The organism is Streptomyces sp. NPDC042201 (genome assembly GCF_055582185.1).
Genome location: NZ_JBVJDS010000002.1, coordinates 1 through 57671 on the forward strand (window position 1 = coordinate 1; position 57671 = coordinate 57671).

Annotated in this window: 41 protein-coding genes and 1 pseudogene (1 of these 42 running past the window's edge); 15 read left to right on the plus strand and 27 right to left on the minus strand. The window is 69.2% G+C overall.

Features of this window, described 5'->3' with window-relative positions; genetic code table 11:
- Nucleotides 1-222: pseudogene (locus ACZ6MZ_RS03950) on the plus strand (IS30 family transposase); the annotation flags it as partial.
- Nucleotides 223-296: 74 nt separating this feature from the next.
- On the opposite strand, the gene ACZ6MZ_RS03955 reads toward ACZ6MZ_RS03950, so the two are convergent.
- A complete protein-coding gene (locus ACZ6MZ_RS03955; RefSeq protein WP_386878432.1) occupies nucleotides 297-845 on the minus strand; it encodes an alkyl hydroperoxide reductase in 549 nt (182 codons plus the stop codon).
- A 7-nt stretch (nucleotides 846-852) separates the two neighbouring features.
- A complete protein-coding gene (locus ACZ6MZ_RS03960; protein WP_384181075.1) occupies nucleotides 853-1407 on the minus strand; it encodes a peroxiredoxin in 555 nt (184 codons plus the stop codon).
- Between the two features lie 217 nt (nucleotides 1408-1624).
- On the opposite strand from ACZ6MZ_RS03960, the gene ACZ6MZ_RS03965 reads away from it, so the two are divergent.
- Nucleotides 1625-2578, plus strand: a complete 954-nt coding sequence (locus ACZ6MZ_RS03965) for a hydrogen peroxide-inducible genes activator (protein WP_469350366.1) — start codon at nucleotides 1625-1627, stop codon at nucleotides 2576-2578.
- Nucleotides 2579-2585: 7 nt separating this feature from the next.
- On the opposite strand, the gene ACZ6MZ_RS03970 is transcribed toward ACZ6MZ_RS03965, so the two are convergent.
- The 9 genes from ACZ6MZ_RS03970 to ACZ6MZ_RS04010 all read right to left on the minus strand — a co-directional run bounded on the left by ACZ6MZ_RS03970 (nucleotide 2586) and on the right by ACZ6MZ_RS04010 (nucleotide 12113).
- Nucleotides 2586-3284 (minus strand): hypothetical protein, encoded by a 699-nt coding sequence (locus ACZ6MZ_RS03970; RefSeq protein WP_469349660.1) that lies wholly within the window; start codon nucleotides 3282-3284, stop codon nucleotides 2586-2588.
- Nucleotides 3277-3639 carry a hypothetical protein gene (locus ACZ6MZ_RS03975; RefSeq protein ID WP_469349662.1) on the minus strand — a complete coding sequence of 121 codons (363 nt, stop codon included), beginning with the start codon at nucleotides 3637-3639 and terminating at the stop codon, nucleotides 3277-3279. Before ACZ6MZ_RS03975 ends, ACZ6MZ_RS03970 begins: the two co-directional genes overlap by 8 nt.
- Nucleotides 3636-6026 (minus strand): glycoside hydrolase domain-containing protein, encoded by a 2391-nt coding sequence (locus ACZ6MZ_RS03980; RefSeq protein WP_469349664.1) that lies wholly within the window; start codon nucleotides 6024-6026, stop codon nucleotides 3636-3638. Before ACZ6MZ_RS03980 ends, ACZ6MZ_RS03975 begins: the two co-directional genes overlap by 4 nt.
- A 57-nt stretch (nucleotides 6027-6083) precedes the next feature.
- On the minus strand, nucleotides 6084-6623 hold the full coding sequence (locus tag ACZ6MZ_RS03985) for a hypothetical protein (protein WP_469349665.1): 540 nt from the start codon (nucleotides 6621-6623) through the stop codon (nucleotides 6084-6086).
- Between the two features lie 393 nt (nucleotides 6624-7016).
- Nucleotides 7017-9431, minus strand: coding sequence for an FtsX-like permease family protein (locus ACZ6MZ_RS03990; RefSeq protein ID WP_469349667.1), 2415 nt, complete (start codon nucleotides 9429-9431; stop codon nucleotides 7017-7019).
- Nucleotides 9428-10114, minus strand: a complete 687-nt coding sequence (locus ACZ6MZ_RS03995) for an ABC transporter ATP-binding protein (protein ID WP_384181087.1) — start codon at nucleotides 10112-10114, stop codon at nucleotides 9428-9430. Before ACZ6MZ_RS03995 ends, ACZ6MZ_RS03990 begins: the two co-directional genes overlap by 4 nt.
- The gene (locus tag ACZ6MZ_RS04000; protein ID WP_469349669.1) at nucleotides 10111-10635 is read right to left on the minus strand and encodes a PadR family transcriptional regulator; all 525 of its coding nucleotides are present in this window, start codon (nucleotides 10633-10635) and stop codon (nucleotides 10111-10113) included. The genes ACZ6MZ_RS03995 and ACZ6MZ_RS04000 overlap by 4 nt, the downstream gene beginning before the upstream one ends.
- A 321-nt stretch (nucleotides 10636-10956) precedes the next feature.
- Nucleotides 10957-11232, minus strand: a complete 276-nt coding sequence (locus ACZ6MZ_RS04005) for a type II toxin-antitoxin system antitoxin (protein ID WP_469350367.1) — start codon at nucleotides 11230-11232, stop codon at nucleotides 10957-10959.
- The gene (locus ACZ6MZ_RS04010) at nucleotides 11178-12113 is read right to left on the minus strand and encodes an SPFH domain-containing protein (RefSeq protein ID WP_384181091.1); all 936 of its coding nucleotides are present in this window, start codon (nucleotides 12111-12113) and stop codon (nucleotides 11178-11180) included. Before ACZ6MZ_RS04010 ends, ACZ6MZ_RS04005 begins: the two co-directional genes overlap by 55 nt.
- 274 nt (nucleotides 12114-12387) lie before the next feature.
- Here ACZ6MZ_RS04010 and ACZ6MZ_RS04015 point away from each other — a divergent pair, with 274 nt between their 5' ends.
- Nucleotides 12388-14640 (plus strand): transglycosylase domain-containing protein, encoded by a 2253-nt coding sequence (locus tag ACZ6MZ_RS04015; protein ID WP_469349671.1) that lies wholly within the window; start codon nucleotides 12388-12390, stop codon nucleotides 14638-14640.
- A gap of 88 nt (nucleotides 14641-14728) precedes the next feature.
- Here the strand turns inward: ACZ6MZ_RS04015 and ACZ6MZ_RS04020 are convergent, their stop codons facing one another.
- The 5 genes from ACZ6MZ_RS04020 to ACZ6MZ_RS04040 all read right to left on the minus strand — a co-directional run bounded on the left by ACZ6MZ_RS04020 (nucleotide 14729) and on the right by ACZ6MZ_RS04040 (nucleotide 22445).
- Nucleotides 14729-16192: a catalase gene (locus ACZ6MZ_RS04020; RefSeq protein WP_384181095.1), complete on the minus strand. Its 1464-nt coding sequence runs from the start codon at nucleotides 16190-16192 to the stop codon at nucleotides 14729-14731.
- Nucleotides 16193-16343: 151 nt separating this feature from the next.
- Nucleotides 16344-18221, minus strand: coding sequence for a SpoIIE family protein phosphatase (locus ACZ6MZ_RS04025; RefSeq protein ID WP_469349673.1), 1878 nt, complete (start codon nucleotides 18219-18221; stop codon nucleotides 16344-16346).
- A 294-nt stretch (nucleotides 18222-18515) separates the two neighbouring features.
- Entirely contained in the window at nucleotides 18516-19187 is a 672-nt protein-coding gene (gene fomD / locus ACZ6MZ_RS04030; RefSeq protein ID WP_384181099.1) for a cytidylyl-2-hydroxypropylphosphonate hydrolase, read from the minus strand.
- 61 nt (nucleotides 19188-19248) lie between these two features.
- Nucleotides 19249-20646 (minus strand): class II fumarate hydratase, encoded by a 1398-nt coding sequence (locus ACZ6MZ_RS04035; RefSeq protein WP_389789427.1) that lies wholly within the window; start codon nucleotides 20644-20646, stop codon nucleotides 19249-19251.
- 134 nt (nucleotides 20647-20780) lie between these two features.
- A complete protein-coding gene (locus ACZ6MZ_RS04040; RefSeq protein WP_389789425.1) occupies nucleotides 20781-22445 on the minus strand; it encodes a fumarate hydratase in 1665 nt (554 codons plus the stop codon).
- A 176-nt stretch (nucleotides 22446-22621) separates the two neighbouring features.
- Between ACZ6MZ_RS04040 and ACZ6MZ_RS04045 the strand changes: the two genes are divergently transcribed.
- Nucleotides 22622-23302 (plus strand): DUF1707 SHOCT-like domain-containing protein, encoded by a 681-nt coding sequence (locus ACZ6MZ_RS04045; protein ID WP_384181105.1) that lies wholly within the window; start codon nucleotides 22622-22624, stop codon nucleotides 23300-23302.
- Nucleotides 23303-23540: 238 nt separating this feature from the next.
- A complete protein-coding gene (locus ACZ6MZ_RS04050) occupies nucleotides 23541-23915 on the plus strand; it encodes a WhiB family transcriptional regulator (protein WP_384181107.1) in 375 nt (124 codons plus the stop codon).
- Between the two features lie 133 nt (nucleotides 23916-24048).
- Here ACZ6MZ_RS04050 and glpX read toward each other — a convergent pair whose 3' ends face one another.
- On the minus strand, nucleotides 24049-25080 hold the full coding sequence (gene glpX / locus ACZ6MZ_RS04055) for a class II fructose-bisphosphatase (protein WP_384181109.1): 1032 nt from the start codon (nucleotides 25078-25080) through the stop codon (nucleotides 24049-24051).
- 133 nt (nucleotides 25081-25213) lie between these two features.
- Between glpX and ACZ6MZ_RS04060 the strand changes: the two genes are divergently transcribed.
- Nucleotides 25214-25735: a DUF4245 domain-containing protein gene (locus ACZ6MZ_RS04060; RefSeq protein WP_469350369.1), complete on the plus strand. Its 522-nt coding sequence runs from the start codon at nucleotides 25214-25216 to the stop codon at nucleotides 25733-25735.
- A gap of 187 nt (nucleotides 25736-25922) precedes the next feature.
- Here ACZ6MZ_RS04060 and ACZ6MZ_RS04065 read toward each other — a convergent pair whose 3' ends face one another.
- From ACZ6MZ_RS04065 to ACZ6MZ_RS04080, 4 genes are all read right to left on the minus strand, one after another.
- Entirely contained in the window at nucleotides 25923-26513 is a 591-nt protein-coding gene (locus ACZ6MZ_RS04065; protein WP_389789421.1) for a malonic semialdehyde reductase, read from the minus strand.
- Between the two features lie 165 nt (nucleotides 26514-26678).
- Nucleotides 26679-26945 (minus strand): exodeoxyribonuclease VII small subunit, encoded by a 267-nt coding sequence (locus ACZ6MZ_RS04070; protein WP_469349677.1) that lies wholly within the window; start codon nucleotides 26943-26945, stop codon nucleotides 26679-26681.
- Nucleotides 26946-27014: 69 nt separating this feature from the next.
- Nucleotides 27015-28223 (minus strand): exodeoxyribonuclease VII large subunit, encoded by a 1209-nt coding sequence (gene xseA, locus ACZ6MZ_RS04075; RefSeq protein ID WP_384181115.1) that lies wholly within the window; start codon nucleotides 28221-28223, stop codon nucleotides 27015-27017.
- Nucleotides 28224-28307: 84 nt separating this feature from the next.
- On the minus strand, nucleotides 28308-29744 hold the full coding sequence (locus tag ACZ6MZ_RS04080) for an APC family permease (RefSeq protein ID WP_469349678.1): 1437 nt from the start codon (nucleotides 29742-29744) through the stop codon (nucleotides 28308-28310).
- Between the two features lie 86 nt (nucleotides 29745-29830).
- Between ACZ6MZ_RS04080 and ACZ6MZ_RS04085 the strand changes: the two genes are divergently transcribed.
- Together ACZ6MZ_RS04085 and ppgK are read left to right on the plus strand one after the other, a co-directional pair.
- Nucleotides 29831-30859 carry a 4-hydroxy-3-methylbut-2-enyl diphosphate reductase gene (locus ACZ6MZ_RS04085; protein WP_389789414.1) on the plus strand — a complete coding sequence of 343 codons (1029 nt, stop codon included), beginning with the start codon at nucleotides 29831-29833 and terminating at the stop codon, nucleotides 30857-30859.
- A gap of 107 nt (nucleotides 30860-30966) precedes the next feature.
- Complete coding sequence (gene ppgK / locus ACZ6MZ_RS04090; protein ID WP_384181121.1) at nucleotides 30967-31704, plus strand: polyphosphate--glucose phosphotransferase; 738 nt, start codon at nucleotides 30967-30969, stop codon at nucleotides 31702-31704.
- 74 nt (nucleotides 31705-31778) lie between these two features.
- On the opposite strand, the gene ACZ6MZ_RS04095 is transcribed toward ppgK, so the two are convergent.
- On the minus strand, nucleotides 31779-32408 hold the full coding sequence (locus tag ACZ6MZ_RS04095) for a DUF6542 domain-containing protein (protein ID WP_389789412.1): 630 nt from the start codon (nucleotides 32406-32408) through the stop codon (nucleotides 31779-31781).
- Between the two features lie 206 nt (nucleotides 32409-32614).
- Between ACZ6MZ_RS04095 and ychF the strand changes: the two genes are divergently transcribed.
- Both ychF and pglW read left to right on the plus strand, forming a co-directional pair.
- Complete coding sequence (gene ychF / locus ACZ6MZ_RS04100; RefSeq protein WP_384181124.1) at nucleotides 32615-33703, plus strand: redox-regulated ATPase YchF; 1089 nt, start codon at nucleotides 32615-32617, stop codon at nucleotides 33701-33703.
- A gap of 465 nt (nucleotides 33704-34168) precedes the next feature.
- Nucleotides 34169-38578, plus strand: coding sequence for a BREX system serine/threonine kinase PglW (pglW, locus tag ACZ6MZ_RS04105; protein WP_469349680.1), 4410 nt, complete (start codon nucleotides 34169-34171; stop codon nucleotides 38576-38578).
- Nucleotides 38579-38606: 28 nt separating this feature from the next.
- Here pglW and ACZ6MZ_RS04110 read toward each other — a convergent pair whose 3' ends face one another.
- Genes ACZ6MZ_RS04110 through ACZ6MZ_RS04120 form a run of 3 tightly spaced genes read right to left on the minus strand, consistent with a single transcriptional unit; the run spans nucleotide 38607 to nucleotide 41930 of the window.
- Entirely contained in the window at nucleotides 38607-40067 is a 1461-nt protein-coding gene (locus tag ACZ6MZ_RS04110) for a hypothetical protein (RefSeq protein ID WP_469349682.1), read from the minus strand.
- Nucleotides 40064-41437 (minus strand): KGGVGR-motif variant AAA ATPase, encoded by a 1374-nt coding sequence (locus tag ACZ6MZ_RS04115; RefSeq protein WP_469349684.1) that lies wholly within the window; start codon nucleotides 41435-41437, stop codon nucleotides 40064-40066. The genes ACZ6MZ_RS04110 and ACZ6MZ_RS04115 overlap by 4 nt, the downstream gene beginning before the upstream one ends.
- 22 nt (nucleotides 41438-41459) lie before the next feature.
- The gene (locus ACZ6MZ_RS04120) at nucleotides 41460-41930 is read right to left on the minus strand and encodes a hypothetical protein (protein WP_469349686.1); all 471 of its coding nucleotides are present in this window, start codon (nucleotides 41928-41930) and stop codon (nucleotides 41460-41462) included.
- 150 nt (nucleotides 41931-42080) lie between these two features.
- On the opposite strand from ACZ6MZ_RS04120, the gene pglX reads away from it, so the two are divergent.
- Nucleotides 42081-45866: a BREX-2 system adenine-specific DNA-methyltransferase PglX gene (pglX, locus tag ACZ6MZ_RS04125; protein WP_469349688.1), complete on the plus strand. Its 3786-nt coding sequence runs from the start codon at nucleotides 42081-42083 to the stop codon at nucleotides 45864-45866.
- 220 nt (nucleotides 45867-46086) lie between these two features.
- Here pglX and ACZ6MZ_RS04130 read toward each other — a convergent pair whose 3' ends face one another.
- Nucleotides 46087-47406 (minus strand): 7-cyano-7-deazaguanine synthase, encoded by a 1320-nt coding sequence (locus tag ACZ6MZ_RS04130; RefSeq protein ID WP_469349690.1) that lies wholly within the window; start codon nucleotides 47404-47406, stop codon nucleotides 46087-46089.
- Nucleotides 47403-48269, minus strand: a complete 867-nt coding sequence (locus tag ACZ6MZ_RS04135) for a hypothetical protein (protein ID WP_469349692.1) — start codon at nucleotides 48267-48269, stop codon at nucleotides 47403-47405. Before ACZ6MZ_RS04135 ends, ACZ6MZ_RS04130 begins: the two co-directional genes overlap by 4 nt.
- A 335-nt stretch (nucleotides 48270-48604) precedes the next feature.
- Between ACZ6MZ_RS04135 and ACZ6MZ_RS04140 the strand changes: the two genes are divergently transcribed.
- The 4 genes in view from ACZ6MZ_RS04140 to ACZ6MZ_RS04155 are tightly spaced (at most 4 nt apart) and all read left to right on the plus strand, a layout consistent with a single transcriptional unit that may run on beyond the window.
- On the plus strand, nucleotides 48605-52540 hold the full coding sequence (locus ACZ6MZ_RS04140) for a BREX-2 system ATPase PglY family protein (protein WP_469349693.1): 3936 nt from the start codon (nucleotides 48605-48607) through the stop codon (nucleotides 52538-52540).
- On the plus strand, nucleotides 52540-55311 hold the full coding sequence (gene pglZ / locus ACZ6MZ_RS04145) for a BREX-2 system phosphatase PglZ (protein ID WP_469349695.1): 2772 nt from the start codon (nucleotides 52540-52542) through the stop codon (nucleotides 55309-55311). Before ACZ6MZ_RS04140 ends, pglZ begins: the two co-directional genes overlap by 1 nt.
- A gap of 4 nt (nucleotides 55312-55315) precedes the next feature.
- The gene (gene brxD, locus ACZ6MZ_RS04150; protein WP_469349697.1) at nucleotides 55316-56647 is read left to right on the plus strand and encodes a BREX system ATP-binding protein BrxD; all 1332 of its coding nucleotides are present in this window, start codon (nucleotides 55316-55318) and stop codon (nucleotides 56645-56647) included.
- On the plus strand, nucleotides 56644-57671 hold the start of the coding sequence (locus ACZ6MZ_RS04155) for a DEAD/DEAH box helicase (protein WP_469349699.1). Its footprint extends 1120 nt past the window's final position; the window shows 1028 of its 2148 coding nt (coding positions 1-1028); it begins with the start codon at nucleotides 56644-56646; the stop codon falls past the right edge of the window. Before brxD ends, ACZ6MZ_RS04155 begins: the two co-directional genes overlap by 4 nt.

Sequence of the window (57671 nt, forward strand, 5' to 3'; positions counted from 1 at the left end):
ACCGACATCCCGGTCTACTTCTGCGACCCCGCCAGCCCATGGCAACGCGGCTCCAACGAAAACACCAACGGCCTGCTCCGCCAGTACTTCCCCAAGGGCACCGACCTGGCCACCCACACCCGCGAACTCCTCGACACCGTCGCCGCGCAACTCAACAACCGCCCACGCAAAACGCTCGGCTGGGAAACCCCAGCCGAGCGCCTGCAAAAACTACTCGCGGCCCGATCAGACCAACCACGTGTTGCAACAACCCCTAGAAACCGCCGATGTCCACGGGGCCCTGCGTATGTGTGGCGCTACTCGGCGGGAACGGCCTCGGCGAGGACAGCCTCGGCGTCGAGCGTCGTGCCCACCGCCTGGATCACTGAGGCGATCTTGAAGGCTTCCTGGATCGTCTCGCGGTCCACGCCCGCCTTACGGAGCACCTGCTCGTGCGAGTCGAGGCACTGGCCGCAGCCGTTGACGGCGGAGACGGCGAGCGACCACAGCTCGAAGTCGACCTTCTCCACGCCCGGGTTCCCGATGACGTTCATCCGCAGTCCGGCGCGCAGCGTCCCGTACTCGGGGTCGGACAGCAGATGCCGGGTCCGGTAGAAGACGTTGTTCATCGCCATGATCGCGGCGGCGGACTTGGCGGCGGTGTACGCCTCGGCGCTCAGGTTCGCCCTGGCCTCCGGCTCCAGCTCGCGCAGCACCTTCGCCGAGCGGGAGGCGATGGCGCAGGCCAGCACCGTGCCCCAGAGCTGCTGCCCCGGCAGCTCACTGTTGCCGATGACCGAGCCGAGGTTCAGCCGCAGATCCTTGGCGTAGTCCGGCAGGGCCGACTTCAGTTCGTCGAGTGCCATCGCCGGATCACTCGCCCGACAGGAGCTTGACCGGGTCGAGAGTCGTCTCGCCCTTGGTCCAGTTGCACGGGCACAGCTCGTCGGTCTGCAGCGCGTCCAGCACCCGCAGGACCTCCTTGGGGTTACGGCCCACGGAACCGGCGGTCACCATCGTGAACTGGATCTCGTTGTTCGGGTCGACGATGAAGACCGCGCGCTGCGCGAAGCCGTCCTCGCCCTCGATGCCCAGGTCACGCATCAGCTCGTGCTTGGAGTCGGCCAGCATCGGGAAGGGCAGGTCGCGCAGGTCGGGGTGGTCCTTGCGCCAGGCGTGGTGCACGAACTCGGAGTCGCCGGAGAAGCCGAGGATCTGGGCGTCACGGTCGGCGAAGTCCTCGTTCAGCCGGCCGAAGGCCGCGATCTCCGTCGGGCACACGAAGGTGAAGTCCTTGGGCCACGCGAAGACGACCTTCCACTTGCCCTCGTAGGTCTTGTGGTTGATCTCCTCGAACTCCTTGCCGCTCTCCAGCGAGACACAGGCGGTCAGTTCGAACGAGGGGAACTTGTCACCAACGGTGAGCACACGCACTCCTTGCGAGGGGAGGAAGTACCTTTTGGGGGCTTCCGGGGGGTGAGACGCATCACTGATGGTGGCACAGAGAACATTGATCATAGAAATAGCTAGACTCGGCTGTCGTGATCGGAGGTACCTATCAGTGGCGTCGACACCAGCCGTGCACCACGTCAGACAGCCCGGCCAGCGGGGCAAACAGCCCAGCCTGTCCCAGCTGCGCGCCTTCATGGCCGTGGCCGAGCATCTGCACTTCCGGGACGCGGCCGCCGCGATCGGGATGAGCCAGCCCGCGCTCTCCGGCGCCGTCTCGGCGCTGGAGGAAGTACTCGGCGTGCAGCTCGTGGAGCGTACGACCCGGAAGGTGCTGCTCTCCCCGGCCGGTGAACGGCTCACGGTCCGGGCGAAGGCCGTGCTGGACGCGGTCGGCGCGCTGCTGGACGAGGCCGAGGCGGTACGGGCCCCCTTCACCGGAGTCCTCAGGCTCGGGGTGATCCCGACGGTGGCGCCGTATCTGCTGCCGACCGTGCTCCGGCTGGTACACGAGCGCTATCCGGAGCTGGATCTCCAGGTGCACGAGGAGCAGACGTCCTCCCTGTTGGAGGGGCTGGCGGCGGGCCGGCTGGATCTGCTGCTCCTCGCCGTGCCGCTCGGCCGGCCGGGGATCACCGAACTGCCGCTGTTCGAAGAGGACTTCGTACTGGTCGCGCCGGACGGCCACGAGCTGGGCGGGCGGCGGGACCTGCCGCGCGAGGCGCTGCGGGAACTGCCGCTGCTGCTGCTCGACGAGGGGCACTGTCTGCGCGACCAGGCGCTGGACATCTGCCGGGAGGCGGGCCGGGCCGGCGGTGTGCCCGTGACGACCACCGCGGCGGGGTTGTCCACGCTGGTCCAGCTGGTCGCCGGCGGTCTGGGGGTCACGCTGCTGCCGCGTACGGCGGTGCAGGTCGAGACCGGACGCAACGACCAGCCGTCGACGGGGTACTTCGCGGACCCCGCGCCGTCCCGCAGGATCGCGCTGGCGATGCGTACGGGAGCGGCGCGGGGCGGCGAGTTCGAGGCGTTCGCGGACGCCCTGCGGGAGGCGCTGAGGGCACTTCCGGTACGAGTGCTCCCCGCCAGGGCGTCCACGCCCGTCCAGGTCCCGTCCCGCGAAGATCCGCCGGACAGGACCTGGCTCTGAGCGCCGGTCAGGCGGCCTTCTGGCGTCGCTCCAGGGCCTTGGCGGCGCGGCGCCGCTCAGAGGCGGTGGCGTCGATGGAACCGGCGCCACCGCCCGGCGCCCGGCCCCAGGCGGCGATCTTCCGCGCGGTCCGGGCCAGCCGGGCGTCCCCGGGCTTCACCGCGATCTCGAAGTGGCCTTCCTTCGGGACCTTCTCGTCGCCGCCCCAGCGGACGACGCCCTCGCAGTCGGCGAGGATGTCCCGGATGACGGTCAGCTCGTTCGGGAAGAATCCGCCCTTGGCGCCAACGGGATACATACCGGGCCGGATCGCGACCGCCGTTCCCGAGCGGTAGTTGCTCTCGTAGGGCTCCGTGATCTTCTGGCTGGTGGTGGTGTGGCCGGTCACCTCGCCCTTGTCGAGCGTGGTGATCTCGTAGTGGAACCGCCGGAGCACATGCAGGAGCACCGTGGCGACGTCACCGTCCAGGACTGGGACGGTCAGGGAGCCGGCCCCTTCGACGCGGTGCGACGCCGGTCTTTCGACGACCGGCCAGCCGTTGTCGGTGACGGCCGCGGCGGACTCGGGCGACTCGGCGCTTTCGGCGGCGGTGGCGAGGCCGCTCATGCCGCTCGCCCACAAGGTCGCGCCACCGGCGACGCCCAGTCCCGTGACGAGCACGCGGCGGCGGTCGACGGGGGGAGCCGGGGATACGGGGTCAGTCATGGACAAGCTCCTTCTTATGCTTGACGGCTGCACGGAGGGCCATGGCGGCGCAGACAACGGCGGCTGCCGCGCACACGAAGAGCACCGGGCCGATCCAGGACGGCACGAGATCGACGGACGTTCCGTCGTTCCACCCGCAGACCGTGGACGGGGGGAAAAGGTCCTGTGTTATCGAATCCGGCCGGTTCGACGGTCCTTTTCCGGACTCCACCCCGCAGATTTTCGCCGCTTGCGTGAAACCGGCGAAAGCCCCCATGAGATAGACGGGAACAGCGACGCTGATGCTGAGCGCCAAGCCCTTCACCCAGGTCGAGGGCTCCGCGCGGCCGCGGCGGGCTGCGGGGGCGTTGCTCATGCGGAGTCGCCCAGGCTCTCTTTCTGACGGGCGAGATAGCGTGCCTTCATCCGGGATTCCTGACTGGCGCGGTCCTTCAGGGTGTCGGCGAATCCCTGGCAGAATTCGGTGAGCTTGTCCGAGGGCAGCATCCACGGCATGAGTACGGAGCCGTTGCCGCCCGCGTTCTTGCTGATGAGGTACTCGCGCCCCAGCGCGATGGTGGGGTCGATTTCCATGGTCAGCATATAGCGCGTCAAGTTGGTCGCCGTTCCCGTGGACCCACTGAAACGCTTGGTGTAGTAGTCCTGGAAGCGCCGCACGCCGCCGCTGCCCGCGTAGTGATCGCGTACCGCCGCGACGATGTTCTTGCCGCTGCGGACCTGCTCGGCGATCAGATAGCCGTCCGCGTCCTCCACCAGGTCGTTGAACCCGAATGTGGAGTCCACGCCGATCTTTCCGAGCCGGTCCTGACAGTAGGTGTATCCGTTCGGATAGCTGCTGTTGTCGCGCCGCCACTCCCCGTAGAAAGTGAAGAGGTCGCCTGCCCAGCCGCCCACATCTCCCGCACCGCCCCGGTCGCTGCTGGAGGGCTGCTCCTTGACGTAATGGGCGTTGGCGGTCGCCATCAAGTGCTCGGCGCCGATGAGGTGTCCCGTGAAGGGATCCGTGAATTCGTCATAGACGAACGCGCCGTGCTCGTTGGCGTAGGAGATGAAGCCTTCGTCCGGGTCGCCGATGAGTGCCCACCACGAGAGGTCTCCGTACTCGCGGTGCCGGACGTACTCCATGACGAGCTGGTCCGGGTCGCCCTTCCCGTAGTCGATGGCCAGCCCGTGCAGCATCTCGATGTAGGAAATGAACGGGCCGGCGGGTGAGGCCTGCTTGTTCACGCTGTTCTGGCCCTCGTCGGTGCCGGGCCTGTGGGCGTCCTTGTCGAGGTCGTAGGGGCCGTCGGCCGACGGGATATTGCTGATTTCCTTGATCTGTGTGAAGGACCAGTTCGTCGGCATGGGGAAGCCCAGGTTCCCGGAGAACCCCCAGGACATTCCGGAGATGAAGGAATACCGGGCATAGGTCTCCTTCGTGACCTTCGAGCACACGTTCCGCGATCCGTAGACGCCGTGTATGTAGCGCTTCCCCTTGCTGCTCAGCGCGGCCGACACGCCATGGAAATAGGGGATGATATTGGATGCTATCTCTTCGCTGGTCGCGTCGTAGTCCACCGCGAAATATATGACGGTGGAGCGGTTGAAGCCGTAGAAGGAGGCACGCTCGTGCGCCAGCAGCCCGTGCTGATAGCCCTTCGGGTAATCGAAGTCCGAGAGGAGACGTCCGTTGTCCTGGAAGATGGGGAATACGTTCAGACCGGCCTTGAAGATATTGTCCAGCTCACCGGGCTTGATGTACTTGTCTATGCTGTTCGGCGGCTGGTAGAGATAGCGTCCGACATAACGGTGACCCCCGGCGTAGAGATCACTGCCGATGGCGGGGGTGATGGTGAACCGGGTGTCGCACCCGGGGACCACGCGGTCCGGGTCACCCGTCGACACCAGCAGCTGAGCCCAGGTCGCGAAGTCGCCGCGTTCCGACACCGCCAGGCTCGAGAACTTCTGGAACTCTTTGACAAATGTGTGAAGGGAGGAGTCGAACGTGCTCTTGAAGGACGTGATGTAGCTCGTGGAACCGGTGTAGACAGGCTCGTTGAAGACGCAGGCGGCGGAGAAGATCTGGACGAAGACGCCGGAGTCTCCCTCGGCCACGGTGTGGTTCTTCAGGCCCGCCTTGGTCCCTTCTCCGAAGTTTCCGGTGACCTGGTCCTCGGGGATGCCGAGCTCGTACTGGATGGCCTTCATGAGCGCGGTCTGGACGTCCCGCGAATAGATGCCGTCGCAGGGGCCCACATAGAACGTCGACTTGCCGAAGTATCTGCCGTTGAGCCAGCGCTGGATCTCCCGGACCTTTTCCGAGCCGCTCGTCAGGAGGACATAGGCGTCCATGGAGAGCAGGGCCTTGAAGACCTTGGGCTGGACCAAGCCGTTCGTGTCGTCGAGGCCGGCATTGCGCTTGAGCGAGGCGACCGACATCATCACGTCGATGTTGTACGTCCCCTCGCCGTCACCGCCCCAGTAGCCTTTGCAGAACAGGGCGTGCTGGACGATCTTCCTGATGTTGGCATTCGGCTCGTCGAAGCCGATGTCGCCGCGAGCGGCCAGCTTCGACAGTGTGGTGGGGCCGAAGCTGTCGGAGAGGGTGGTGATTCCCAATTCGTGCTGCAGCGCGCGGGTCAGGGAGTACATCGTCGCCCAGCCGGTGGTGCCGGTCTCCGGGCACAGGGAGTACTGCGGAACCTTTCCGTAATACGTGGCGTTGACCCACTTCTGCGCGGCAAGGACCTTCTCGTCCACTTCAGGGTCTCCTTCGAGGTGTCTGGATCGCAGAGCACGGCCCGGGCGGGACAGCCCTTAGTTGCAGGCGGTCGCTCCCCGGATCGCGTTGATGAGCGAGGTCGAGGAGGAAGAGGTGTTCTTCATGATCGCGGTAATGTCGCCGCACATCGCGTTGGTGAGGTGGACGGGGCCCGCGTACTGACTGAAATTGCCCTCGTCCTGAGCACACGCGCCACCGACGGTGTTGGGGCATATCTTGAGCTTCATGTACTTGGTGGCGCCGGTGTTGTTGTCGAAAATGGCACAGGCGTCCCACCGCGAGCCGGTCATCTTGGTGTAGCTGAAGAGAGTGCCCAGTCGGTTCTCGGCGGTGGGCAGCCGCTCCGCGTAACGGAGTTCATAACCGGTTCCGCACTCGACCGCTGCCGCCTGGGCGGCCTGCGGGTCCGCCGCCGCGACGGCTCTGGTATCGGCATTCGCCCCGGCGTTGAGCTTGACGCCGGCTGACGGGCCATCGATCGCCACGGCCTGAGGAGTTGCCAGAGCGAGGCATCCGACGACCGCCACGAGGAGGGCGAGGGTCGAACGCAGAAGGAGCTTTATTTCTTTGGTCATCCGAATATCACCTGTCATTACGTCGAATTGGCCGAATCACGTACAGGTGGCGCGAAAACTCAGCAAGAACGGATTTACTCCCGCACGCCAGAGAGAGCTTAAGAGTGCACCGACGGGGCGTCAGGTGGTTTTTTCGCATGCTCGTTCATGGTGGAGATGTGGGGAAGCTGTGCGTAGTTGCCGTGCGCGTTCCGTATGGTCATCTCTGGTGATCAAGCGGGCGCCCGCGTTATGCGTTTGTGACCGTCCGTCGCGAGGTGAGTGCGAGGTGTGAGGCCAGTCACATGCGGGGCCTGAGCCCAGGAGGCCGGAATGGCGGCGGGTGCCGGGCTGGAGTCTTCGGCCTGGCACCCGCGTTGCGTCACTCCGCCGTCAGATCACCCGGCCGTCGGATCACTCCGACCGCAGGCCCTCCGGCCGCATCATCCGCCACAGCGGCGGCATGCTGGCCGCCGTCACCAGCAGGATCACCGCGACACCCGTGCCCGCGAAGGGCAGGAAGATCCATGGGTCGGTGACCTGTTTGGCGATCATGTGCAGTAGTACGGCTCCGAGGGTCAGCCCGCCCGCGACGGCCAGCGCCGTGCCGAGCACGACCGGTACGGCGGTCTGCCACAGCACCGACCACACGAGCGTCGACCGGCGCGTGCCGAAGGCCACCAGCACCGACAGCAGGCGCTTGCGCTCCCGCAGTTGCTCGATCTGGGAGACGAGCATGCTCGCGGCGATCAGCGCCACCGTGGCTGTGCCGCCGATCAGCAGCCCGATCTGCACGCTGGCGTACTGCTTGTCCCGCTCGACGTCCTTGACCGTGCGCACCCGCATTGTCGGGTCGAGCCGGGCTGCGGTGTTGCGTACGTACTCCTCGGCGTCCGGCACCCGGTCGTCGACCCGGAGCGTGGCGGTGGTCGACGCGAGGGGCATCCGCCTCGGGTCGAGGGCGCCCGGGGTGGCGAAGATGCCGTCGATCTCACGGCCCACGGGGTCCGTCCTGGCCTCGACCGTCCGGGCCGAAGCGGGCAGCGTCCACCGCACCGGCTTCGAACCGTCGTCCACGGAGCGGGTGTTGAGATCGACAGGCTTTCCGGGGCGGGCCGTCTCGTCCACCCAGTCGTTGCCCTCCTTCTGCCCGCGGATATGGGACACGAAGGCGTCCCCGTCCCGGCAGGACGGCAGCGCGGCGAGTTCCCGCAGGGTGGCGCAGGTGCCGATGGTCAGGGTGGTGGTGGGCTGGATCCCGTACGGGCCCACGGCGCCCGGCCGGGTCACATAGCTCTCGACCGTGCCGATGACCGCCGTGACCCCCTTGGTGCCGCGGAAGTCGTCGATCATCCGCTGGGCCAGCTTCCCGTCACCGGCCGAGGCGGAGACGGTGATGTTCGCCCGCGTCGGGTCCTGGCCGGTGGGCCTGAGGAAGTCCTCGTGCATCCCGGCGAACATCATCTGCAGGGCGATGGCGCCCGCCACCGCCACGGTGATACCGCTGACCGCGCGCGTCGCGGAGCCGCTGCTCAGCTGGAGCCTGCGGGCGGCGAGCTGCCAGGGCACGGGCCCGCCGCGCAGCAGGGACACGACCGCCTCGACCAGCCAGGGCAGCAGTGTGGTCAGCCCGACCAGTACCAGGATCGCGCCGGCCGCGATGGGGTACGGATCGGCCACGTTCCCCTCCCGGACCGTCCCGATCGTGGCCAGGACCGCGATCCCGGCGAGGGGCATCAGCAGCCGCCACCACAGCCGGCGGCGCCGGGGGCGGATGTTCCGTACAACACCGAGCGGCTCGATGGCGACCGAGCGCAGCGCGACCAGCGTCACCGCGACGGCCGCGACCGGTACGGCCAGTACGATCAGCGCGGCGAGCGCAGGGACCGGGACCAGATCGGCCGGGAAGGCGCTCAGATTCCACAGTTGTACCCCGCCCGCCAGCGGCCGCGCCGCCAGGAAGACCCCGAGCCCGACGACGAGTCCCAGCACCGCGCCGAAGAGCGCCTCTCCGGCGGCGATGCGCCGGGTCATCGCGATGTCGGTGCCCACCAGCCGCAGCGCGGCGAGCCTGCGGTCCCTGCGGTCGCCGCCGAAGCGGACGGCGGTGGCGATGAAGATGGCCACCGGCACCAGCAGGACGACACAGATCATGACGACCAGGACCACCAGGAGCGGGTGCAGCGGCTCGCGTGCGTCGTCGGAGCCGTAACCGGCCGTCCGGTTGCCGCCCATGGCGGGGGTCAGGGTGTCGCTGCCCGCGTAGTAGAAGAGCTCCTCCGGGCCGAGCAGCCCCTCGTCGGCGATGGTGCCGACGACGCGGTGGCCGAGCCGCTCCTTGAGCAGGGCGCCGTCGGGTGAGCCGAGCAGATCCCGCAGGGCGGGGGAGACCACCATCGCGCCGGGGCCCGGCAGTTTCGCGACGCCGGGCGGCAGCGGTGGCCTGGCGCCGTCCGGACGCAGCAGCTGACCGCCGACGGCGTCGCCGCGGTACTCGGTCCCGGCATCGATCCACACGAGGGTCGTGTCCGAGGGCCGCACCCACGCCTCGGACATCGCGTTGGGGGTGGTGCGGGCGCTGACCCGCTCGCTCCGGGCGTCGATCACTTGCGGTACGGACGCGGCGAAGAAGAGCAGCGCGACGCCGAGCCCGACCCCCAGGCCGGTCAGCAGCGTACGGACCCAGCCCTCGCGTCCGCCGGCCGCGGCGAAGCGTATGCCGAGCCCGAGGTCACGGATCCGGCCGCCGAAGCCGCGGCGCGCGCGGTCCGGCGGGGGGCCGGGCGGGGGGCCGGGCGCGGGAGTTTTCCGGTGACCGAGGAGCGTCATAGGGCGTACTCCGGATCGCGGGATTTCCCGTCGCGTACGACGACCTCGCGATCCGAGTAGGCGGCGACCCGCGCCTCATGGGTCACCAGCACGACGGCGGTGTTGGCGGACCTGGCCGCGTCGGTGAGCAGTTCCATCACCCGCTCACCGTTGAGGGAGTCGAGAGCGCCGGTCGGCTCGTCGGCGAAGATGACGCGCGGGGAGGTGACCAGCGAACGGGCGACCGCGACGCGCTGGCCCTGTCCTCCGGAGACCTCGCCGGGGCGCTTGGACCCCAGGTCCGCGACCTCCAGCCGCTCCATCCACTCCAGGGCGGTGCGCTCGGCGTCCCTGCGACGGGTGCCGGTGAGCCGCAGGGGCAGCGCCACGTTCTCCACGCAGGTCAGCTCGGGCACGAGCTGGCCGAACTGGAAGACGAAGCCGAATTCGGTACGGCGCAGGGTGCTGCGCTCGGTGTCCGTCATCTCGGTCAGCGAGCGGTCGCGGTAGGCGATGGCGCCCGAGTCGGGACGGACGATCCCCGCCAGGCAGTGCAGCAGGGTCGACTTGCCCGACCCCGACGGGCCCATGACCGCGACGACCTCGCCGGGGTGGATGGAGAACGAGGCGCCGTCGAGCGCGGGGGTCGGGCCGTAGGTCTTGTGCAGATCGTGGGCCACGAGCAGCGAGCCGGCGGGCGTCATGAACGCACCTCCTCGGCGAGCTTGTCCAGCCGGGCGGCGGCCAGCTCCAGCCAGCGCAGATCCGCCTCCAGATGGAACAGCGCGTGGTCGCAGATCAGCTGATCCGCGAGATCGCCCTTGCGCTTACGGTCCGTCAGGACGCGCATCAGCCGCAGATGCTCGGCGCGCTGGCTGTCGAGCAGGTCGGCGGCGCTGCGGCCGGTGAGCAGCGCGAGGACGACCTTCGTGTAGAGGGTCGACTGGAGGTACGGCTCCGGCTTCTCCGGCTGGGCGAGCCACTGGGCGACATCGGTGACACCGGCCTCGGTGATCGCGTACCGCTTGCGCTCGGGGCCGCCGCCGGCCTCTACTCCGTCGACCTCGACGAGCCCGTTCTTCAGCAGCCGGGACATGGTCGAGTAGACCTGCCCGTAGTGGAGGGGACGGTCGTGGCCGAATCGTTCGTCGAAGGCCCGCTTGAGGTCGTAGCCGTGACGCGGTCCGGACTCCAGGAGCCCAAGGAGGGTGTGCCCGATTGACATGCCGCCGACTATACACAGCATGTATAGCGGCTCGGTTCGCCTCCGGGGCGCTCATGCCCCTGTCGACGGTCGATCGTGCTCGGCCCCTCGTTCCTCGGGGCCTGTGCGCGTTCTCCCTTTCGACAGCGGCGCGCCCCTTCGGCTCACACACCCCTCTTTTTTGGGGCTCGGTTCGCCTCCGGGGCGCTTTAAGCCACTGTCGACGGTCGATCGTGCTCGGCCCCTCGTTCCTCGGGGCCTGTGCGCGCTCTCCCTTTCGACAGCGGCGCGCCCCTTCGGCTCACTCGCCGGCGGTCGGGGCTCGGGCCCCCGGCCTCGCGCTCAGGCTTCCGTGGGGTCCGGTGTTGGCTCGGGGGGTTTTCGGGGGCGGCCGCGGCGGGGGATCGGGGCCGCGTTGCCGGGGAGGCGGCCCGCCTCCGCCAGGGCCCGGCGGAGCAGGAACTCGATCTGTGCGTTGGCGCTGCGCAGCTCGTCGGACGCCCAGCGGGCCAAGGCGTCGTACACCGCCGGATCCAGTCGCAGGAGAACCTGCTTGCGTTCGGTCACTGGTAGAGAGTGCCTGTGTTCACGACCGGCTGTGCGGCGCGGTCCCCGCAGAGCACGACCAGCAGATTGCTCACCATGGCGGCCTTGCGCTCCGAATCCAGCTCGACGATGTCCTGCTCGGTGAGCCGGGTGAGGGCCGCCTCGACCATGCCGACCGCGCCGTCCACGATCAGCCGGCGGGCCGCGACGACGGCGCCCGCCTGCTGGCGCTGGAGCATCGCGGACGCGATCTCGGGGGCGTACGCGAGATGCGTGAAGCGGGACTCGATGATGTGGACACCGGCCGCTTCGACGCGGGCGTGCAGTTCGACGGCCAGCTTCTCGGTGATCTCCTCGGCGTTGCCGCGCAGCGAGAGCCCGTCCTCGTCATGGGCGTCGTACGGGTACTCGATGGCGATGTGGCGCACCGCGGCCTCGGTCTGGGTGGAGACGAACTCCAGGAAGTCGTCCACCTCGAACATCGCCTGCGCGGTGTCCTCGACCCGCCAGACCACCACCGCGGCCAGCTCGATCGGGTTGCCGTAGGCATCGTTGACCTTGAGGACCGCGGTCTCGTGGTTCCGTACCCGCGTCGAGATCTTGGCGCGCGAGGTCAGCGGGTTCACCCAGCGCAGCCCGTCGGTCCGGATCGTGCCGCGGTAGCGGCCGAAGAGCTGGACGACCCTGGCCTCGCCCGGCGCCACCATGTTCAGTCCGCACATCGCGAAGAACGCGGCGATCCCTATCAGTACGCCGATCACGATCAGCGCCGCCTTCGGACCGGCCGAGGCGAGCGTGGCGCCGAATACGACGAGGCCGACGCCGGCCACGAGGCCGAGCAGTCCGAGCAGCAGGGCGAGGCCGCCGCCGATGTTGTGGGCGGAGAATTCCCGGACCCGTGGCGCGGGCATCTCGGGCAGGTCGTCCGGCGTGGTGGTGCTGGTGGAAGGCATGGTCGTTCCCCGTTCCGCTCACTGTTCCGCCGTCCGGCGGTAGCTAGCATTGTGATTACACATTAACGGATGCCGCAACCCTCCGGCGCTCTCGTGAGTCGGTTCCAGTGAAGGGGGTGCTGATTGTCACGACCCAAAAGACCGGATCGGCGCCCTTTGTCATAGCAAGCGGTGTTAGTTTTCTGAGCTGATTCCGATGGGTGAGAGCTGCGAGCGAGTCCTGACGACGAGAACGAGTCCTGACGACGAGACCTGAGAGCGGAGCGACACGGCGATGGGCCGAGCTGAAGCCCGACAGGCCCGGCAGCGCGGAACGCGCCGGGCGCCGAAAGAGGGCGGCATACGCCGCTTCTTCACGCCGAAGAAGCTGCTGGGCACCTTCTTCGGCCTCTGCCTGCTCGCCATGGGCGGCTTCTTCGTGATCTACCTGGTGGTCCCCGTCCCGACCGCCAACGCGCAGGCCGAGATGCAGAGCAATGTCTACAAGTTCAGCGACGGCAAGATCCTGGCCCGTACCGGCAAGATCAATCGTGAGATCGTCGGCCTCGAACAGATACCCAAGGAAGTCCAGCGGTCCTTCGTCGCCGCCGAGAACAAGACCTTCTACAAGGACTCGGGCGTCGACATCAAGGGCACGACCCGCGGCCTGATGAACACGCTCTCCGGCAAGGGCAAGCAGGGTGGTTCGACCATCACCCAGCAGTACGTCAAGAACTACTACCTGAATCAGGACCAGACGGTCACCCGCAAGCTCAAGGAGCTGGTGATCTCCCTGAAGGTGGACCGGAAGATGAGCAAGAACGAGATCCTCGCCGGGTACATCAACACCAGCTATTACGGGCGCGGTGCGTACGGCATCCAGGCGGCGGCCCAGGCCTACTACGGCATCGACGCCGCCAAGCTGAATTCCGCGCAGGGCGCGTATCTCGCCGCGCTGCTCCAGGCCCCCAGCCAGTACGACTGGGCGGCGGCCACCGACACCGGCAAGAGGCTGGTCACCGAGCGCTGGAACTATGTCCTCGACAACATGGTCGAGCAGCACTGGCTGGACGCCTCGGTCCGCCAGGGCCTGAAGTTCCCGGTACCGCACGCGCCCAAGGCCGCCCCCGGTATGGAGGGCCAGACCGGCTATCTCGTCGAGGCCGCCAATGACGAACTCGCCCGCCAGGGCGTCGACAAGGCGGACATCGACGCCGGCGGCTGGACGATCACCCTCAACATCGACGAGAAGCGGCAGAAGGCACTCGTCTCCTCGGTCGAGAAGCAGCTCGAAGACAAGATCGACCGCAAGAAGAACACGACGGACGCCACGGTGCAGGCCGGCGCGACCTCCGTCGACCCGAAGACCGGACGGGTGGTCGCGCTCTACGGAGGCGTGGGCGCCACCCAGCACTGGATCTCCAACGCCACCCGCTCCGACTACCAGCCCGCCTCGACCTTCAAGCCGGTCGTGCTCGCCTCCGCGCTGGAGAACGGCTCCGAGACGCAGGACGGCCGGAAGATCGACACCGGCACGGTGTACGACGGCACCAGCAAGCGGCCGGTCGTGGGCAGCGACACCCCCTTCAACCCGATGAACGAGGACGACCGCGACTACGGCGACGTCGATGTCAGCACCGCGATGAACCGGTCCATCAACTCCGTCTTCGCGCAGATGGTCGTCGACGTCGGCCCCGGCAAGGTGAAGCGGACCGCGCTGGACCTCGGGATGCGGGACAAGAACTTCCCCGAGCGTCCCGCCATCACGCTCGGCACGATGAACGCCTCCACGTGGGACATGGCGGGGGTCTACGCGACCCTCGACAACCACGGCAGGAAGATCACGCCGACGATTCTGAAGTCCGCCGAGCACAAGGACCGTACGGTCGAACTGCCCGATCCGGTGGGCAAGCAGGTGGTCAGCCGGCAGACGGCCGACACCGTGACCCATGTCCTGCAGGGCGTCGTCGACAACGGTTCGGGCGCCGAGGCCGATTCCTCCGCCTACGACGCGGCGGGCAAGACCGGTACCTCGGAGAACAACAAATCCGCGTGGTTCGCCGGCTACACCCCGGAGCTCACCACGGTCGTCGCGCTGTTCGGCGAGTCGACCAAGGAGGGCGGCGGGCAGGTCACCCTGACCGGCACCGCCAACTCGGGCCGCGCCAACGGCGGCGGCTTCCCCGCCAGGATCTGGGCGAACTACACGCTGGGCGCGCTGAACGGCGGCTCCGACGCGCGGTTCGACCTGGACGTCGCGGAGCCCGTACGCACGGCGCCGACGACGACGCCGAGCGAGACCGCGCCGGAGCAGACACCGAGCGAGACGCCGTCGGAGACCGCCCCGTCGCAGGAGCCCGGCCCCACCGAGAGCCCGAGCGAGTCGGCGCCCGAGACGCCCCAGGAGACACCGCCGGTCACGCCGCCCACCGAGCCGGACGACGGCGGGATCCCGGACGGCACCGGAGGCCCCGGCGGCGCGGAGAGCGGCGGGCCCCCGGGCGCCGACGGCCTTCCCCGCCGTGACTCGGCGCCGCTGCTCGGCTGAGACCGGGACGCGCTGAGACCGGGACGCAGCGCCGGCCCCGGCGGACGCACACGCGTCCGCCGGGGCCGGCGTCGTACAGCGGGGCAGGTCAGCCGCCGTTCGCCCGCTTGGCGATCCGGTCGCCGATCACCTTGTCGATGTTCCGCCAGTACTGGAGCGCCCGGTCCAGGACCGGCCGGGACACGCCCTGCGCCAGGTGGCCCGCGACGTTCGACACCAGCCGGTCGCGCTGCGCGTCGTCCAGCACCTGACGGACCTGTGTGCCCGCCTGGCCCCAGTCGTCGTCCTCGCGGTGCAGCCGGTACGCCTCGCGCACCATCTCGCCCGCCGCCGCCCAGCCCGCCGGGTCGCCGAACCTCTCCACGTCGGCCGCGGGGCCGCCGTACGAGTTCGGTGCGTACGGCATCGCCGTGTTCGACGGCTCGTACCGCATCGGACCGTCCTTGGCGTACGAGTTCACCTGCGTACGCGCCCTGTTGGGCGGCAGCTGGGTGTAGTTCGGGCCGATCCGGTAGCGGTGCGTGTCCGGGTACGAGAAGAGCCGGCCGAGCAGCATCTTGTCCGGGGACGGGCCGATGCCCGGCACCAGGTTCGACGGCTCGAAGGCGGCCTGCTCGATATGGACGAAGAAGTTGTCCGGGTTCTGGTTGAGGGTCATCCGCCCGACGTCGATCAGGGGGTAGTCGCTGTGCGGCCACACCTTGGTCAGATCGAACGGATTGAAGCGGTAGTCGGCCGCGGCCTCGAACGGCATGATCTGGACCTTCAGGCTCCAGGTCGGCGCGTTCCCGGACTCGATCGACTCGTACAGGTCCCGGCGGTGGTGGTCACCGTCCGAGCCGGCCATCTCATCGGCGTCGGCCTGGGCGAGATAGCCGATGCCCTGATCGGTCTTGAAGTGGTACTTCACCCAGAACCGCTCGCCGCCGCCGTTCACCCACATATAGGTGTGCGAGCTGTAGCCGTTCATATGCCGGAAGGAGCTGGGGATGCCACGGTCGCCCATCAGCCACGTCACCTGGTGCGCGGACTCGGGCGAGAGGGTCCAGAAGTCCCACTGCATGTCGTTGCTGCGCAGCCCGGTGGCCGGGTGGCGCTTCTGGGAGCGGATGAAGTCCTGGAATTTGATCGGGTCGCGTACGAAGAAGACCGGCGTGTTATTGCCGACCATGTCGTAGTTGCCATGTTCTGTGTAGAACTTGAGTGCGAAGCCACGGGGGTCACGCCAGGTGTCCGGGGAGCCGAGCTCACCGGCGACCGTCGAGAAACGGGCCAGCATGTCGGTGCGTTTGCCCGGCTGGAAAAGGTCGGCCTTGGTGAACTGGCTGACGTCGTTCGTCACTTCGAAGACGCCGTAAGCGCCCGCGCCCTTGGCGTGGACCACTCGCTCGGGAACCCGTTCACGGTTGAACTGGGCCATTTTCTCGATGAGGTAGTGGTCCTGCATCAGGATCGGGCCGTCGGGGCTGATGGTGAGCGAGTGTTCGTCGCTCTCCACCGGGATGCCGACGTTATTCGTCGTGTACGGAGTCTTGGGGGGTGACTCGGTCACGAGGTCCTCCCGTCGATAGAGGGCCCGGGAAACCGGGGGCAACCCGGGGGACGACAGTGGTCATATCGGTCGCATGCCCCAGTGAACCTCTACGACACCCCGTCGGCAACATTTGGATCAGAGTCAACTCTGTCCCGGTGCGCGGTCCGGACTATGTCCGGGTCGAGACCTCGAACCAGACGACCTTGCCGGTGGAGAGCCGGGTCGCTCCCCATCGCCGAGCCAGCCGGTTGACCAGGAACAATCCCCGTCCGCCCTCATCCGTGTCACGGGCCCGCCGCTGCCTGGGCAGCTGCGGCGAATCGTCTCCGACCTCGCAGCGCAGTACGTCCGTACGGAGCAGCCGCAGCGTCACCGGACGCTCCGCGTACCGCACGGCGTTGGTCACGACCTCGCTGATCAGCAGCTCGACCGAGTCGCTCAGCTCCTCCAGGTCCCAGCGGGCCAGCGCCCGCCTGGCCAGTCGCCTGGCCCGGCCCGGCGCCGCGTCCTCCGGCTCCAGGAACCAGTACGCCACGTCGCTCGGCGCGATCCCGTCGAAGCGGGCCGCGAGGAGTGCGATGTCGTCGTCACGGTCGCCGGGGCCCAGGACATCGAGGACGTCGTCGCAGAGCGCCTCCAGCGGCGGAGAGTGATCGGGACCTGTCAGCTGCGCGGTGGCCGCGAGCCGCTCCCGCAGCTGCTCTATCCCCGTCCACACATCACGCAGCCGCGACTCGACGAGCCCGTCCGTATAGAGGAGCAGGGTCGCGCCGGCGGGCGCGTCCAGCTCGACGGCCTCGAAGTCCACCCCGCCGACCCCGATCGGCGCCCCGGGCGGCACCCGGAGCACCTCGGCGCGGCCGCCCAGATGCAGAAGTATGGGCGGCGGATGGCCGGCGTTGGCGATGGTGATCCGGTGCGATACGGGGTCGTACACCGCGTAGAGGCAGGTCGCCATCCGGTCGGTGCCGAGCCGCTGGGCCTGCTCGTCCAGGTGGTGCAGCACCTCCTGCGGCGGCAGATCGAGACCGGCGAGGGTCTGCGCGGTCGTGCGCAGCTGGCCCATGATCGCCGCGGAGGTCATGGAGTGGCCCATGACATCGCCGACGACCAGGGCGACCCGGCTGCCCGGCAGCGGGATCGCGTCGTACCAGTCGCCGCCGACCCGGGCGGTCTCGGCCGCCGGCAGATAGCGGGAGGCGAGCCGCACCCCCGTCGGCTGGGGGAGGTTCTCCGGCAGCATCGTGCGCTGCAGCTCGTCGGCGATGTACGCCTCGCGTCCGTACAGCACCGCCTTGTCGATCCCCAGCGCCGTATGCGTCGCCAGCTGCGCCGCGACCAGCAGATCGTTCGGCTCGAAGGCGGCCCGGTCGGGCCTGCGCAGGAAGACCGCCGCGCCGATGACCCGCCGTCGGCCGCGCAGCGGCGCGAGGATCGCGCGATGCCCGGTCGGTACGGTGCGGTCGGCGCCCAGCAGCTCGGGCAGCGCGGCGCGGGCCGCGGCCGAGTCCCCGAAGACGGGGCGCACGCCCCGCAGCACCTCGGACAGCGCACCGCCCGCCTGCACCTGGCACAGCTCGGCGGCCGGCATCACATCGGACTGCGGGTCGAGGATCGGCAGCCGGGCCCCGTCGGCGATCCGCAGCGGGATACCGCCGCCGTTCTCGGTGTCCTCGTCGGTCAGCCGCAGCCGGTCCGTGCGCCGCAGCCGCAGGACGAACGGCGCCACCGGCCGCTCGTCGCCGACGGGCAGCGGGTCACGGAGATAGACGAGTATCGCGTCGGAGAACGTCGGGACGGTCGCCCGGCACAGCCCGAGCACGATCTCGTCCAGATCTATGCCGCGCGCGATCCGGCGGGTGGCGGCTCCCACGAAGCGCAGCCGGTCACCCTCGCGCCGCGCGGTCGCCGCGGGATCGGGCGCGGGCGTCGGCACCGAGGGCTGGGCGACGGCGGAGGCGGACCCGTCCTGCCGCGGCCGCGTGCGTTCCTGCGACCGGGCAACCAGGGGCTGCCGGCCTTCGTGGGAGGGGGGATGCTCCGTCACGCGTGGGATTCCGTCCGTCCGGGCCGGTGGTGCGATGCGAGCGCTTCGACAGGGTGGCAGTCTTCCCGCACTGCCCCACCCCCCTCGTTGTGGCTCACGGTCGTTGTGTCCTGCGGTCGTAGCGGCTAACGGTGTGACGTGGTGTGACTGATGGTCAGGCCGGGCGCTGCGCGCACCCGTTGACCGGCCGCGGTGTTCCGGAGGTCGATCCTACGTTTGCACCCCGGGGGCGCATCAAGGGTCTCATGACGTCGGCGTCGGCGCCCCTGTGATCACGGCGTTGGTCAGCACACATCAGGCCGGGGCCCCGGTCCACGAGGGGGCGCTGTCCCAGCCGTCCGGCAGCTGCGGCACCGTCCAGTGCGGCTCGGGCCGCCACTGCTCCCAGCCGTCGCGGAACGGAGCGCCCCAGGCGTCGATCACCTCGATCGCCCTGCGCCCGGCGTCCCTGACCAGCCGCGCCTGCTCCCGCCCCATCAGGCCGTCCTGCTGGGCCTGGGCGAACTCGTCCTCGTCGCGCCACCGCCAGCTGCGGTCCGGGTAGACGTCGATGTCGAGGAAGTGATCCTCGGAGTCGATCCCCCCTGACCAGCGGGTATGCGGCTCTTCCAGGTTCACGTACCAGCTCTGGAAGCGCCAGCCCCGCTCCCACCACAGCCACACCGACCAGGGCTCGCCGGGCCGCGCCAGCTTCAGCACACCCATGCCGTACCACCGGTCGCGCACCACGGTGCGCGGCTTGGTGTAGCGGGTGGCCAGCGGCTCGTGATGGACCGGTGTGCCGTCCGCGAGGACCGGCTTCACACACGGTGTGTCCGGCGCCAGCCAGGCCGCGAGCAGCTCGTCGGTGTCCTGTACGACCGTGACGGGACGGCAGATGTGCACACGGTCTCCGGCATTTTCCCGGTACCGCCACAGAATCTGTGTGCCGGGCGCCCAGTGCCCGTTCGCTGCCGTCTCTGTCATGCGCAGATCCTAGGCCCTGGGCGGGTGGGGCCACCGGACCGCTGCGAATCACGTCGCGCATTTACGGCCTCGTCATCCGGAGCACATCCAGCGCCTCGTCGAGCTGCTCCAGGGTGAGATCCCCGCGCTCCACATAACCCGAGGCCAGGACCACCTCACGGATCGTCCGCCGCTCGGCCAGGGACGTCTTGGCGACCTTCGCGGCCTCTTCGTACCCGAGGTACTTGTTCAGCGGCGTGACGACGGACGGCGACGACTCGGCGTACTCACGGGCCCGCTCGACATGGGCCGTGACGCCGTCGACCGTACGGTCCGCGAGCAGCCGGGAGACATTGGCCAGAAGTCGTACGGACTCCAGGAGGTTCTTGGCGATCACCGGAAGCATGACGTTCAGCTCGAAATTCCCGGCGGCGCCGGCCGTGGCGACCGTGGCGTCGTTGCCGATGACCTGGGCCGCGACCATCAGCACGGCCTCCGGGATCACCGGATTGACCTTGCCGGGCATGATCGAGGAGCCCGGCTGCAGATCGGGGAGGCTGATCTCCGCCAGTCCCGTGCGCGGTCCCGAGGCCATCCAGCGCAGATCGTTGGAGATCTTGGTGAGCGAGACGGCGAGGGTACGGAGCTGGCCCGAGGTCTCCACGAGTCCGTCGCGGGCGCCCTGCGCCTCGAAGTGGTTACGGGCCTCGGTCAGCGGCAGCCCGGTCGCGCGGGCGACCTCGGCGATCACGGCGGCCGAGAAGCCGGGCGGGGTGTTGATGCCGGTGCCCACCGCCGTACCGCCGAGGGGAAGCTCGGCGAGGCGGGGCAGTGAGGCGGTCAGCCGCTCCGTGGCGTAGCGGATCTGCGCGGCATAGCCGCCGAACTCCTGGCCCAGCGTGACGGGGGTGGCGTCCATGAGGTGCGTACGGCCCGACTTCACGACCTCGCTGAACTCCTCGGCCTTGCGCTCCAGGGAGGCGGCGAGATGGTCCAGGGCCGGCATCAGCTCGCCGGTGACGGCGGCGGTCGCGGCGATGTGGATGCTTGAGGGGAAGACGTCGTTGGAGCTCTGCGAGGCGTTCACATGATCGTTCGGGTGGACATCACGGCCGAGACGCTCGGTGGCCAGGGTGGCGATCACCTCGTTGGCGTTCATGTTGGAGGAGGTGCCGGAGCCGGTCTGGAAGACATCCACCGGGAAGTGCTCGTCCCAGCGGCCGTCCGCGACCTCGGCGGCCGCGCCCTGGATGGCGTCCGCGATGTCCTCGCCGATCACGCCGAGATCGGCGTTGACCTTCGCGGCGGCCGACTTGATCCGGGCCAGGGCCTCGATGTGGGTGCGCTCCAGACGCTGTCCCGAGATGGGGAAGTTCTCCACCGCGCGCTGGGTCTGGGCACGCCACTTGGCGTGTGCGGGGACCTGTACCTCGCCCATGGAGTCGTGCTCGGTCCGGTACTGGTGCTCGTCGGTCGTCATCGTGGTCGTACCTCCTGGCAACGTGAGCGTTCGGCCGGTCTCCGGTGTTCCCGGCGGAGCTGATCCCCAGTGTTCCCGTGAACGGGGGCGCCCTCCCCGGAGGAAGGCCGGGGAGGGCGCGCCGGCGGGGCCGGTCAGCCCAGGCCGGGGCCGCGGACCGGGATGCTGGTGAAGGTCGGGGCGGCGGCCGGCTCGGTGAAGAAGTCGTTGCCCTTGTCGTCCACGACGATGAACGCGGGGAAGTCCTCCACCTGGATCTTCCAGACCGCCTCCATGCCCAGCTCCTCGTACTCGACGACCTCGACCTTCTTGATGCAGTCCTGCGCGAGGCGGGCGGCGGGGCCGCCGATCGAGCCGAGGTAGAAGCCGCCGTGCGCGCCACAGGCGTCGGTGACCTGCTGGGAGCGGTTGCCCTTGGCGAGCATCACCTTCGAGCCGCCGGCCGCCTGGAACTGCGCCACGTACGAGTCCATCCGGCCGGCCGTCGTCGGGCCGAAGGAGCCGGAGGCGTACCCCTCGGGGGTCTTCGCCGGGCCCGCGTAGTAGACCGGGTGGTCCTTCAGGTACTGCGGCATCTCCTCGCCCGCGTCCAGCCGCTCCTTGATCTTGGCGTGCGCGATGTCGCGGGCCACGACCAGCGGTCCGGTGAGCGAGAGCCGGGTCTTGACCGGGTAGTTGGTCAGCTCGGCGAGGACATCGTCCATCGGACGGTTGAGGTCGATCTTCACGACCTGCCCCTCGTCCAGATGCTCGTCGGTGGTGTCGGGGAGGAAGCGCGCCGGGTCCTTCTCCAGCTGCTCCAGGAAGACGCCCTCGGCGGTGATCTTCGCGACCGCCTGGCGGTCCGCCGAGCAGGAGACGGCGATGGCGACCGGCAGCGACGCCCCGTGGCGCGGCAGCCGGACCACCCGTACGTCGTGGCAGAAGTACTTGCCGCCGAACTGCGCGCCGATACCGATCTTCTGCGTCAGTTCGAAGACCTTCTCCTCCAGCTCCTTGTCACGGAAGCCGTGGCCGGTGGCGGAGCCCTCGGACGGCAGCTCGTCCAAGTAGTGCGCGGAGGCGTACTTCGCGGTCTTGAGCGCGAACTCGGCCGAGGTGCCGCCGACGACGATCGCCAGGTGGTACGGCGGGCACGCGGCCGTACCCAGCGAACGGATCTTCTCCTCCAGGAACTTCATCATGGAGGTCTCGTTGAGGACCGCCTTGGTCTCCTGGTAGAGGAACGACTTGTTGGCGGAGCCGCCGCCCTTCGCCATGAAGAGGAACTTGTACGCGCCGCCGTCGGTCGCGTACAGCTCGATCTGCGCGGGCAGGTTCGAGCCGGTGTTCTTCTCCTCCCACATGGTGAGGGGGGCCATCTGCGAGTAGCGCAGATTGAGCTTCGTGTACGCGTCGTAGACACCGCGCGAGAGGGCCTCCTCGTCGGCGCCCCGCGTCAGCACGTTCTGACCGCGCTTGCCCATCACGATCGCTGTACCGGTGTCCTGGCACATGGGCAGCACGCCCGCGGCCGCGATATTGGCGTTCTTCAGCAGGTCGAGCGCCACGAACTTGTCGTTCGAGGACGCCTCGGGGTCGTCCACGATCCTGCGCAGCTGGGTGAGATGGGCCGGGCGCAGATAGTGCGAGATGTCGTGCATCGCCTCGGCGGCGAGCGTGCGCAGCGCCTCCGGCTCGACCGTGAGGAACGTACGGCCGTCGGCCTCGAAGGTGGAGACACCTTCGGCGGTCACCAGCCGGTAGGGCGTGGTGTCCTCTCCGAGCGGGAGCAGATCGGAGTACGCAAACTCTGGCATTACGGCCATTCCTCACTCGACAGACGGCGGCACGGCCTCCATTGGCGGCGCGGCTTCCAGCGTAGGGCGCCCCGGTCGCACCGCCCCTGTGAGGTAAGGCTCAGTTGTGCCGTTACGGGACACGCTCGCGGGCCTGCTACTAGTCGCGATCTATCGCGTTTCGCTACCCTGGCTCCGTGGACCTCGAAAAGCACCCTCAGAAGCCGGTCGCACCGGTGGAGCCCGCGGGTATCCGGGCCTCCGACGCCGACCGAGACCGGATCGCGGACATCCTCCGGGAGGCCCTGGCGGAGGGCCGGCTGGACGCGGAGGAGCACGGAGAGCGGATCGACGCCGTCTACCGGGCGAAGACCGTCGGTGAACTGGAGCCACTGGTGCGGGACTTGCCGGCCGTCGGCGCCGGCGCGCGCCCCGCCGGGTCCTCGTCCGCGTCGTCGGCGTACGGATACGGCCCCGAGGACCCCATGGCCCCAGCCGAGAACCTGATCGCCGTCTTCAGCAGCACGACCCGCAGGGGCCGCTGGCGCATCGGCCGCAGGACCAACGCCTTCTCGCTCTTCGGCAATGTCGAGATCGATCTCACCGAAGCACTCTTCGGGCAGCGGACCAGCGTGATCAACGCGACATCCATTTTCGGCAATGTTGAGATCCGTGTCCCCGAGAATATCTCGCTGCGCGGCAACGGCACCGGCATCTTCGGCAACTTCGAGGTCCGCTCGCTGGAGGCCGCGGAACCGGACGCGCCGGTCGTCGTCGTGAACGGCTACTCGGTGTTCGGCAATGTCGAGGCCAAGCCGAAGCGCGGCACGTGGGTGGCGGATCTGCACGACCGGCTGCGCAAGCACCTCGGTTCCTGACGTCTCCCGCAGGGCTGCCGCGCGGCGCCTGTCCTGTGTCTGTCTTACGGCTGCCCTACGCCCGTCACCGCTTCCGGCTGTTTCCGGCCAAAGCTGTCCTGTTGTGGTTAGGCGTCCGGAATACCGCACGGCGTTCCGGACTCCGGAACTGAGTGCCACTCAGTGCATAGGCGTGCGTACAGCGGGTAGGGAGAGCTGCATCGTCTCTCGCTCGCGAAGCCGTCGTCAGGAGTAGACCGTGCTGCATCCGCCGCATCAGCCCTTGCAGGTCGCCGCCGTTCCACCCCAGCGGAGTCCCGCTCGGGAGGATCAGGCCGGCCCCTGGCATTCGGAGGCGGTGTGCCGCCGGGACGAAGCCGGATTGTTCTTCGCCCCTTCCAAGGAGCCGACAGCCGCGAGGCTGGCGCGCGAGGAGGCCGCGAAGCGGGTCTGTGCCCGTTGTCCGGTCATGGTCGAATGCCAGGAGCACGCGTTGCTCCAGCCCGAGCCGTACGGAGTGTGGGGCGGGATGACCGCGGCCGAGCGCCGGGTGGCGCTGGCCCGCCGCAGGCGGCGCGAGGTGGAGCTGCGGAAGGCGGCCTCGGCGGGCGACCGGATCGCCGCCGCCGGCTGACCCGCGTCTCCGGCCGACCCGCCTCGCTTCTCGTACGCCACCACCCCTGCGCGCACACGGAAAGGGCGCCCCGCCGCACCATGGGGGCGCCCCTTCCGTACGCGCGACTGGCCGGACGGCCCTGGCCCGGTGGCTACTTGGCGCGGTCGAAGTCGATCGTGCTGTAGGCGCGGAGCTTCGACAGCCGGTGGGTCGAGTCGATCTGCCGGATCGTGCCCGACTTGGAGCGCATGACCAGGGACTGGGTGGTCGCGGTCTCCGAGCGGTAGCGCACCCCGCGCAGCAGCTCCCCGTCCGTGATGCCCGTGGCGACGAAGAACACGTTGTCGCCGCTGACCAGGTCATCGGTGGACAGGACGCGGTCCAGGTCGTGCCCGGCGCCGATCGCGCGCTCCCGCTCCTCGTCGTCCTTGGGCCACAGCTTGCCCTGGATGACACCGCCGAGGCACTTTATGGCGCACGCCGAGATGATGCCCTCGGGGGTGCCGCCGATGCCCATCAGCAGATCGACGCCGGTGCCTTCGCGCGCGGCCATGATCGAACCGGCCACGTCGCCGTCGGAGATGAACTTGATCCGGGCGCCGGTCTCCCGGATCTCCTTGACGATGCCGTCGTGGCGGGGGCGGTCGAGGATGACGACGGTGACGTCGTCGGGGGAGGACCGCTTGGCCTTGGCGACCCGGCGGATGTTCACGGAGACGGGGGCGTTGATGTCGACGAAGTCGGCGGCCTCGGGGCCCGTGACCAGCTTGTCCATGTAGAAGACCGCGGACGGGTCGAACATGGTGCCCCGGTCGGCGGCGGCCAGGACGGCGATGGCGTTGGGCATGCCCTTGGCGTTCAGGGTGGTGCCGTCGATGGGGTCCACGGCGATGTCGACCTCGGCGCCCGTGCCGTCGCCGACGTGCTCGCCGTTGAACAGCATCGGGGCTTCGTCCTTCTCGCCCTCACCGATGACGACGACGCCGTTCATCGACACCGTGGAGACAAGGGTCCGCATGGCGTTCACCGCGGCGCCGTCCGCGCCGTTCTTGTCGCCGCGCCCGACCCACCGGCCGGCCGCCATGGCGGCGGCCTCGGTGACCCGGACCAGCTCCAGGGCGAGGTTGCGGTCGGGGGCCTCGGGAGAGACCTCGAGCGGGGCCGGAAGTTGATGCTCGGTCATCGGAGCGCACCTTTCTGTACGGCGACGGCCGGAAAAGAGGGTGATACGGACTCTATCTGTACATCGACAAATTGAGCAGAGGGGCCCACGTTTGAGCGCGGTGCCTTGATGCGACGATGGTGCGGTGGCAGGTATGCGAGGCAGACAGACGGTGCGGGACATGTTCCTGTCGATGGCGGTCATCGGGGCCGTCGTCGCCGGGATCTACGTGTTCATTCCGCATGACGAGAACGCCGACCCGGTGAAGGCGGTCGACTACCGGGTCGAGCTGGTGACCGCGCGGCGCGCGGCGCCGTATCCGGTCGTGGCGCCTACGGGGCTGACGGGGAAGTGGAAGCCGACGTCGGTCTCGTACCAGGGGCAGCAGGATGACGCGTGGCACCTCGGCTATCTCGATCCGGACGGCCAGTACGTCGCGGTCGAGCAGTCCACGGCGCCCGCGAAGAAGTACGTGGCGGAGGTCACCCTGCAGGCCGCCGACACGGGCAGGACGCAGCAGGTGGCGGGCGAGGCCTGGCAGCGCTGGGAGGGGCCGAAGTACGACGCGCTGGTCCGCACGGACGACGGGGGCGCGACGACCGTGGTCACGGGTACCGCGTCCTACGAGCGGCTCGCGGAGATGGCGGCCGCGCTGGAGTCCGAGAAGAAGTACTGATGCGCGCGGTCCGGTGAGCGTGCACGCGACGAGGCCGCCGCCCCGGGGAAAAGGGGGCGGCGGCCTCGTCGTACGCGGGCTCGTGGGCCGGGCTCCATGGCTCGGGGCGCAGGGCGCAGGGCGCAGGGCTCGGGGCGCCACGGCTCGGGGCGCCACGGCTCGGGCCGCGCGGCTCGGGCCGCGCGGCTCAGACGGTGGTGACGGCCTCGTCGAAGGAGAGGCGCGGGGAGCGGGGGAACCACGCGTCGTCGCCGGGCTTGCCGATGTTGACGATCATCAGCGGGGTGTGGTCGTCGTCCAGGAACTCCTTCTGGACGCCGGCGAAGTCGAAGCCGGTCATGGGGCCCGCGGCGAGGCCGGCGGCCCGGACGCCGAGGATGAAGTAGCCGGCCTGGAGGGCGGCGTTCACCGAGGCGGACCGCTCGCGGACCGGGCGCTCGCCGAAGAAGGCGTCCTTGGCCTGCGGGAAGTGCGGGAAGAGCTGGGGGAGCTCCTCGTGGAACTCGTTGTCGGCGGCCAGGATCGCGACGAGCGGCGCAGTGGCGGTCTTGGGCTGGTTGCCCTCGGCCATGAGCGGGACGAGGCGCTCGCGGGCCTCGGCCGACCGGACCAGGACGACTCGCAGCGGCGACTGGTTGAAGGCGGTGGGGCCGTACTTGACCAGGTCGTAGATGGCCTGCACCTGCTCCTCGGTCACCGCCTCGTCGGTGAACGTGTTGGCGGTACGGGCTTCCCGGAAGAGGAGGTCCTGGGCGGCGGGGTCAAGAACGAGGGACATGGGGGTACCTTCCGAACGCGCATGTGAGGAGCAATCGCGTTCACGGTACAAGTGGATAGGTTAACGTTCAACAAAAACCGGATTCGGGTGATCCGATTCACAGCCGCCCCGACGTCTTGTCTCGCCTCGCCCCCGCCCCGTCTTGCCCCGCCCCGCCCCGTCTCGCTACGCGTTCGGGTCCGTGGGGGAGTCCGGGGATCCGGCCGGGTCCGGATCCGCCAGGGACGCGTCCAGTCGCGCCCGGGCGCCCTCCAGCCAGCGGCGGCACACCTTCGCCAGCTCCTCGCCCCGCTCCCAGAGCGCGAGCGAGTCCTCCAGTGATGTGCCGCCCGCCTCCAGCCGGCGTACGACCTCGATCAACTCGTCCCGGGCCTGCTCGTAGCCGAGCGTGTCCGGGGTCGCCGCCGCTGTCCCGCTGTCCGTCCTGGCCATGTGATCCACCTTATGTACGCGCCTGAGTACGCGGTCCGACAACGATTGCGCGGTGGTGCGGGAGGCGGCTCACTCCGCGACCCGCACCGTGAACTCACCCTCCGCCACCCGGGCCCGCAGCTCCTCTGCCGCCGTGACGTCCGCCGGGGACCGTACGACCGCGCCGTCCGGCCGCTGCAGCACCGCGTAGCCACGCTCCAGCGTCGCCGCGGGCGACAGCGCGACCACTCGCGCCCGGGTGTGCGACAGCTCCGAGTCCGCGCGGTCCAGCAGATGCCGCAGCACCCGCCGGCTCCGGTCGGCCAGCGCGTCCACCTCGGCCTCGCGCTCGTCCACCATCCGGTGCGGCCGCTCCATCGCGGGCCGGGCCAGCGCGTGGGCGAGACCGCGCTCCTCCCGGTCGAGCAGCCCCCGTACGGTCCGCAGCGCCCGGTCCCGCAGCCCCTGGACGCGGTCCAGCTCCTCGCCGACGTCCGGCACGGTCTTCTTCGCCGCGTCCGTCGGCGTCGACGCCCGGACGTCCGCCACGAGATCCAGCAACGGCGCGTCCGGTTCGTGCCCGATCGCGGAGACGACCGGCGTACGGCACGCGGCCACCGCCCGTACCAACTGCTCGTCGGAGAACGGCAGCAGATCCTCCACGCTGCCGCCGCCGCGCGCCACGATGATCACGTCCACCTCGGGCAGCCCGTCCAGCTCCTTCACCGCCTGGACGACCTGGGCCACCGCGCTGACCCCCTGCACCGCCGTGTTGCGGACCTCGAAGCGCACCGCGGGCCACCGCCGGCGCGCGTTCTCCAGCACATCGCGCTCGGCCGCCGACGCCCGCCCGCACACCAGCCCGATCAGCTGCGGCAGAAAGGGCAGCGGCTTCTTGCGGTCGGCGGCGAACAGCCCCTCCGCGCCCAGGGACTTCTTCAACTGCTCCAGCCGTACGAGCAGTTCACCGATGCCGACGGGCTTTATCTCGGTGGCCCGCAGCGACAGCTGCCCACGCGGCGCGTACCACTCCGGCTTGGCCCGCACCACGACCCGCGCGCCCTCGGAGACCACATCGGCGATGGCGTCGAAGACCTGCCGGTAGCAGGTCACGCTCACCGAGATGTCGTACGAGGGGTCGCGCAGCGTCAGAAAGACGACCCCCGCACCCGGTCTGCGCGAGAGCTGCGTGATCTGACCCTCGACCCAGAGGGAACCGAGCCGGTCGATCCACCCGCCGATGAGCCGCGACACCTCACCGACGGGCAGCGGGGCGTCCGGGGATGTATGGAGAGCCATACCCAGGAGCGTATCCGCCGCCTGTGACATCACTCCGAAAACGCCTCGACGACGCCCGGGGCAGTGAAGCCCGGGGCGGCGGCGCTATGGAGCGGGCTCGGGCCGCCCGTCCGGTGTCCGGCGCCCGCCACGGCCCCGCTGGACCAGCAGCACCACCAGTCCCACGGCCAGCCAGCCCGCGCCCACCAGCTGCGCCGTGCCGGCGGCCTCCACGATCACCGCGATCAGGATCGCCGCGCCGGTCACCGGCAGCACCACCTGCGTGAACCAGCGCGGCGGCCCCGCTCCGCGCCGCACCGCGAACCAGCCCACCACCGACGCGTGCAGCAGGACGAACGCCGTCAGCGCCCCGATGTCCACCACCGAGACCAGCCGGTCCAGGCCGTCGGGGCGCCGCGCCGCCCACACCGCCGCCACCAGCGTCACCACCGCGGCCAGCAGCAGGGCCACCCGCGGCACGCCCGCGTCCGTACGCGACAGCGCGTACGGCAGCCGGCGCTCGCGGCCCATCGCGAAGAGCAGCCGTCCCGCCGCCGCCTGCCCGGCCAGCGCCGCGAACGCCGCGCCGATCGCCTTGCTGACCGCCACCAGGTCATGCAGCCAGGTCCCGACCGAGGTGTCCACCGCGTCGTAGAAGGCCGTGCCCTGCTCGGCCGGGTTCGCGGCCAGCTCCGCCGAGGTCATCGGCTCCAGCAGCGCGACCAGATAGGTCTGCGCGATGAACAGCACGCCCGCCAGCGCCAGACAGAACAGCACGGCCCGCGCCACCTGCCGGGAACCGCCCGTCACTTCCTCGGCGAACGAGGCGACGGCGTCGAAGCCCAGATACGACAGCACCGCGACCGACACCGCGCCGAGCACCGCCGCCAGGGAGAAGCCCGTGTCGCTCGTGAACGGCGTGGACCAGCCGCGCTCGGCGCCGTTCCGCGCGAGCACCACGACGGCCGACACCACGAACACGAGCAGCACCACGATCTCCATCGCGAGCACCGCGAAGCCGACCCGGGCCGCCGCCCGCACGCCCCGCAGGTTGAGCAGTGTGGTGATCACTACGGCGATAGCGGTCCACACCCACCGGTCGACGGAGGGCACCAGCGCCTCCATCGCGATTCCGGCGAAGAGATAGGCCACGGCCGGGATCAGCAGATAGTCGAGCATCGCCATCCACCCGGCGATGAACCCGGGCCCCTCGCCGAGTCCCTTGCGCGCGTACGCGAAGACGGAGCCGGCCTGCGGGGCGACCCGGACCATCTGCGCGTAACTGAAGGCGGTGAACGCCATTGCGACGGTCGCCACCACATAGACCAGCGCCACCGACCCGTGCGACCGGGCGTCGAGCGTGCCGAAGACACCGACAGGCGCCATGGGGGCGATGAAGAGCAGCCCGTAGACGACAAGGTCGCGGAAGCCCAGCGTCCGCCGCAGACCGCCCCCGTCCGCCGCCCGGCCGTCCGTCTTCCGGCTGTCCGTCCCCCGGCCGTCCGCTGACTCTCCGTCCGCACCGGTGCCGGTGTCGGCCATCGAAGCCCTCCGTCGATCGCGTACGCCCCAGTGTCGACAGGACGCCTGAACTTTCGCCTCTTCTGGACGGCCTTACGATGGGACGCATGACTGCTACGTCCCGCCCGTCGCCCGCCGCCACCATCAGTGGAGACGCCGCGCGCCGCGCCGGCAAACGCGTCCTGCTCGCCGCTCCCCGTGGTTATTGCGCGGGGGTGGACCGCGCCGTGATCGCCGTCGAGAAGGCTCTGGAGCAATACGGCGCCCCGATCTACGTCCGCCATGAGATCGTCCACAACAAGTACGTCGTGCGGACCCTGGAGAAGAAGGGTGCGATCTTCGTCGAGGAGACGGCGGAGGTTCCCGAGGGATCCATCGTCATGTTCTCCGCGCACGGCGTCGCGCCGGTCGTCCACGAGGAGGCGGCCGGGCGCAGGCTCGCCACCATCGACGCGACCTGCCCCCTGGTCACCAAGGTCCACAAGGAAGCCGTCCGCTTCGCCGGCGAGGACTACGACATCCTGCTGATCGGCCACGACGGCCATGAAGAGGTCATCGGTACGTCCGGCGAGGCGCCGGACCACATCACCCTGGTCGACGGCCCGGACGATGTCGCGAGCGTCGAGGTCCGCGACGAGTCGAAGGTCGTCTGGCTCTCGCAGACCACGCTCTCCGTGGACGAGACCATGGAGACGGTCGACAAGCTCAAGGAGAAGTTCCCGCAGCTGATCTCGCCGCCGAGCGACGACATCTGCTACGCCACGCAGAACCGTCAGATCGCGGTCAAGCAGATGGGCGCCGACGCGGACCTGGTGATCGTCGTCGGCTCCAAGAACTCCTCCAATTCGGTCCGGCTGGTCGAGGTCGCCCTCGGCGCGGGCGCGCGCGACTCCCATCTGGTGGACAGCGCCGACGAGATCGAGGAAGTCTGGCTGGAGGGCGTCGCCACGGTCGGCGTCACGTCCGGCGCCTCCGTCCCGGAGATTCTGGTCGAAGGCGTCCTCGAGTGGCTCGCGCAGCGCGGCTTCGAGGACGTCGAGATCGTCAAGGCGGCCGAGGAGTCGATCACGTTCTCGTTGCCCAAGGAGCTGCGCCGCGATCTGCGCGCCGAGGCGGCAGCACTCGCCGGGAAGTGAGGAACTGACGGGGAATTGGTGCGGACGCGTCATGGAAGTGGGCGTCCGCACCACGGAAGTCCGCGTCCCGGAAGTCGCTGTCGGCGTCTGGCCGTAACGTTGTGTCCATGAACGTTTTCGGAGTGGACATCGGCGGTTCGGGAATCAAGGGTGCGCCCGTGGACCTGGAGCGTGGCGACCTCGTGGAACCGCGGCACAAAGTACTCACCCCGCACCCGGCGACACCCGAGAGCGTCGCCGACGGCGTGGTCGAGGTCGTGCGGCACTTCGGCTGGTCGGGCCCGGTCGGCATCACCTTCCCCGGCGTGGTCACGGGTTCCGTGATCCGTACGGCCGCCAATGTCGACAAGGCGTGGATCGATGTGGACGCGGGGCAGGTGCTCGGCGACCGGCTGGGCCTGCGGGCCACGGTCCTCAATGACGCCGACGCGGCGGGCGTGGCGGAGATGGCCTTCGGCGCGGGACGCGGCCGCAAGGGCGCGGTGTTCCTGCTGACCTTCGGTACGGGCATCGGCAGCGCGCTCTTCATAGACGGCAAGCTCGTTCCCAACACCGAGCTGGGCCATCTGGAGCTGAACGGCCATGACGCGGAGAAGCGTGCCTCCACGAAGGCCAAGGAGGACGAGGACCTGAGCTGGCAGCACTGGGCGCACCGCGTCCAGAAGTATCTGGCGCATGTGGAGATGCTCTTCTCGCCCGAGCTGTTCATCATCGGCGGTGGTGTGAGCCGCAAGGCCGACAAGTTCATCCCGCTGATCGAGGGGATCAGGGCCGAGATCCTCCCGGCCGAACTGCAGAACAACGCGGGCATCGTGGGCGCCGCGATGGCGGCGGCGGGACGGTGAGGTAGCGGGCGACGGTGACGTAGCGGGCCCGGGGCGGCCCGCGGAGAACGGCCGGGACAGGACCCGCACCCGCGTCAGCCGCGCCGCACGGCCCGGGACGCGGTGGCCCCGGTCCTGGCCGTGCCGGCTCCGGTTTTGGCCGCACCGGCTCCGGTCCTGGTGGTGGCCGCGTCCCGGGCGACCTGCCGCCGCCCCATCTGCCGGATCTTCCGTACGGACGCGATGAGCCCGGCGACGAGTGTGCCGCCGTACAGCCAGCCGGCGTGCACAGCCAGCGTGGTGACGACGGCCATCGTGTGCCCGCCGAAGCCCCCGGTCCCGCCGGAGATCGGAAGCGTGCCGACCGCGAAGGCGATCGGCACGCTGATCGGGGCGCTCACCAGGTCGGCGGTACGCACCCAGAGCGCGGTCAGCGCGCTGACCGGCAGGAACAGCAGCCCGTAGACCAGCGGCGCACCGTCGAAGAGCAGCTGGTCCAGGAAGCCGAAGGCCAGCATCGTCGCGACGGCGAACAGGCCCGCACCGAGTCCGGTGAGCCGGGGATTGGGCAGTCTGCGCAGACGGAGCAGGACGGGCGGCACCCGTCGCCGGGGCGCCGCCGGCTCCGGGTGGACACCGGCGGGTCCGGCGACGGCGCCCTGCGGTGCGAGGGGGGTCCGCGGCCGCTGTCCGCGCCGGGGCTGACGTGTCCTGTGCTGCTCCACCCGGACAACGTAGGTGGCGGAGGGGGATGAATCAGGGGTTGGACACGCCCTTTGGGTGACCTTGCCGTTGAGTTCGAGGCGTCCGGCCAGGTCGCGGGGCGCCCGGCACCCGTCGTCGGCCGCCGCGCCCCGCCCGTAAACTGGGGGATCGGCCCGCCCGGGCCACACAGGCCATCAGCCAGTCCTCACTTCAGGAAGTCGCCAACGTGTCGCTCACGATCGGAATCGTCGGCCTGCCGAATGTCGGCAAGTCGACCCTGTTCAACGCCCTGACCAAGAACGACGTGCTGGCGGCCAACTACCCGTTCGCCACCATCGAGCCCAACGTCGGCGTGGTCGGCGTGCCGGACCCGCGGCTGAACAAGCTCGCCGAGGTCTTCGGCTCCCAGCGGATCCTCCCGGCCACGGTCGACTTCGTCGACATCGCCGGCATCGTGCGCGGCGCCTCGGAGGGTGAGGGCCTGGGCAACAAGTTCCTGGCGAACATCCGTGAGTCCGACGCGATCTGCCAGGTCATCCGGGCCTTCAAGGACGAGAACGTCGTCCATGTCGACGGCAAGGTCTCGCCCAAGGACGACATCGAGACGATCAACACCGAGCTGATCCTCGCCGACCTCCAGACGATCGAGAAGGTCCTCCCGCGCCTCCAGCGGGAGTCGCGCATCAAGAAGGACGTGCTCCCCAAGGTCAAGGCCATCGAAGAGGCCCAGGCCATCCTGGAGACGGGCGAGACCCTCTTCTCGGCGGGCATCGTCCAGGGCACCGAGAAGTCCGAGCCGCTGCACGATCTGCATCTGCTCACCACCAAGCCCTTCCTCTACGTCTTCAACGTCGACGAGGACGAGCTGACGGACGACACCTTCAAGGACGAGCAGCGCGCCCTGGTCGCCCCCGGCGAGGCGATCTTCCTCAACGCCAAGCTGGAGTCGGACCTCGCCGAGCTGGACGACGAAGAGGCGCTGGAGCTTCTCCAGTCGGTCGGCCAGGAGGAACCGGGCCTGGCCACCCTCGCCCACGTCGGTTTCCGCACCCTGGGCCTCCAGACCTACCTGACGGCCGGCCCCAAGGAGTCCCGCGCCTGGACGATCAAGAAGGGCGCCACGGCCCCCGAGGCGGCCGGTGTGATCCACACCGACTTCCAGAAGGGCTTCATCAAGGCCGAGGTCATCTCCTTCGCCGACCTGGTCGAAACGGGCTCGGTGGCCGAAGCCCGCTCCGCGGGCAAGGCCCGTATGGAGGGCAAGGAGTACGTCATGCAGGACGGCGACGTAGTCGAATTCCGCTTCAACGTGTAGGCGCAATTCCACCACGTCGGCTTTGGTAAGTGTGCAGGTCGGAAGGGGTTCGGCTCTTCGTAGTCGGGCCCCTCGCTCTTTCCCGTGCTGGGATAGTGCTGGGAAACCTGACGTACTGTCACCTAGCGTTCGAGCTGCTTCAGACGCGGTTACCTGTGGCGCGGATCGACTGCGCGTACGGGTTCACGGCGGCTGTCGGCGCTTCACCGGGTCTTCTCTGCGTCGTTCTGGGACAAGCCGCGAGGTTGTTGTCCACGGCTGCTGATGTCTGGGGCCCCTCGGTTCGAGGCTTCTGATCAAGGCCGTTCCCGTTTCGGGACAGAGAACGCGACTCCCCTCCTGTAACGGGCGCGGTAGGCTCGACCAGGCAGGATGCGGGCCCTGCCGGCGAAGGAGACGCGGGAGGACGGGACAGTGACCGCAGTGGGAGGGGCCCCGGTGTCCGGGGTGCCGAAGCCTGGGCCGGTGAGGCCGCCCCGGCAGTGGTCGCAGGAGCGGATCTCCCCGTACCCGTGGGAGCAGGATGCCCTGGATCACGTACGGCAGCTCATGCCGCACGCCGAGCCCTACCGGGCTTGGGCCGCCTTCTCTTTCACCGCGCAGTCCGGGCGCGTCAACGAATGCGATCTGCTGATCGCCGTTCCGGCGGGGCTCTTCCTCATCGAGGTCAAGAGTCACCCGGGTCAGCTCCACAACACCGGTTCCACATGGAACTTCCGTGGCCAGGACCGTACGCGAACCATCACCAACCCCTTGCACTTCAACGACATGAAGTCCAAGGAACTGAAGAGTCAGCTCCAGTGGGCAGCACGCAAGTTGGGCATCAGTGATCGCGTCGTGCCGCGCATCGAGCCTGCCGTGTTCCTTTCCGCCCCGGACCTGGAAAGCCGCCTGGACGAGGTCCAGCAGATCAAGGTCTACGGTCGTGACGACGGTGCGAGCGGTCTGAAGCGGATCTGGCAGGACTTCCTCGGACTGCCGCCGGACCGTCCGGAGCGCCGCATCACCCCGGAGTTCTCCCGGCATACGCTCCCGCAGCTCCTGAAAGCCATCGGTATCCGCCAGTCCGCCACTCATCTGCGGTTCGGCGAAGCCTGGAAGATGGAGCCCCATCCGCTGGACGCCGGCCCGTCCTGGGAGGACCGCCTCGCGTCCCGTGACGACGGGATGGTCCAGGAGGAGGGCCGGGTCCGTATCTACCTGGTCAGCCAGATGGCGACCGAGGCCGCCCGGAAGGCCACCGAGCGTGCCGCGCGCCGTGAGTACCAGGTGCTCCAGGGCATCAACCACCGTGGCATCGTCGACGCCGTCGAATTCCGTGAGCACCAGGGCGGCCCGGCGATCCTTTTCCGCCACCGCCACACCGATCTGCGGCTCGACCAGTATCTGGACATCTACGGCGGGAAGCTGACCCCCGAGACACGTCTTGATCTGGTCCGGCAGCTCGCTGAGGCCGTCCGCTACGCACACAACCGTTCGCTGTACCACCGGGCACTCGCGGCGCGGTCGGTGTACGTCTCCTTCAAGGAGGGCGGGGCCCATCCCGAACTGCGGATCACCGACTGGCAGACCGCGGCCCGGGACTTCGACTCCAACGCCACCTTCTTCCGCTCCATCGGCGGCTCCGCCCTCGACGCGGCACTCATCGAGGACGCGGCGCGCGTCTACCTCGCTCCGGAGACGGATCAGCCGTACGCCGACCCTGGCGATCTGGACGTCTTCGGACTCGGGGCGGTGGCCCATTTAATCCTGACCGGTCTGCCGCCGGCCACCCAGCGCAGCGCGCTGAGCGATCGCCTGCGCACGGACTCGGGTCTGCGCCTCTTCGCGGTGGCGGACGGGCTGCCCGACGCCCTGGACGACCTCGTCTTCCAGGCGACCCGGACCGATGTCAACGATCGCATCGGCTCGGTGGAGGAATTCCTCGACCTCCTCGACGAGGCTGAGCGCGCCAGCGTGCTGCCCGATTCCCCGGCCTCGACCGGTGTCGACCCGCTGGAGGCATTGCCCGGTCAGTCGCTCGACGCCGAGTGGTCGGTTCGACGGGTCCTCGGCACCGGAGCCACGGCCCGTGCGCTGCTCGTGGAGCGCACGGCCCCTGACTCCGGTGACGAGGACGGGCACATCCAGATCGACGAGCACGTCTTCAAGGTGGCGCTCGACGAGGAGCGGGCGGGCAGGCTACGGGCCGAGGAGCGTGTGCTCGGCACGGTCGGCGGCGGAGCGGTCGTCCAGTTGCGCGGGGAAGGGCTGCGGGAGATCGGTGGCCGCACGGTCCTGGAGCTGGAGTACGCCGGCGAGCAGTCTCTCGGTGAGCGGCTGAGGGGCCAGGGCCGGCTCACCTTCCATGAGCTGGAACGCTTCTCGGACGACCTGTTCCACGCCCTTGATCAGCTTGCCGGACACGGGGTGCGGCACCGTGACATCAAGCCGGACAATTTCGGTATCCAGCGGCGCAAGGACCGTACCTGGCAGCTGAAGCTCTTCGACTTCTCGCTGACCGACGCCTCCGACCGGGACGTCAAGGCCGGCACCCGCAACTATCTCGACCCGTTCCTCGGGTCGATGCGCCGCGCCCACTACGACGATCACGCGGAGCGGTACGCGGCGGCCGTCACCCTCCACGAGATGGCCAGCGGTGAGCGCCCGGTGTGGGGCGACGGGCAGAACGACCCGCTCACCAATGAATCGGTGCCCCTCCATATTGCGGCCCAACTGTTCGAACCGGCATTGAGTGAGGGCCTCGTACGCTTCTTCCACCGGGCACTGCACCGTGACACGGAACACCGTTACGACACGCTGACGCAGATGCGGGACGAGTGGAGGCAGGTGTTCCGCGCAGCGGACTTGACCGGTCCCACCACCCCGTCCGCGGTCGGCGCCGCGTCCAACGACCCGGCCAAGGACCGGGACAGAGCGGCTGCGGCGGCCGACACCACGACACTCCTGGAGGCCGCAGGCCTGTCCCCCCGGGCGGTGTCCGTCGCCAACGACCTGCACGCCTACCGGGTCGGCGATCTGCTGAACCTCCAGCCGTACGTCATCTCCCGGGCGCGCGGCGCAGGTGCGCTGGTCCGCAAGGAACTGAACCGGCGTCGCAAACAATGGGCGGCAGCACTGCTGCCGGCCTCCGACGGGAAGCCCCCCCAGGCCGCACCCGCCGCTCCCGCGGTCCAGGAGTTCGCCATGGCGGACGGTGCGGCTCCGGAGCGAATCCTGTCGATAGACGAGATGGCTGCCCTGCTCACCCCCGCGTCGGGGCGCAAGGGTTCTCATCGCGCGGGCGTCGTCCGGCTCACGCTGGGGCTTCCGCCCGAAGAAGGCGGTCTGTCCCCGTTGGGGGCCTGGCCGGTCCAGGCGCGCATCGCCGATCACCTGGGCATCAAGCAGCCACCGGTCTCCCGTCATCACCGTATCGAGATCAAGCAGTGGGCCGAGGCGGCCTGGCTCGTACCGGTACGGACCGAACTGGTCGACATCGTTACTGCCGCCGGGAGGGTCATCACCGCCTCGGAGGCAGCCGCCGAACTGCGTGCTCGCCACGGAGCGGGCAGTGACACCAGCGAACGGATCCTGGCCAGGTCACTCGCCGTGGTCAGGGCCGCCGTCGAGGCCGAGACGGCGGACACGGCGGGGGCGGGGGACGGTTCCGGAAGCGAGGGCACGCAGCAGCACGAACCCCGGCTCGCGGTGCACCGGCGCGGCGAGGCGATCCTCATCGCTGCCGAGTCGCTGCCCGGTACAGAGGACCCCAGTCCGGGGGAACTGGCCGATTACGCGGGGTTGTTGGGGGCATCGGCCCATCAGCTGGCCCGGCGGGACCCGTTGCCCGGCCGTGCCGAGGTCCTCCGTGAACTGCGAGGCGTACCGGCCCCCGACGGTTTCGCCCCGCTCGCGGACAACCGCCTGGTGGCACTGGCCGCCACCGCCGCCGCCCGGACCGCGGTCACTCCGCGCCTGGAGCTGTATCCGCAGGATCTGAGCCTGGAGCGGGCGCTGCGCATCTCTCAGGCGGGGGCCGGAGTCCGTCACGACCGGGGCATCACGGTCCCCGGCCTGGTGGCGCGGCTGCGGGCGCGGTTCCCCGACCTCGACCTTCTGGCGGGCGGCAGCGAGCCGACCCATGTCGAGCTCGAGGACGCGCTCGAAGGAGCCCGTTTCGACCTGAGGTTCGACCACGATTCCCTGACGTTTTTCCCGCGCAGGGCCGAGCCGTCCACTTCCCGCACCTCTACCGGCACCCTGACCAGCTACCTTCCTCCTCGTCCGGTCTCACGGGCGGACCGGGAAGATCCGCACGGGCTGATGCGTGCCCGGCTCACCGACAGGGCCGCGCGCGGTGGTTTCCTCGCTCTCACGGTGAAGCGCACCGTGCTCGCGGGGACGGCGGAGCGGGTGGCGTCGGCCTTCGGGCCCGAAGGCGTAGTCGCGGTCGATGTCGCGGGGATGTTCCTGCGGACGCTGCGGGAACTGGCGGACGAGAAGGGCCAGGACTGGCAGAAGTTCCTGCGTGCCGACAGTAATTCGGCCCCTGGCCGCATCAAGCCCGGCCTCGCCTCCTTCGCCCGCGTCGTCTGGCAGCGGATGGAGGACGCCCTGCTTGAGCGGGCGGCCCCGCCCCGCACGGTCCTCTTCCTCCACGACGCCGGGCTGGTCGCCCGCTACTGGGACGAGGGCGGCCACGGCTTCCTGACCCGCCTCCAGGGCGCGGCCCGCAGACCGGAGACCGTCCCGTACGGTCTGTGGCTGCTGTGCCCGGTCGAGACGCGGTCCCAGCCGCCGCGCCTCGACGGACGGACGGTCGAGGTGATCGGGGGCGACGGGGAGAAGGAGCACCTGGAGGCGGGGTTCGTGGAGTCGCTCGGGGACGAATGAGCTCCCGGGGCGCCCCGCTCGGCAGTTCTCAGGCCTTGCTGCGCTTGACGCCGCCCTTGCGGCCGATGTCGAAGGCGAGCCGGTAGATGTCGGGGAGGTCGACGGCGCCGTTGGTGCGGTAGGTGGTCACGCCGAGTTTTTCGAGTTCGGCGAGCAGCGCGACAGGGTTGTCGGGGTGCTGGGGCCCACTCCCCGCGTTCTTACGCTCCAGCACCTTGCGGAGTTCGGCCGTGAAGCCTCGTGAGCTCCATGCGTAGTGAACGGCGGATGGTTCCATCGGTACTTGGCTGCCGGCGAGGAGCTCGACCGCCAGCGCTGCCCAGCCGAGGTCGTCCTGGAGTTCCCGGACCCGGACGCCGGCCGCGTGGCTGAGGCTCTCGCGGATGGCTTCGTAGTACAGCGGCAGCGGGTGGGTGGCATCCGCGTCTGCGGTGAGCTGCGCTGCTTTCCGTAGCGTGGAGAGCAGCGTGCGTGGACTGATTCGGCCGAGACCGTCCTGAAGGTGGTTCGGGATCCAGGTGTAGGTATGTCCCTTGCGGCGGTCCGTTCCCATGAAGGGGCCGGCCAGCGTGACGAAGAGGCGTTCCTGGGCTTTCTGGTCGGCGAGCACCTCGACGGGTGCGATGTAGCGGCCCTCCTCGATGCGCCAGTCCCCTTCGGTGGAGTCCCTGAACGCCTCCGCCTGCTCGGAGGAGTGGTTGCCGAGTTGGTGGAAGAACAGCCCGTAGAGGTTCTCCCGGCTCCAGGAGAGGTCGGCGGCGTTCGCGTCCAGTTTGGAAGCGTCGGCGAAGTTCCGGGGAGCGCTGTCGTACATGTCGGGCCGCACGAAGATCTTGGCGCGCAGCGTGGTGGTGGTGAGGCGGAGTTCCAGCGCGACCTCGAACAGCCCGGACAGCAGCAGGTCGATGTGAGCGCGTTCCGAATGGAGGTGGTCCAGGGCGTCGAAGAGGAAGATCAGGGTCTTGCCCTGCTCACGGGTCTCCCGGTCCGCCTTGCGCAGTGCGGTCTCGTACGCGTCTCCGTTCCGGGCGGTCCACCGGATGCGGTCGATCCAGCTGTCGAGCGCGACGACCTGGGGCACCTTCAGCGCCATGAGGACGACTGCGGACCACAGATCCTTCGGCTGGAGGTTGTCCTCCTTGTCGAAGTCCTGGATGAGGGAGGCGATGGCCCGTCTCCCGGGGAAGACCGGTTCGTCGCCGCCTTCGAGGCCCCAGGCCGTGATGACCTCGGTGTGGCTGAGCCTGGGCATGAAGTAGGAACGGGCGGCCACCTCGCGAAGAACGGGGTCGGTCAGAGCCTTCGCCCAGTACGTCTTGCCCGTACCGCGTGCCCCGCGTACCACGGTGGCATCCGGGGCCAGCGCCTCCCGGTGGGACGAGGGCGTGAACATGGTGCGGAGGTCGGGCGTGGTGGTGTTGGCGTCCGGTGCGCCCCGGAGTGCCTCGATGATGAGGTTGCGGTTGGCCAGGGTCTTCGGGTCCGTCATGCGAGATCCTCGTACGGGTCGTGGACCAGTTCTTCCACCGCGTTGAGGAAGTCCCGATAGGCGGCACGGACGAACGGGAGCCTCGTCCAGTTGGGGCTGCGTTGCGGATCGAGCCCCACCAGGTCGTTACCGAACAGGATGGGGACGGGGGCGTACGGCTTGTCGTCGACATCGCCCTCGGCAGGGAGGTACGGCTCGGGGGTGTCGTCGTCGGGCAGGTCGTACAGGGTGGCCATGAACTCGTCGTAGGCGTGCCGGCGCAGCGTGTTCAGACGGTTTATGTCTCCGGCCGAGTGGAACATCGCCGCCACGATGTGCAGGCGGTCCCGCATGACACGTGCCTGATCGGGCTGCTTCTTCCACTGCTCGAACAGCATGCGGTAGCCCTCCCAGGTGGAGGGGTTGTCGACGGCGAAGAGCAGGGCGTGGTCACTGAGCCGGGTCAGCGTCACCGCCGCGATGTCGTGGATGCCCGCCCGGCTGTCGAGGAGTACGACGTCGGGACGGCGGCCGTTCTTCTTCTCGGTCTGTTCCTCGCATGCGGCGATCGCATCCTCCAGCCGCTGCGCGAAGGGCCGGGGCATGTCCCCGGGCTGTTCGGGAGGGAGATCGCTGTAGATGCGGTTGAGCTTGGCGAGGTAGTCGTACGGCTCCCCGTTGCGAGGGGTTCCCGAGGCCGAGGAGAGCCAGATCTCTCCGTTGCCGTCCTTCGGGGTGAGGGAGGACTTGGCGAGAAGGTCAAGGCCGTCCGCATTGCCGACGGCCGACTCGACGAGATGGTCCACGATGCCGTGCCGGGAGGCGGCTCCCGGATCCGCGAGCAGGTTCGACACACCCGGGGATTCGAGGTCGAGGTCGACCACGAGCACACACTTGCCCAGGTCGGCCAGGTGCCGGGCCAGAACGGCGGTCGCGGTGGAGCGGCCCACACCGCCCTTGAACCCGTACAAGGCGATACGGGGCCACGGGCGGGGAGAGGCCGATTCCTGGTCGTCGGTGCCAGGAGCGGACCAGTCGGCGCCGACGACAGTGCGTTCCAGTATGCCTACGCGGCCGTGCCGGTCCTCCTCGCGCTCCTGGAGGACGATCAGTTCCGGAGCGTCGAAGAACGCGCTCGCGGAGAACATGGTGCCGGCCGTCTGTACGGGATTGTTCGCGGCGAAGGGGCCGAGTTGCTCGCGGAACGTCTGGCGGAGCTGGGTGAGGTGGTCGGAGTCCGGTGCGAGCTCGTCGTCCCGGTCGTCGATCAGCAGGGTGGTGCGGCCGGACAGGTCCCGGACGAGAACGACGTCATGACCGCCCGCGGCAGCGGTGTCGGCGAGCGCACGCGCATGCTGCCACGCGTCGTCGAATCGGGCTGATTCCGTCATGGGGTCCAGTCGCTTCCTTGGGTCACTTCGCCGAGTCGTAGGCATTGATCAGACTGAGGACGGTCGCCAGGTGGCGGGGGAGCCGGCCGGGGGGGAAGCCGTCGCCGTCACGGTAGCGGTGGAAGACGTCCCATTCGTCGGACGGGGTACTGAACGGGTTCTGGGCCGGGATCTGCTGAAGGATCAGACTTCCCCGGTGGCCCGAGGCTATGAGCTGGAGGTGGTCCAACACCTTGGGCATGTGCTCGTGCCAGGTCCGCTTGTCCTGCGGAGTCTTCTGGGTGTACGGCTTGCCGTACTGGGTGTCCTGCTTAGCACCGAAGAAATCCATCAACATCGCCTTGACCACACACTCCGCCGCCAGGCCGGCAAGGTGATCGGCGGGACCGGTGAACTTCACGTCCTGCGACAGCTGTAGTGCTGCCTTGTAGTGGTCGTGTCCCGCCTTCAGGAAGGTGTGCGGGGGAGGCGTCGGTGTGGTCGGGGCCGTCACGACGATCACTTTAGTGGTGGGGAGGAGGGGGAGAGCGGTCTTTTCGCACACGGGAAGCCCAGCCTCGCCAGTGAGGCTGGCAGGATTGCAGGGCCTGGCCGTGGGATGCGCGGCGGGCGATGGCGCGGTGCGGTGAGAAGGAAGCGGAAAGTGACTGTGGAGAAGGCGGGTATGGCGGGCCCAGCGGGCCTGGACAAGGAAGCCCTGGTCAAGGACCTGAAGCGACTGGTCCTCGACCTGGAGGACGACCTGCGTGCCCGCAGCGAGACGGTCGACGAGTTCCGTGAATGCCTGGACGAGGAGTACCGGCAGGCGAAGGAGGCCAAGCGGATCGCGGCCCCCTACCCGGCCTGGCGCGACGAGCGGGTCACTCAGGCCGCCGCCGCGTGGGTGCTCGCCTGTGTCTTCGTCCGCTTCTGCGAGGACAACGGGCTGATCGAGGAGCCCTTCCTCGCCGGACCCGGCGAGCGCCTTGCCGAGGCGGAGGCCCGCCACGACCAGTTCTTCCGCGAGCGACCGCACCTCAACGACCGCGACTGGCTGATCGCCTCCTTCCACCACCTCGCCGGTACGAACACCACCGTCGCCGGCCTCTTCGACGAGAACCACAACCCGCTGTGGAGCATCACCCCGAGCTACGACGCGGCGACGAAGCTGCTCGCGTTCTGGCGGAGGTGGGGCGCGGCGGGCGAGATCCGGTACGACTTCACAGACGCGGAGTGGAGCACGCGGTTCCTGGGCGACCTGTACCAGGAGCTGAGCGAGCACGCCCGCAAGACGTATGCGCTGCTCCAAACCCCCGAATTCGTCGAGGAGTTCATCCTCGATCTGACACTGGAACCGGCGATCGAGGAGTTCGGCCTCAACGCGGTCCGGGAGGACCCTCTGGACCCGGAGGGGGAGCCACTGCGAGGGCTACGGACCATCGACCCGGCGTGCGGGTCGGGGCACTTCCTGCTCGAAATCTTCGACCGGCTCTTCAAAAAGTGGCGTATCGCCGAACCAGGCACGGACGACTGGACGTTGGTCCGGCGTTCCCTGGAGTCCGTCCACGGCTGCGACAAGAATCCGTTCGCGGCGAGCATCGCCCGCTTCCGGCTGCTTGTCGCCGCGATGAAGGTCGCGGGTGCGGAGCGGCTGGCGCAGGCGCCGTCGTTCCCGATCAACGTTGCGGTCGGCGACTCGCTGCTGCACGGGCGCGGCGCGGCGGGCATCCAGACCGAGATCGACCTGGACTCGCTCTTCGCGGACGCGGTCGTCGGGCGCGAGGACGAGGAGACGTACGCGTACGCGACGGAGGACGTCTGGGAGTACGCGAAGCGGGCGGACCTGCTGGGGCGCGGGTCGTACCACGTGGTGGTGGGGAACCCGCCTTACATCACGGTGAAGGACAAGCAGGAGAACGAGAACTACCGGGCGGCGTACAAGGAGGTGTGCGCGGGGACGTACGCACTGTCCGTGCCCTTCGCGCAGCGGCTGTTCGACCTGGCGGTCAGGGGGCCGGGCGGGCGGCTCGGCGGGGGTGGGTTCGTCGGGCAGATCACGGCGAACTCCTTCATGAAGCGGGAGTTCGGCAAGAAGCTCATCGAGATCTTCTTCCGGAACCGGGTCGAACTGTCGCATGTGATCGACACGTCGGGGGCGTACATCCCGGGGCATGGGACGCCGACGGTGGTTTTGGTGGGGCGGAACCGGATTCCGAATCCGGAGCGGACGCTTCGGGCGGTGTTGGGGGTTCGGGGGGAGCCGGGGCAGCCGGAGAAGGGGAAAGAGGCGGAGGGGCTCGTATGGCGCGAGATTTCGCAGAAGACAGGAGCCCCAGGCAGCCCGTCGGATTGGGTGAGCGTCGTGGATGCGCCCAGCGCCAGTTTCAGTGAATTTCCGTGGAGCCTTGCCGGGGGAGGGGCAGGTGAACTGCAGGCGTATGTGGAATCCGCAGCAGTGAGTCGACTTGGAGATCGATGCACCAGTATCGGGAGAACTACAGCTAGTGGCGCGGATGATGCGTACTTTCTCCCCGACCGGATGACGGCCAAGCGGTTGAGGGAAGCGGCATCGGTTCGGGAACTTGTAACGGGAGATGGCGTTCGCGATTTCTCAATCTCGCGGGTGACTCAAATTCGCAACCCCTATGTCGATTCTGCCAACACGAAGCCAGTTGCTGAGTCTAGTTCTCTCGTCTCGCGTGGGCTGTGGCCGTATCGCGCCCTGCTTGAGCGGCGAGTCATCTTCGGGAAGACCATGGCAGAGAATGATTCGCCATGGTTCATGCATCTGGAGAATTACTCAAGCAAGCTGAATGTGGCTGACGGCCTGGGGTTTGCTTTCGTTGCCACACATAATCACTTCTCGTACGACCGAAGTGGCCGTCTTTTCAATCGAACTGCGCCAGTCATCAAGCTGCCGGAGGGGGCGGATGAGGATTCGCACCTGGAGTTGCTGGGGGTGCTCAATTCGTCGACGGCTTGTTTCTGGCTGAAGCAGGTCAGCCATGACAAGGGAAGCCAGTCAGGCACTGGTGGGTTTATGCACGATGAATGGGAGAGGTTCTACGAATTCACCGGCACCAAGCTTCAAGGATTTCCGCTTCCCGGTAGGATGCCGCTCGATCTCGGGCGGTTCATGGATCTCTCGGCGCGAGAACTGGCAAACGATGAGCCAGATGCTGTCGCAGGACGAGAGATTCCGCTCCGCGTCAACCTTGATGAGGCGCGGCGGAGGAACGAGGCCGTCAAGGGGAGGCTGGTTGCTCTTCAGGAAGAGCTCGACTGGGCTGTTTACGGCCTCTATGGCCTGCTGAGCTCGACTGAAGCGGGTCGAGGCACCCTGTCAGATTCCATGGCTGTTCCTGAAGTTGCCTTGGGTGAGCGCGCCTTCGAGATCGTGCTTGCCCGGCGTGTGGCTGAAGGCGAGACAGAAACTGTCTGGTTCGACCGGCATGGCGCAACCCCGATCGTGGACATTCCTGCGCATTGGCCGGATGAGTACAAGGCTGTGGTGCAGGCGCGGATCGATATTATCTCCTCGCGTCCCAGAGACATCGGGCTCATCGAGCGGCCCGAGTGCAAGCGGCGGTGGTCCGCCGAGTCGTGGGAGAAGAAGGAGCGGGCCGCGCTGCGGACCTGGTTGCTCGATCGGTGCGAGAGCGGTGAGTTGTGGTACGAGCTGCGGGACGGGATGAAGCAGCCGCGGTCGATGACGATCAACTACCTTGCGGACCGGTTGAGTTCGGATGCGAATTTTGTGTCTGTCGCGGCGCTTTACGCCTCCGATCATCTCGGAATGCCAGATCTTCCCCTGGGGCAGGTGCTCACCGAGGTCATCGCCGATGAGCACGTGCCGTATCTCGCTGCCCTGCGTTACAAGGACGCTGGGCTGCGCACCCGTGCCCAGTGGGAAGAGGTCTGGAAGGAGCAGCGGGAAGAGGACAAGGACGGTGTGCCCAGGGACATCGACCCGCCGAGCAAGTACAAGACGGCCGACTTCCTGCGACCCTCGTACTGGGCGAACCGAGGCAAGCTCGATGTGCCCAAGGAACGGTTCATCTCCTATCCCGAGGCGAGTCCGGATGGGGACTCGACGTTGATGCTCGGCTGGGCAGGGTGGGATCACAAGGACCAGGCGCAGGTGCTGTCCCAGTTGATCGATGCGCGGACCAAGGGTGATGGCTGGAGTACCGAGCGGATCGTTCCGCTGCTCGCGGGGCTGCGGGAGGTCATGCCCTGGGTGAAGCAGTGGCACGGGAAGCCGGACGCGGAGTGGGACGACGAAGTGCCGGCCGAGGTGCTGGAAGCCGACTTCGAGGCGTTGCTGCGCAGGCATGCGGTCGGTGACGCACAGTTGGAGGCGTGGCGGCCGGTGAAGAAGCCGCGTGGCCGGAAGGCGGCCGCACCGAAGAAGAAGGCCGTCGAGCAGGTCGAGTTGAGCGAGGAGTAGAGGAGCAGGTGGCTGTGAGGCGGCAGGAGTTCGCCGCCTCACAGGCCGTGCTTCAGGAGCCGGACGCGTACGCGGTGAAGGTCGACCAGGCGTCGGGCGTCACGGTGAACGGGCGGAGCCCGGTGTCTTTGAGCCGCGGACGTGGACCGCGTCCGGACGAAGTGTGACCTCATGCAGTTGTCGCCTTCGCCGCCGCTGTAGCTGCTCTTGACAGGACGGATCAGGCGGACCGCCGCACGGCAGGTGCGCGTGCGACCAGGGCTCGTAGCTCCTCCCGGCCGCGCTCCACGACGGCCAGGAGTTCCGCGGGCCGGGCGTCCGGCGGCAGCGGGGTGTCGGACACCAGGTCCAGAACCGTGCACGGGGTGTCCAGCCAGCGCCGGAGGGCCCGCCAGTGCTGGGTGCGCTTCGCGGGCAGGGACGGGTCCCAGGGGTCGGCGGCGTACGGAGTGCGGTCCTCGCCGTAGGTGTGCAGCAGGCCAGAGTGGCGGACCAGGCAGGGGAAGCAGAGACCGCAGTGGGCGTAAGGCACCCGGCCGCGGTTGCGGGCCGGGGGAGTGCCGCAGCTCAGGGTGGCCTCCAGGATCTCCTGGGGCAGGCCGGCGTCTCGGGCCGCCGCGCACACCTCGCCCTTGGTGAGTGCCGCGAAAGGGTTGACGACCCGGACCGCCTGCTCCGGCCGGTCCGCGATCTCCTCGATGACCCGGTTGAGGTGGTGCAGCGTCCACGGGTGCACCGAGCGGGTGGAACAGGCACCCGAACGGGCCGCGGACAGCGGAGGGTTGAGGGCGAGCTGCCCGTTCTCGGGGACGTGGACGACGGGGACGCGCTCGGCCGCGGCGGCATGCACGGCCGTGGCGGCGTACAACAGGCCGCGAGAGCGCGTGGAGCGTTCGAGGATGAACGTGGCGTCCTTCGGCCGGCGCACGGTCTGGCTCTGTTCGAAGCGGCGCAGAGTGCGCTCGCTCCGCCGGAGCACGGCCTCGTACACGGTGTCCTGGAGCGATTCGAAGTTCCGTTCCTCGAACGTGACCAGGAGCAGGGCGCGTGGGCTGCGTACGGTGGCGCGCTGGGCTGCCCAGCCCAGGGAGTCGAGGCCGCCGGAGAACAGGGCCACCTCGCGGGCGTACTCCTCGGGGCCGAAGGGCAGCGGGCGGGAGCGGGGACGCTCGTCGGCGTCGAAGGGGCGGAACTCGACCTCCCAGCGGTCACCCGTCACGGTCGCGAGCAGCGTGGTGAGGTGCGGGAGCGCGCGGGTCCACGCGTCGGGGGCGGTGACCGGGACGGACAGCCGGATGTGGCGGGTCCAGTGGTCGAACGTCTCCTCCCGGGAGGTGCAGCGGTCCGCGGCGAAGACGGCACGGGCTACCCGCTGGAGGTCGTCGGCCCAGTCCGGGGCGGGAGCCAGGAAGTGGTGGCGGTCGGGCGCTCGGACCGGGGACTCCCAGTACAGGGCGTCGCTCAGCGGCTGCCACGGGGGCTCCGGGGCCGGGGCGCGCGGGTGGGAGAGCCAGGAGCGGAGGACCGGTGTCCCTGTCATGCGGCTGGTGTCTTCTCGCTCGGAGGGGCGGTTGGCCCGGCAGCGGTACCGGCATCGGCGTCGGTGAGCAGACCGAGTGCCGCGCTCACCGCGCGCGGGACGAGGCCCCGCGCGACCTGCGCGAGCGTGCCGGCCGTCGGATCCTCAAGGGCCGCGACCGCGTCCTCGGCACGCTCCGCCGCTGCCGCGAGGTGCGCGGCCTCCTCGCACGGGTTCGGCACCAGGTGGAGTACCTGCCCGGCGACCCAGTCCGCGATGTGGTCCTCCGGATCGGCCAGCGGCAGCACCGGGACCGCGAGTCTGATGTTCTCGGCGACGACGATGTGCAGGAACTCGGCCACGATGTCCGCGAAGAACCACTGGTAGAGGCTGCAGAGCAGGTCGCCGGACCAGCCGGACCCCCCGGGGGTCAGAGCCTCGGGGTGGTGTGTGGCCATCCGGTCCGCGGTCGCCGCGGCCGCCCGCCGTACGGCCGCGTCGGCAACGGTGCCGCCGTCGCCGCCCACGGCCGATACGAAGTCGGACAGGAAGGCCGTACGGACGTCGCCTTCGTCCGCGTCGGCCGCACCCGCCTCGTCCAGGTCGTCCAGGCCGGTGCCATTGCCCGCCGCCAGGCTGTCCATGGCGGCCGTCAGCCGTTCACCGGCCGCGCAGGCGGCGTCCTGCAGACCGAAGGCCGACGGGTCCTCGCGCAGGGTCCGGTGCAGTACGGCCAGACAGTCCTCGGCAATTGCGTCCAGGCGTTCCGTGGAGTCCGGCCGGCCGGGGCGCCACGAGGAAAGGCGCCCCCTGATGCGGCTCCACTCGCCTGCCGGAGTACCGGGATTCCCCCTCGGCCCCGGCCACCGTGATGACGTACCCACCCGCTCCCCCTCCGTCACAGGTCGGCGAAACCGCGCCCCGGCGTGCCGTTGACGGCTCCCTCCTCAGGGGAACAGGGAGGCGGACCGCAGGGTAGGGCGCGACTCGGCCATGTCCGGCGAAACGGTCGGAACCCGTGGGCGCAACGTTGAGTTAGACGGAGAGGCCACTGTGGCGCAAGAGGTCACCCACGGTGATCAGCTGCCGTGCGAAGGGTGCGAAGGGTCGGTTCCGACCACGTACGGCCTGGCAAGATTGCCAGGGGGCGCGCAGCAGCAGCGTGTCACCGGTGCAGCCGGGGTGCCGGGGTCCAGCCGAGTGAGGGAATGATCGCCTGATGTCGACCAGAGAGCTCGTTCTGCGTGATGTCATCGCCGTGAAGGACGATGTCCACGCGGGCAACTTCAAGATCGATCTCTCTCAGGGCTTCAGCGAGACCGATGCGCGGGTGGCGGAGTACGTCGTCACCGAGCAGCTGCAGAAGCAGTTCCGCAAGGCGCTCGGACTCGTCGCCGCTGCCGTGCGCAGTGGTGACTCGCACGCCGCCTATCTGCACGGTTCGTTCGGCGCCGGTAAGAGCCACTTCCTGACCGTGCTGCACGCGGCGCTCAACAACCACCCGGCGACCCAGGGCAAGCCGCGCCTCGCCGAGGTCATGGCCGAGCACCAGGACTGGCTGCCCAGCAGCCGGTTCCTGATGGTGCCCTACCACCTGGTCGGTTCCACCGATCTGGACTCCGCGCTGCTCGGCGGGTATGTGCACACCGTGCGCCAGCTCCACCCCGAAGCGCCGACCCCCGCGGTCTACCGTGCCGACGCGCTGCTCGCCGACGCACACCGGCAGCGTGAGTTCCTCGCAGACGACGACAAGTTCCGGCAGTGGCTCGGAGCCGGGGCGCCGACGGCGAGTGCCGCCGTGGTGTCGGACGAGGACGACGCCGACGACGTGCCCCTCATCGACGCGGGCACGGGCGACATCGCCGTCCCGGTCGACTGGAGCAGTGCGGAGCTGGACCGGGCCTTCGCCGCGAGGGCCGGCGACCCGGACCGTGACCGGCTGGTGTCGGCGCTGGTCAGCGGCCCCATGGCGGCGTACGCCCAAGCGGCCCGCGGTGGCAAGGACTCCTTCATCCCGCTGGAGAACGGCCTGAAGGTCATCTCCCGGCACGCCCAGTCCCTCGGCTACGACGGTGTCGTGCTCTTCCTCGACGAGCTGATCCTCTGGCTCCAGGCGAACATGGGGCGGCAGGACTTCGTACGGGACCAGGTACAGCGCCTGGTCAAGCTGATCGAGTCCGCCGACGGGAACCGGCCGGTGCCGATCGTGTCCTTCATCTCCCGTCAGCGTGACCTGTCCCAGTTGATCGGCGCGGACGTCGCGGGCGCCGACGTGCAGAACCTCGAGCAGCAGATCGACTATCTCGCGGGGCGGGTCGATGTCGTGGAGCTGGAGGACAGCAACCTCGTCGAGATCATCAAGCACCGGGTGCTCGCCCCGCGGCCCGGTATGGAGCAGGCACGCGACGACGCGTTCAAGCTGGTCGAGTCCTCCAGGGACGAGGTGCGGCAGGTTCTGCTCGATGCGCAGGGCCGTACCGAGGCGGACTGGGACGACTTCCGCACGCTCTACCCCTTGTCGCCCGCCCTCCTCAACGTCCTGGTCGACCTCTCCGGAGCCCTGCAGCGTGAGCGGACCGGCCTCAAGCTCGTACAGGAGCTGCTCGGCCGACGCCTCGACGACCTCACGCTGGGCGAACTCATCCCGATAGGGGATCTGTGGGACGTCATCGCGACCCGCACCGGCGAGGCGTTCACCGCCAAGCTGCGCGCGGAGGCGGAGACCGCCCGCCGCTTCCACGAGCGGGTGCGCGAACATCTGCTGACCAAGTACGGCTCCGCCGACGACAAGCGGTTCCAGACCGACGACCGGCTCGTCAAGACGCTGCTGCTCGCCGCCCTCGCCCCGCACGTACCCGCCCTGTCCCGGCTCACCGGCGGCAAGCTCGCGGCCCTGAACCACGGCACGATCAGGACACGGGTCGGAGACGCGGGCTCCGTCGCCGCCAAGCGGCTGATGGAGCTGCAGTCCGAGGGCTTCGACGGCGAGCTGCGCAGCGAGGGCGACAGCGGCGACCCGGTGTTCCATCTGCACCTGTCCGACCTCGACGTCGAGCCGCTCCTCGAAGAGGTGCAGGGCGTCGCCGACCAGCTCGGCTACCGGCGGCAGTGGATCAAGGACCAGCTGTGGGCCGCGCTCGGTGTCCCCGACACCCAGGCGTTCGTCTGCCTGCGGGAGGTCGTCTGGCGCGGAACGAAGCGCACGGCCGAGTTCGTCTTCGGTAATGTGCGTGATCCGCACCTGCCCGACGAGGAGTTCAGGCCGCAGCTCGGCAGCGACCTCCGGATCGTCCTCGACTACCCCTTCGACGACGGCGACCACTCGCCGATGGACGACGTCCAGCGGGTCGACCGGATGAAGCGGGCGGGAAAGGCCGCCCCCACCGTCGTCTGGCTGTCCGACTTCCTCTCCGAGCAGAAGAGCCGCAACCTCGGACGCCTCCTCAAGATCAACTATCTGCTCGAACGGGACCGGCTCGAAGAACACACCGCCACCCGCCCCGCCGAGGAACGCATCCAGATCCGGAACCAGCTCAAGGCGTCCAGGGACAGCCTCACCGGTCAGCTCACCGACGCGCTCCAGCAGGTGTACGGCATCGCACGGGCCGAGCCCGGAACCACGGGAGCAGAGGTCCCCGAGGGAAAGCACCTGCTCACCCTTCAACCCGGCTTCACCCGTACCAACCCCGAAGCGGCCGTCAGCTTCGAGGAGAACCTGTTCCTCGTCGCCGACGGGATCCTCGCGGCACGCCACCCCAAGCACCCGGACTTCGACCCGCGCCTCACCCGTAAGGCCGTCACCAAGGGCGACCTGAAGACCACACTGACGTGGATCAACCGGGCCATGGCGGACGGCACCCGCCGCGTCGTGGTCGACGGACACCAGCTGGTCACCGTACGGAAGATCGTCCACGCGCTGGGGCTCGGAGAGGTGCACGACGGCCCGCTCAACGTCACCAACGACTGGCGGCTGAGGATCAACAAGAAGGCGGCGGAGAACCCCGACACCGGCACCGACCTGTCGGTCGAGGACATCCGCACCTGGATCGAGGAGCTCGGCTACACCGGCCTGGACCGCAACGTCAGCAACCTGGTCATCGCGACCTACGCCCTGCTCGACGACCGCACCTGGGTCTACCAGACCTCGCCGCTGGCCCAGGCTCCCGACCTCGAACGGATCGGCCAGGGGTACGGACTGCGGGCGGTGGAACTCCCCGGTGAGGAGGAGTTCACCGTCGCCCTGGGACGCGCGGGAAAGATCTTCGGCGAGACGGTCTCACGGGTGCTGTTCGCCCGGAACGTCGCCAACCTCGCGGAGAAGGTCCGCAAGGTCGCAGACGACCACCGGCGGGCCCTCGGCGACGCACGCACCCTGCTGCAGGACAACGCCGCCCGCCTCGGCCTGGAAGGACCGGGCGGCGCGGACGCCCCGCGCATCAGGTCCATGAAGGCGGCGGCAGACCTCGTTGCGCGGCTTCTGCGCACCGACGCCCCCGCCTCGCTGGTGAGGGAGCTGGCCGCCGCGGCGTACGACGTCACGGACGGGGAGATCGGGGCAGCGCTCAAACAGGCCCCCGAAGTACTCACCGCGCTGCGCTCCCCCGACTGGACGGAGGACCTCGACACGGTCCGTGAGCTCGCGAACCGGGACGACAGCGTCGGTGACCGGGCCGGCTGGCTCCTCGCCCAGGTGTCCCGGACCGCCAACGAGCACGAGGAGGAGTCCTCGCTCGTGCCCGTACTGGACGGGCTGCGGGACAGCACGAAGGCGTTGATGCGCGAGGCGACCCGGCTCGCGCAGGCAGCCCGGACCGTCGCGCCTCCGGAGCCGGCGACGCCCGCACAGCCCACCGCCCAGGACGTCAGCTTCACCCAGCACGGAAATCCGCGGGTGCCCACGCCGCCCGTCACGACTTCTCCCGTCGAGAATGGGGACGCAGCCCCCGCGCACCGGAGCGGGCCCGACATCCCCCGCCCCGTACACGTCGTGGAATCCACGCACCTCGAAGCAACCCTGGCCGCCACGGTCACCGGCATCGAGGCCGAGATCCGTACGTATCTCGACGCCCACCCCGAAAGCCGTGTCCGGGTCACCTGGCACCCGGTCGACGCCGACGCCACCGACACCGCCGACAGTGAAGGGACCGGAGACTGATGGCCCCCGCCGCCCCCCGGGTGGGGCGCCGCACCGTCGAAGCCCTCCTGGCCGCGCACAAGGACAGCCTGCGCGAACGCAGCCTGGTCCTGATCCACGGCCGCTATGTGCCGGGAGCGCCGACCCGGTTCACCACGACCGTGGACGAGGAGCCCCGCCGCGTGCTGGTACGCGACGAGTCCTCCGTCCTCGGCGTGATGGCCGCCTGGCACGATCACCGGGACACGGCCGGTCCGGGCGATGTCCTCGTGGTCACCACGGGCATGGACGACGAGCAGCTCGGCTGGGACCTGCGCGGGCAGGCCGTACACCGCCGCACTCTCACCGTCGAGAACGCGGAGGTCGTCACCCAGCGGTTCGGCGCCACCGGCCTCGACGTACGGATGTACGGCATGGAATGGCTTCTCGAAGCGCTCCTGGAAGCCGAACCCTCCGACACGGGCTGGCCGCGCGTCGGAGGACTGCTGACCCTCGACACGGCCCTTCGCGCCCTGACCGTGCAGCGCCTCGGCCTCGGCGAGACCGCCCCCGGGCCCGGAACGCAGACCCAGCCGGCCACGCTCGACACCGACACCCTGCTCGCCTGGTCGCGCACACCGGCGGGACCGCTCCGCTTCGCGGAACTTCCCGCCACCGAACGCGCGGAACTGAAGAAATGGCTCGGCGACACCGCAGGCCCCGCGGCCCCGGTGCTCCTCTCCCTCGCCGAAGCAGGACTCGGTCAGGACGCCATGGCTCTCGGCATCCTCGCGGCGGCGCTCCGGGATCCGGCCGTGGCTCCCGACACCGCCCTCGCGATCGGCAGCCTCTTCGGACAGGTCATGCCTCGCCGGGCAGCCCTCAGCGCCTTCACCGACGCGGTGGAAGGGACCCTGACACGCTGGATTGCCCAGGCCAGGACCAGCCCGGCCGCCCGGCAGAAGGTTTTCGCCGTACTCGACCGGGCTGACGAACTGGCCGGCACAGCGGGCCTGGCCGACACCCTTACCGGCAGCCGGTTCCTGCCCACCGGATTCGCCGCACAACTTGGCCGGACCGTTGCCGAAGCACGCCGTTCCTCCGCGGCGGGTGAAACGGCGCTCGCCGATCTGGCAGGGCACGGCCTGGCCGCGCTGTACCCGGACCGGGTACAGGTGGCGGAGATGGCGGTGCGCATCGCACGGTGGCTGGAACGGGCCGAACCGGCCGTGCCCACGGTGGACGAAGGCATCCGCTCCCATGTCACCGACTGGGGCTGGGCGGACCGCGCGCTCACCCTCCTGTGGGCAGGAGACCCCGGAGGCGATCTGACCACGGCCCGCGAACTGCGAGGACTCTACGAGCAGGGCCGGGCGCGCAGAGAACGTCTCGATGAGCAGTTCGCCCGCCGCCTCGCGGCCTGGTCCGTGCACGCCACCGCGCAGCAGCCAAACGGCGCGCTGGTAATCGAAAACGTCCTGGAGTCGGTGGTACGTCCGCTGACCGGTGCGGGTGCGCCCCTGGTCGTCGTACTCGACGGGATGAGCTGCGCGGTCGCCATACAGTTCGGTGAGGAGATGGAGCGCGAAGGCTGGCGGGAGGTCGCGCCCAGGCCGGCCGACGGACAGCCGGCGGGCCGGATGGCCGCCGTGTCCATGCTGCCCTCCGTCACCCGGACGAGCCGCGCCTCACTGCTCACCGGGGAACCCGTCCAGGGAGGGCAGTCCGTGGAGACCGCGGGCTTCAGCGCCTTCTGGAAGCGGCGCCGCAAGGAAGCGGCTCTCTTTCACAAGGCGGACGTCGGCGGCGAAACGGGTCACGCCCTGGCCCACGAACTCATGGGCGCGCTCGCCTCCGAAGCAGTCGTAGGTGTCGTCCTGAACACCATCGACGACGCACTCGACAAGGGACAACAGGGACGCGGTACGGCCTGGGCCCTCGACGACATCACCCACCTGCGGGACCTGCTGTCGGCGGCCAGAGGGTACGGGCGCCCGGTCGTCCTGGTCGCAGACCACGGACACGTCCTGGAGCGGGGCAGCCGTAGTGGGAGTGCGGCCATGTCCGTGCCCGGAGCGGTGTCTCCGCGCTGGCGTACCGGCGGGCAGGCCCAGGACGGAGAGATCGAGATCCGGGGGCCCAGGGTGCTGGAAGGGGGCGGGACCGTCGTCGTGCCGTGGCGTGAGGACATCCGGTACACCGGACGCAAGGCCGGGTATCACGGAGGCGTGTCACTCGCGGAGGTGACCGTCCCTGTGCTCGCCCTGGTCGCAGTGGCCGAGCAGACACCCAAGGGCTGGGAGGGGCTGCCGCGCGAGCGATCGACCCCCGCATGGTGGAACGAGCCCGTGCCGGGAGCCGATCCCGCCCCGGAGGCCGGGAGCGACGAACCCGTGGTGCCTACGGCGCCACGCCGGGACGCAGTCGTCACTGCCGGTGCCGTCCCTGCCCGCCAGAGTTCTCCGACTGTCGTGCAGGCCACCACCGGCCTGGGCAGCGAAGTGGTGGCGAGCGAGGTCTACGAAGCCCAGAAGGAGTACGTCCGCAAGGCTCCGGAGGCGAAGGTCGTCGCCGCGGTCGTCGACGCTCTGGTGGCCGCGGGCGGCACCATGTCCCCGGCGGCGCTCGCTGCCGCGATCTCCGCGACCGGACGCGTCCGGCGCAACATCGAGGGGTTCGTCGCCACGGTCCAGCGGCTGTTGAACGTCGAGGGATATCCCGTCCTCGGGTTCGTTGATGCGGGGCACGCGGTGAAACTCGATGTTCCGTTGCTGCGCGACCAGTTCCTGCCGCAACCGAAGCCCAAGGAGTAGAGAGATGACGCTCTCCACCCCGGTGAGCGTGGCCAGGCGCCGCGAGGTCATCGACGCACTGCGGCGCGGCACCGTACCGCAGGCCGGACTCGACCTGTTCGCCGTGGGGCTCGGCCGGTTCGAAAGCGCCCTTGACGAGGACCTCACCACCGTCACCCGTGGAGGCGCTGCCTTCCATGCGATCCGAGGCGACTACGGCTCTGGCAAGACGTTCTTCGCCCGCTGGCTGACCGAGCGTGCCAAACGCGCCGGACTCGCCACCGCCGAAGTGCAGATCTCCGAGACGGAAACACCCCTGCACCGTCTGGAGACGGTCTACCGCAGGCTCACCGAACGCCTGACCACCGCCACACATCAGCCCAGCGCGCTGCGGGCGGTCATCGACTCGTGGTTCTACACGCTGGAGGAGGAGGTCCTCGACGGCGGTGACACGGACGAGGAGGACGAGACGGCGCTCGCCGAGGCCGTGGACGCCCTGATGGAGCGGCGGCTCGCCGATGTCGCGCGTACCACCCCCGCGTTCGCCGCAGCGCTGCGCGGCTACCGCCGAGCGGTCGCAGCAGGGGAGGGGGCCACCGCGGAAGCGCTGATCGCCTGGCTCGGCGGACAGAAGTCCGTGGCGGCGTCGGCCCGCCGCTCGGCAGGGGTGCGCGGAGACCTCGACCACTTCGCAGCCCTCGGATTCCTCCAGGGGCTGCTCACCGTGTTGCGCGACTGCGGCCACCCCGGCCTTCTTCTCGTGCTCGACGAGATCGAGACACTTCAGCGGGTTCGCGGAGACGTCCGGGAGAAGGGCCTCAACGCGTTGCGGCAACTCCTCGACGAGATCGACGCCGGCCGGTTCCCCGGGCTCTTCCTCGTCATCACCGGCACCCCGGCCTTCTACGACGGCCAGCAGGGCGCACAGCGACTCCCGCCGCTGGCCCAGCGCCTGGCCACCGACTTCACCACCGACCCGCGCTTCGACTCGCCTCGCGCGGTGCAGCTGCGCCTGCCGGGCTTCGACCTGCCCCGGCTCGGCGAACTCGGCAGAACGGTCCGCGACCTCTACCAGGGGGCGGCCGCCCACCCCGCCCGGGTGGCAGTACGCGTCGACGACAGATACATCGAAGAGCTGGCCACCGCTGTCACCGGCGGGCTCGGCGGCAAGGTCGGCGTCGCGCCGCGCGTCTTTCTGCGCAAACTTGTCGCCGATGTCCTCGACCGGGTCGACGAGTTCGAGGACTTCGACCCACGCGAGCACTACGCACTCACGATCGCGGACTCCGAACTCAACAGCACCGAGCGCAATGCCGCGGCCGGCGACGCCGACGACATCGCGCTGGAACTGCCGTGAGTACAGACGACGAGCTGGAACCGGCGCTGCTCCACCACATCGTCAACACCCTCGGTTGGAAAGGGCTGCGCCCGCTCCAGGAGGCGGCGGTGGAGCCCCTTTCCCGGGGCGAGGACGCACTCCTCCTGGCACCCACCGCCGGCGGGAAGACAGAGGCGGCATGCTTTCCGCTGCTGTCCCGGATGCACAGATCCCGATGGACCGGCACGTCGGTGCTGTATCTCTGTCCTCTCAAGGCGCTGCTGAACAACCTGCTGCCGAGAGTGGAGACGTACAGCTCCTGGCTCGGACGCAGCGCCGCGCTCTGGCACGGCGACACCACCTCCGGGGCCCGCACACGCATCCTGGCGAACCGGCCGGACGTCCTGCTCACCACCCCGGAATCACTGGAAGCGATGCTGGTGAGCGTCAATGTCGATCACGCGTCGTTCTTCTCGGGGCTCCGTGCGGTGGTGGTCGACGAGGTGCACGCCTTCGCCGGTGACGACCGGGGCTGGCATCTGCTCGCCGTACTGGAGCGACTGCAACGCGTCGTGGGGAGGCCGCTGCAGCGTGTCGGGCTCTCGGCAACGGTCGGCAACCCCGACGAACTGCTCACCTGGCTACAGGGTTCGGGGGCGGGCAAGCGCCCCGCGCAGGTCGTCGCTCCACACCTGGACGTGCCGGTGGCCGCACCGGACGGCACATCCTCCTCCGCCGCCGTGCCGCCCGGAGACGTCCAGCTCGACTACGTGGGATCGCTCGAGAACGCGGCAACCGTCATCAGCACGCTGCATCGCGGAGAGAAACGCCTGGTCTTCTGCGAGTCACGACGCCTGGTCGAAGAACTGGGATCAGCTCTGCGTGCCCGAGGGGTGACCACGTTCCTATCGCACGCATCGCTCTCGCTCGACGAACGCAGGCGCGCGGAAGCGGCCTTCGCCGAGGCACGGGACTGCGTGATCGTTTCGACCAGTACTCTGGAACTGGGCATCGACGTCGGTGACCTGGACCGGGTCGTTCAGATCGACGCCCCAGCGTCGGT

What these genes read in the sequence shown, in the direction of transcription:
- brxD (WP_469349697.1), top strand. Translation starts at nt 55,316, where the DNA reads ATGACGCTCTCCACCCCGGTGAGCGTGGCCAGGCGCCGCGAGGTCATC.
- fomD (WP_384181099.1), bottom strand. Translation starts at nt 19,187, where the DNA reads ATGACAGAGACGGCAGCGAACGGGCACTGGGCGCCCGGCACACAGATT.
- ACZ6MZ_RS04130 (WP_469349690.1), bottom strand. Translation starts at nt 47,406, where the DNA reads ATGACAGGGACACCGGTCCTCCGCTCCTGGCTCTCCCACCCGCGCGCC.
- ACZ6MZ_RS04000 (WP_469349669.1), bottom strand. Translation starts at nt 10,635, where the DNA reads ATGTCAATCGGGCACACCCTCCTTGGGCTCCTGGAGTCCGGACCGCGT.
- ACZ6MZ_RS04065 (WP_389789421.1), bottom strand. Translation starts at nt 26,513, where the DNA reads ATGTCCCTCGTTCTTGACCCCGCCGCCCAGGACCTCCTCTTCCGGGAA.
- ppgK (WP_384181121.1), top strand. Translation starts at nt 30,967, where the DNA reads ATGAACGTTTTCGGAGTGGACATCGGCGGTTCGGGAATCAAGGGTGCG.
- ACZ6MZ_RS04060 (WP_469350369.1), top strand. Translation starts at nt 25,214, where the DNA reads ATGCGAGGCAGACAGACGGTGCGGGACATGTTCCTGTCGATGGCGGTC.
- ACZ6MZ_RS04140 (WP_469349693.1), top strand. Translation starts at nt 48,605, where the DNA reads ATGTCGACCAGAGAGCTCGTTCTGCGTGATGTCATCGCCGTGAAGGAC.
- glpX (WP_384181109.1), bottom strand. Translation starts at nt 25,080, where the DNA reads ATGACCGAGCATCAACTTCCGGCCCCGCTCGAGGTCTCTCCCGAGGCC.
- ACZ6MZ_RS03955 (WP_386878432.1), bottom strand. Translation starts at nt 845, where the DNA reads ATGGCACTCGACGAACTGAAGTCGGCCCTGCCGGACTACGCCAAGGAT.
- ACZ6MZ_RS03995 (WP_384181087.1), bottom strand. Translation starts at nt 10,114, where the DNA reads ATGACGCCCGCCGGCTCGCTGCTCGTGGCCCACGATCTGCACAAGACC.
- ACZ6MZ_RS04040 (WP_389789425.1), bottom strand. Translation starts at nt 22,445, where the DNA reads ATGCCAGAGTTTGCGTACTCCGATCTGCTCCCGCTCGGAGAGGACACC.
- ACZ6MZ_RS03965 (WP_469350366.1), top strand. Translation starts at nt 1,625, where the DNA reads ATGGCCGTGGCCGAGCATCTGCACTTCCGGGACGCGGCCGCCGCGATC.
- ACZ6MZ_RS04110 (WP_469349682.1), bottom strand. Translation starts at nt 40,067, where the DNA reads ATGACGGACCCGAAGACCCTGGCCAACCGCAACCTCATCATCGAGGCA.
- ACZ6MZ_RS03990 (WP_469349667.1), bottom strand. Translation starts at nt 9,431, where the DNA reads ATGACGCTCCTCGGTCACCGGAAAACTCCCGCGCCCGGCCCCCCGCCC.
- ACZ6MZ_RS03985 (WP_469349665.1), bottom strand. Translation starts at nt 6,623, where the DNA reads ATGACCAAAGAAATAAAGCTCCTTCTGCGTTCGACCCTCGCCCTCCTC.
- ACZ6MZ_RS04080 (WP_469349678.1), bottom strand. Translation starts at nt 29,744, where the DNA reads ATGGCCGACACCGGCACCGGTGCGGACGGAGAGTCAGCGGACGGCCGG.
- xseA (WP_384181115.1), bottom strand. Translation starts at nt 28,223, where the DNA reads ATGGCTCTCCATACATCCCCGGACGCCCCGCTGCCCGTCGGTGAGGTG.
- ACZ6MZ_RS03970 (WP_469349660.1), bottom strand. Translation starts at nt 3,284, where the DNA reads ATGACTGACCCCGTATCCCCGGCTCCCCCCGTCGACCGCCGCCGCGTG.
- ACZ6MZ_RS04015 (WP_469349671.1), top strand. Translation starts at nt 12,388, where the DNA reads ATGGGCCGAGCTGAAGCCCGACAGGCCCGGCAGCGCGGAACGCGCCGG.
- ACZ6MZ_RS04035 (WP_389789427.1), bottom strand. Translation starts at nt 20,646, where the DNA reads ATGACGACCGACGAGCACCAGTACCGGACCGAGCACGACTCCATGGGC.
- pglZ (WP_469349695.1), top strand. Translation starts at nt 52,540, where the DNA reads ATGGCCCCCGCCGCCCCCCGGGTGGGGCGCCGCACCGTCGAAGCCCTC.
- ACZ6MZ_RS03975 (WP_469349662.1), bottom strand. Translation starts at nt 3,639, where the DNA reads ATGAGCAACGCCCCCGCAGCCCGCCGCGGCCGCGCGGAGCCCTCGACC.
- ACZ6MZ_RS04085 (WP_389789414.1), top strand. Translation starts at nt 29,831, where the DNA reads ATGACTGCTACGTCCCGCCCGTCGCCCGCCGCCACCATCAGTGGAGAC.
- ACZ6MZ_RS04010 (WP_384181091.1), bottom strand. Translation starts at nt 12,113, where the DNA reads ATGCCTTCCACCAGCACCACCACGCCGGACGACCTGCCCGAGATGCCC.
- ACZ6MZ_RS04070 (WP_469349677.1), bottom strand. Translation starts at nt 26,945, where the DNA reads ATGGCCAGGACGGACAGCGGGACAGCGGCGGCGACCCCGGACACGCTC.
- ACZ6MZ_RS04115 (WP_469349684.1), bottom strand. Translation starts at nt 41,437, where the DNA reads ATGACGGAATCAGCCCGATTCGACGACGCGTGGCAGCATGCGCGTGCG.